Source organism: Aquirufa sp. (assembly GCF_044342065.1).
Taxonomy (GTDB): Bacteria; Bacteroidota; Bacteroidia; order Cytophagales; family Spirosomataceae; genus Aquirufa.
Map to the genome: position 1 here is coordinate 1 of NZ_JBIIQN010000012.1, position 56,222 is coordinate 56,222.

Sequence of the window (56,222 nt, forward strand, 5' to 3'; positions counted from 1 at the left end):
TGAAATCTCCCAAAACATTGGCAAAATTCGAAAGGACTTGTAGTCCAACGGTTGTAAAAATGGCTAATACAGCAATAATCCAATCAAATTTCCCACTCGAAAAGGCTAACAAATTGCCTAGCATGATACTCGCTAATGCAAGTGGCAATGTTCTTGGCCTAGCCGCCTCAACCCATCTATTCATGTATTATTTATTCAACGCTGCTTGAAATTCTGCGCTGGATGGTTTAATTCCTGAAGCAAAGAAATTTACTAATTCGCCTTTTTCATTGATTACATACTTGCAAAAGTTCCAGCTTGGTTCTTTCTCATTCCAGCCATTCTGAGATTTGTCACTTAGCCATTGATAAAGCTCACATTTGCCAGCTCCTTTAACAACAACTTTTTCCATCATTTGAAAGGAAACACCATAGTTTTTCAAGCAGAATGATGCAATTTCCGAATTAGATCCAGGCTCTTGTCCTCCAAATTCATTTGCAGGGAATCCAAGAACAACAATTTCAGGATTTGCTTTGTGGAAAGCTTCCCAGTCGGCGTATTGTGGTGTATATCCACATTTAGATGCCGTATTCAAAATAACGATTTTTTTGCCTTTGAATTGGCTAAAATCAATTTCTTTACCGTCAATTCCATTCATTTTGAATGAAAAGAAGTTTTTGTCAGACGCTTGTTCAGCTTGTGCTGGGCGTTCCAATGCTACTTTTTGTGTGAATGGCAAGGCCAATGCAGTTAATAGCGATCCGATTTTCATAAGGCTTACGATCATGGTGATAATAATTAAGATGATTAAAATTTTGTATTTTTTTTTCACGTTACATACGTTGTGGTGCAACTATCCCTAATAACGAAAGGGATGCCTGTATTGTTTCACCAGTTAGCAAAGCTAAATTTAACCGAATGTTTCGGTTATCTTCATTTTCTTCGTTCAAAATACTCAATTCATTGTAAAATTTATTGAATTGCTTCGCTAAATCATAGGTGTATTGTGCAATGACCGAGGGAGCAAATTGTTCAGCTGCTTCTTGAATTTTCGATTTATAATTACCCAATAGGTAGATTAATTCTTGTTCAGATTCCATTAATGTATGGGTTTTATCTGAGCTAATTTTCATGTTGATTCCCATGGAATTTGCTTTACGCGTCATCGAGCAAATTCGAGCATGTGTATATTGAATAAATGGTCCTGTATTGCCTTGGAAATCAATCGATTCCTCCGGATTAAACAACATACGTTTTTTAGGGTCAACCTTCAGTAGAAAATATTTTAATGCGCCTAAGCCCAATTGGTTAAATAAAGCATTGGATTCGTCGGCTGAGAATCCATCTATTTTACCTAATTCCATGGTGCGTGATTGCGCCGTTTGAACCATTTCTGCCATTAAATCATCGGCGTCTACGACCGTTCCTTCTCTCGATTTCATTTTGCCACTCGGCAAATCCACCATCCCGTAGGATAAATGATAATTACCCTCTGAAAATGGCTTGTTTAATTTCTTTACAATATGGAATAAGACCTCAAAATGATAATCTTGTTCATTTCCTACCACATAAACGGAACGCTTAGCACCAAAATCTTCATATTTCAATTGTGCGGTGCCCATGTCTTGCGTAATGTAAACCGATGTTCCATCGCGACGCAAAACCAACTTTTCATCCAATCCTTCCGCTGTTAAATCAATCCAAACAGACCCATCGTCTTTTCTGTAAAATACCCCTTGAGCTAAACCTTCGTCCACTAATTTTTTGCCCAACAAATACGTGTTGGATTCACGATACATTTTATCAAAACTGACTCCCATTTGAGCATAACTCTTTGCAAAACCATCGAAAACCCAGGTGTTCATTGTTTCCCATAAAGCAATGACTTTCGGGTCATTTTGTTCCCAGGCCAACAACATATCCTGTGCTTTCAATAGGATAGGAGCTTGCTTTTTAGCCTCCTCGGCATCGATTCCTTGATTAACTAAATCTTCAATCTCCACTTTATAGGCTTTATCAAAAGCTACATAATATTTGCCTACTAAATGGTCTCCTTTAATTCCAATTGACTCTGGTGTTTCGCCATTGCCAAACAGTTGGTAAGCCAACATCGATTTGCAAATATGAATACCACGGTCATTGACCAAATTGGTTTTAATCACTTCATATCCAGCTGCTGCCAAAATTTGAGCAACCGAAAAACCTAAAAAATTATTACGCAAATGCCCTAAGTGTAGGGGTTTATTGGTATTAGGTGATGAATATTCAATCAGGACCTTTTCATTTTTATTCGCTAATTCAAATGGACAATCGTCTTGATTTAGGTTATCCAAAATTTGGATCCAAACGGCATCGTTTAAACTTAAATTAAGAAAACCTTGTACAACTTGGTATGCTTTAATGTGAGGATTATTTGCCACTAGGTAGGCTCCTAATTTCTCGGCAATTTGAGCGGGTGCAGCTCCCGCTTGTTTGGTATATGGGAAAACAACGAAAGTGAAAGTTCCCTCAAATTCCTTTTTGGTTTCTTGTAAGACGATTTCTTGCGCATCGATGGTAAAAAGACTTTTTAAGCCAGCTTGCAAGCTTTTTTGAATCGATTGTTGGATAATGAGCATGTTGAAATCAACGGGTTTAATGAAAATCAATGGCTGCAAAGGTAGCCAATTAAGGGCAAACATTGACTTGTTAGGGGCATTTTTGACGAATTTAATCTTACCTTTGTGGCCATGTCAGCTAATATTTATCATGATGCAATTTCATCTCTTAAAGCAGGAGGTGTAATTCTTTATCCCAGTGATACCATATGGGGTTTGGGATGTGACGTTCGCATGACTGCAAGCATTGAAAAATTGTTAGCAATCAAACATCGTCCTACCGAAAAAGGATTGATTGTTTTGATTTCAAAGATTGAGCAATTAAGTGAGTATGTAGAGGAGGTACCGGAGATTGCGTGGGATTTAGTGGAGTTTGCTGAAGATCCCTTGACGATAATTTATCCTAAAGGTAAAAATGTCAGCTCACATTTATTGGGGCCTGATGGTAGCATTGCCATCCGTTTGGTAAAAGATGATTTCTGCAAGGGGTTAATTTATCGTTATCAACGCGGTATCGTTTCGACTTCTGCGAATGTTTCGGGGGAGCTTTTTCCAAGTAATTTTGATGCAGTTTCAGATTCGATTAAAAAAGAAGTTGATTTTATTTTAAAAAATCCTACTTCAGGTAAGGAGCATAAGAAACCATCTAAAATTGTCAAATTAGGTTTAGGTGGGGATTACTCATTGATAAGAGGATAGATGAAAACAGGGCAGGAGATAATTTCTGATGCTATATTTATGCGAATTGGTGCCGCAGCAGACCGAATTCAAATGGATTCATATGTTGTCGGGGGCTTTGTTCGTGATCAGTTACTAGGTCGACCTTGTAAGGATATTGATGTAGTTTGTATTGGTTCTGGAATCGCGCTTGCGGAGGAGGTTGCTAAAGAGTTTGATTTACCGGATCATGCAGTTTCAGTTTTTAAAAACTTTGGAACGGCCATGTTGAAAGTTGATGACTGGGAACTTGAATTTGTAGGTGCCCGAAAGGAATCCTATCAAAGAGATTCACGAAAACCTTTGGTGATGGAAGGGAGTCTTGAGGATGACCAAAATCGTCGGGATTTTACGATTAATGCCATGGCTGTGCAATTGAATCAGTCAAATTGGGGACATTTATTAGATCCATTTAACGGTATTGCCGATTTAAAGTCAAAAATTATTCGTACTCCTTTAGAGCCCGGAGTTACATTTTCTGATGATCCTTTGCGAATGATGCGAGCTGTGAGGTTTGCGAGCCAGTTGGGTTTTGATATTTTTCCGGAGACATTTGAGGCCTTGCAACGTGAAAAAGATCGCTTGGAAATTATTTCTTTTGAACGAATTTCAGAAGAGTTAAATAAACTGATTCTCTGTAGTAAACCGTCCTATGGTTTTTTACTATTGGATGCTTGTGGAATTTTGCCGTTGATATTTCCTGAATTTGTCAAACTGAAAGGGGTTGATACCGAAGAAGGGAAGGGGCATAAGGATAATTTTTATCATACCTTACAAGTATTGGATAATATAGCTGACAATACGAATGATCTTTGGTGGCGATGGGCTGCGATTTTGCATGATATTGCGAAGCCACAAACCAAGCGATTTGTCAAAGGCAAGGGTTGGACATTTCATGGTCATGAAGAAATGGGAGCTCGTCAAGTTCCGACTATTTTTAAGCGACTTAAGTTGCCACTTAATGAGAAAATGAAACTAGTTCAAAAACTTGTTCGTTTGCATTTGCGCCCCATTGCTCTTTCAAAAGAAGAAATTACACATTCAGCACTCCGAAGACTTTTGTTTGAAGCTGGAGATGAGTTGGAGGCGCTTATGACACTTTGTCGAGCTGATATTACGTCTAAAAATGGCGAAAAAGTGAAGCGCTATTTGCGTAATTTTGACCTGGTAGAAGAAAAGTTGAAGGAGGTTGAGGCTAGTGATTCAATTCGTAATTTTCAACCTGTTATTACAGGTGAGATGATTATGCACGTTTTTGATATTGGCCCTGGAAAGGAAATTGGATTGATTAAAATTGCTGTCCGTGAGGCAATTCTCGAAGGTAAAATTCGTAATGATTTTGAATCTGGTTGGGACTTGATGATTCATGAAGGAAAGTCTTTAGGCTTGAGTCCGATGATTTCGAAGGAAGATTTTCTTAATACCATCTCCTAATCTATATTTATCAGTTTTTTAGCTTTAATTCTCGATCGACTTGTTTAGATTTAGTGGTAAATCCTAACCACATGAAACACGTCATTCGAAACATTCGCAAAATGCGCAATAATCGCGAGTTATCGCAAGAAAATGTAGCATTCAATTTGCAGATTAGCCAAAGTAGCTATGCTAAAATGGAATCCGGGCAATCAAAACTAAGTGTAGATCGATTGTATCAATTAGCCTCTTTTTTTAAAATTTCAGTGGAGGAATTATTGAAAGAATAAGCAGTCCCTAGCGAGGGACTGCTTGTAGATTTTCTAGTTTTTTTCTGATTTTTTGACCGATCGATTCCATAGCTTTTGAAAATAATTCAGGTACAGCTTTTTCTATAGCTGCCTGCTCAAGCTGACTTGCTATATTCAAATGCATGATTTTAAAGTGGCCATTTATTTTTATTGTAATTTGTTGATTGGCATCGGTATGCACCTCCTCTAAATTATTTCGGAATTCTTCTAATTCGGATTTTAGATCTTCTATGGTATTTTGATTCATGGGTATTGATTTTATTTGGCGGAGCTTACACCCCGCCAACTATTATTTGAATATGGAAATTATATCTTTGAGTACGCCTGTTGCCCAATCAAAGCCCTCTTTAAATCCTTGTTTAAAATCAGAAAACCAGCCACCACCATGAATGGATTGTAATTCCTCTTCAGACAAATTTTTCCACGTAGTTATTTGTGTTTCCATGAGTATATTAGGTTAAAAGTAGTATCAATCCTCCGGTGTAAATAACTGCTGCGACCACAACTGCTATGCCAGTTATGATACCTAAGATTTCCCAGAATCCCCCACCATCAATGCTTGTGAGTTCTGTAATATTTAATTCTTGCATTCCCCATATTGAAATGGGTATGATTTCTTTTTTCATGATCGTACATGTTTATAGGGTTAGGTAACATTATAGTCTCGAGCTACAGTTTAAAATTACCAGAAGAATCAGGTCTTGTTTATTCGAAAGTGTGGTATTTAATTCTATTTCAGATTAAAAAACTGATAAAAAAAAGGTCGCCTGTTGAGGCGACCTTTTTAATCAATAAAATTCAATGGATTATAAGCGGGTAAATAACTGCTCTTTAGAATAACGAACTTTTGCTGCATTAACCATGTAGTCAGCGTTTGTATCACGCTCACCAACTGCCAGCATTAATACAGAATGCAGGCCTTTTGCATTTAAATCCAATAATTCATCTAATTTGGCAGGAATAAAACCTTCCATTGGAGTCGAATCGATTTTCAAATGAGCGGCAGCAGCAAGTGCGGTTCCCATTGCCAAATACACCTGACGAGCTGCCCAATTTGCCTGAGCTTCTTGCGGACGCTTTAACATAGATCCCGCGATGGCACCACGGTAATCAGCTAATGCTTCCATGGGTACATTACGCGTTTCCGACACCAATTGCATAAATGCATCAATTTTTTCTTCTGTTACTTCATTCCAAGCAGCAAAAACGAGTAAATGAGATGATTCAATCACCTGCGGTTGGCCAAATGCAATGGGCTGAATTTGTGCTCGTAATTCAGGGTTTTCAATAACCAATATTTGGTAAGGTTGTAAACCGAAACCTGAAGCAGATAAGCGAATAGCCTCCAGTAAGATTTCAATTTTTTCTGATGGTACTTTGGCACCATTCATTTTTTTTGCCGCATAGCGCCAAGATAAATCATCTAGTAAGGACATAGTTTTTTAAGAATATTTAAATAAAAAATAAAGCCGAGATGCAACATTACACCTCGGCTTTTAGGCGGATAAATTTATTCGCTAACCAACGAAACTACTAATTTGAAATCATCCATGATTGCTTTGTCACCGATGGACTCAAAGAATTTCTTTGAATTGTATTGAATGTTGTAATCTGTACGGTCAATTGTGATTGTAGCTTTTGCTGATACTTTTCCATTTCCTCCTACCGCTATTTGAGCAGGGAATGAGATTGATTTTGTAATTCCTTTAATTGTTAGATTACCGGTTACTTGTGAACCCGCTACTTTGGTGATTACGAAAGTGGCAGTTGGGAATTTTTCAACTTCGAAGAAATCGCCTGAAGAAATGTGACCAATAAACTTTTGGTTATAGTTTGGATCAGTGATATCCAATGCTTTGATGGATTTCAAATCAATCGTGAAGTTACCTCCTACAATTTTTTTTCCATTTACATTTAATGAACCGGCAGAAATGGCTACCGTTCCATTGTGCTTTCCTGTTACTTTTTCTGCATACCAAGCGATTGAACTCGCTGATGTGTTCAATTTAACGGCTTTCGGTGCAGCGAAAGAAGAAATACTCATAACGAGCGCTGTCAAGATTAGGCTTACTTTTTTCATTTTGTTTATTTGTTTAATTGTTCGTAAATACACTTCTAAACTCATCCAATAAGTCATTTAATTGACTCATTTTGTCTGGATTAATGCTTTGGAAATTCATTTCCCATGCTTTTTGTACCTGATCGATCTCACCTAAAATTGTTAAGCCGGCAGGTAAAATTATAATGTCTACTGCCCGGCGGTCGTGCGGACATTCTTTTCGTAAAACAAATTTCTTCTCTAAAAGTTTGTCGACCAAACGCGACGCATTCGACGTTTTGTCCAACATCCGTTCTGTAATGGCTAAAACGGTCATGGGGTTATTTTGTTGCCCACGTAAAATTCGTAAAACATTATATTGCTGGGGGGTAAGACCGAAAGGTTTTAATAATTCATGCATTTTTTGCATCATCCAGTTGCCTGTGAAGATGATGTTAACCACCGACTTGCTTGTCTCTGAAATAAACGTTCGCTGCTTTAAGTCCTCTGAAATTCCCATAATTGAAATTTGATGTAGCAAAATTAAATGTAATTACATTAAATACAAATGTTTTTAAAATTAATTTTTTAAAACGTCCAATTAAACCTTAATTTTGGCTATGCAAGATTCCTTTAGCTTACAGTTTCCTCTTATTTTAGCTTCTAACTCGCCTCGGCGCAAGGAGATATTAACCCAGTCAGGTTTTCAGTTTACTGTACTTCCTTCGGACGTTGATGAGTCTTTTCCTGCAGATTTGAATGCGCAGCATGTACCCGCTATGCTTGCAGAGCGCAAGGCGAGGGCGCTTTTGGATACCTGTTCTAATACGTTAATTCTCGCAGCAGATACCGTTGTGATTTTAGGGGATGAAATTTTAAATAAGCCTGCCGACAAACAAGAGGCATTACTAATGCTTAAAAAGCTTTCAGGTCGAACGCACGAGGTTGTTACGGGTATTGCTTTGGCCACTCCGCAAGGAATAGTGACCACAGCTGATTCAGCTTTTGTGAAATTTAGGGAATTAGCCGACTGGGAAATGGAATGGTATGTTCGGGGTGGAGCTTCATTAGATAAAGCGGGCGCTTATGGTGTCCAAGATTTTATAGGTATGGCTGGTATTCAGGAACTAAATGGATCTTTTTATACCGTTATGGGTTTACCCATTTACCAGGTTTACCAATTACTCCAGCCTTATATTTTGGAATCAAAGCAAATGCCTTTGGGTATTTAAATTGAGAAACTCTCACCACAACCGCAGGTGCGTGAAGCATTTGGGTTCTTAAATTGGAACCCTTTTCCATTTAACCCATCTGAGAAATCAAGTTCAGTTCCGGCAAGATAAAGAATTGATTTTTTGTCTACCATTACCTTGACACCCTTATCTTCAAAAATCATATCCGTGTCCTTGGGTTCTGATGCAAAGTCTAATTGATACATTAATCCTGAGCATCCACCGCCTTCAACAGCAACGCGAACATTGAATGCTTCAGTTAATCCTTCGTTTTGACGAATTTCTTTGATGCGATTTGCGGCAATTTCTGAGATAGTAATCATGTCATTTACACTTTAGATACTACAAAGATAAATAAATATTCAATAAAACTTCATCTTATTTAGAGTGAATCTAAATAAACTATGGTTTTGTATTATTTTAGGTTTTAATTTTGTGGTTCATTAGCCTTATACACTTATATCGATATGTTATCAATTAAAAATTTACATGCGCGAATTGGAGAAAAAGAAATTCTTCGGGGGATAAATTTGGAAGTAAAAGCTGGCGAGGTTCATGCCATCATGGGTCCAAATGGTTCAGGTAAATCAACATTGGCCTCCGTTTTGGCTGGTCGAGAAGATTATGAGGTGACCGAAGGTTCTGTAGATTTTTTAAATAAGGATTTGTTAGACCTAGCGCCAGAGGAACGGGCTGCTGAAGGTGTTTTCTTGGCTTTTCAATATCCAGTTGAAATTCCGGGTGTTTCCACAACCAACTTTATGAAATCTGCGGTGAATGAAATCCGCAAATATCGTGGAGAGGAGCCATTAGATGCTGTACAATTTCTGAAAATGTTTAAAGAGAAAATGGCGTATGTGAATATTGATCAGTCTCTTTTAAGTCGTTCGTTAAATGAGGGTTTTTCAGGAGGGGAGAAGAAACGAAATGAGATTTTTCAAATGGCTGTTTTAAATCCCAAGTTGGCCATTTTAGATGAAACTGATTCTGGTTTGGATATTGATGCGTTACGGATCGTCGCTGAAGGGGTAAATAAATTGAAAAGTCCTACCAATGCGACTATTGTTGTCACACACTACCAACGATTATTGGATTACATAGTACCTGATTTCGTTCATGTACTTTATAAGGGGCGTATTGTTAAATCGGGAACAAAAGAATTAGCGCTTGAATTAGAGGAAAAAGGATATGATTGGATCATTTCGGCATTAGTAGATTAATCATGGCAACAGACACACTCGTTACTATTTCCCTCGGGAAAGAAAAGCAAGCGGCCATGGATCGTTTCTTGGCCAAAGGATTCCCAACAAACAAATGGGAAGAATGGAAGTACGCTTCCTTGAAATCGCTAAATGATTTCGATTGGAATTGGAATACATCGGAAGCACCGAAGCATAAAGCAATTGCATCGCTAGATACATCCCTACATTTGCAATCTTTGAATGGAAAATTTGAAGTATTGGGTAGCTTACCTACCGGGGTTGAAATTTTAGCGTTTATTGATTTTGCCAAACAAAATCCTGCTTTTATGGCTGTTTGGTCTAAGCGAAATCAAATTTTGGATCAAAACTCCTTGTATGATTTGAATGATGCTTTAACAAGCTCACATCAGGTTATTTGGGTGAAAGAAGGGGTTAAGCTTGAAAAACCTATTTTGCATCAGTATGTTGCCGATGTTTCTATTGCCTCTGCGATTCAAACTAAGTTGTTGATTTATCTAGAAAAGGAAGCTTGCCTAACTTGGGTTGATGATTTATCCACTGGTTCTGCATCTGAATCCATTCTTTCGAATTATGTGCAAGAGGTTTGGGTTGATGCATCTGCGCATTTAACCTTTGTAAAAACACAAGATTTTGCTCAGAAAACAACGCATGTAGATCATACATACATCTTTCAACAAGGCAATAGTCAAGTTGATATGTTCACTTTTTCCATAAATGGAGGATTTGTACGAAATAATTTGCATTTCTACGTGGATGGTGAAAATGTCCTTTCAAATTTGAATGGCTTGTATGTTCCAGGAAACAATGAATTTATTGATTCGCACACGGTAGTTGATCATCGCATGCCTAATTCTGAATCCAATGAATTATACAAAGGTGTTTTATTAGGTAATTCAACAGGGGTGTTTAATGGTAAGATTTTTGTCCGTCCAGATGCACAAAAAACGAATGCTTTCCAATCTTGTAAAAATGTGTTGGCCTCAGATAAAGCCACCATGAATACAAAACCGCAATTGGAAATTTGGGCTGATGATGTAAAATGTTCACATGGGACTACAACAGGTCAATTGAGCGATGAAGCTTTGTTTTACCTGCGTTCTAGGGGTATATCTGAGGAAGCATCGAAAACATTGTTGATGCTGGCTTTCGTCCAACAAGTTATTGATAAGGTAGAAATTCCTGCTTTGAAAGAATCAATCTCAAATCGGGTGGTTGAAAAAATACAACAAGCCTTAGGCGCATAATCATGGTAGAAGGATTAAATATCGAGCAAGTAAGAAAGGATTTTCCCATTTTGGACCAACAAGTTAACGGGTCACCTTTGGTATATTTCGATAACGCTGCAACGACGCAAAAACCCCAAGTGGTGATTGATGCGTTGAACCAGTATTACACAAAAGATAATGCCAATATCCACCGAGGCTTACATACACTCGCCGAGCGAGCAACGACCGGTTATGAATTGACACGTAAAAAGTTGAAAGACTTTCTACATGCGGCCTCCACCGATCAAATCATCTTTACATCTGGTACAACGGCGAGTGTTAATCTAGTCGCACAATCGTATGGCCGTGCCAATTTTTCCAAAGGGGATGTGATTTTGGTTTCGAATTTGGAACACCATTCAAACATTGTTCCTTGGCAACTGATTGCTCAAGAGACTGGTGCTGAAGTACAAGTTATACCAGTTGATGAAATTGGTGTATTGGACATTTCAGCATATAAATCATTATTGACAGACCGCGTTAAGTTTGTTGCGGTCAATCATGTTTCAAATGCAATTGGGACCATAAATCCAATCAAACACATGATTGATTTAGCGCACGAAGTAGGAGCAAAGGTTTTAATTGATGGGGCACAATCCGTCGCTCATTTTGATATTGATGTTCAAGCCTTGGGTATCGACTTTTTAGCCTTCTCTGCGCATAAATTGTTTGGGCCAACGGGTGTTGGTGTCTTGTATGGGAAACGCGAATTACTGGAGGCAATGCCACCGTATCAGGGAGGGGGAGAAATGATTAAAGAAGTTAGTTTCGCAGGAACTACGTACAATGAATTGCCCTATAAATTTGAGGCGGGAACTCCCAACATCGCTGATGTGTATGCTTTTGGATTCGCGTTAGACTATCTAAAATCTTTGCCTAAAAATTCGGTTTGGGAGCAGGAGAAATCTTTATTGGATTATGCTACTGAACAATTATGTGGAATTGATGGTTTACGTATCATCGGTCAGGCACCTGAAAAAATTGCTGTGGTGAGTTTTATCATCGAAGGTATACATCCACAAGACATTGGTGTTTTGCTAGATAAGTTTGGCGTAGCTATTCGGACTGGTCACCATTGTGCTCAACCGTTGATGGCGCGTTATGAATTAGTAGGAACTTGTCGGGCGTCCTTCGCGTTTTACAATACCAAATCAGAGATTGATTTATTTGTTAAAGCGTTGAAGCGTGCGATTATGATGTTGAGTTAATATGGCAGCAACAATAAATGAAACCCAAGAGGAGTTGATTGAGGAGTTTGGCCTTTTTGATGATTGGGCGGATAAATATGAATATTTGATAGATTTGGGCAAGAAGCTTTCCCCGATGTCAGAATCATTTAAAACGGAGGAAAATGTCATCAAAGGTTGCCAGAGTAAAGTTTGGTTGCATGCAGAGAAGCAAGGGGATTTGATTGTTTTTCAGGCGGATTCTGAAGCAATAATTGTTAAAGGTATGATCAGTATGCTGATTCGTGTTTTATCGAATCACACGCCATCGGAAATCATGCAAGCTGATTTGTATTTTATTGATCAAATTGGAATGGCACAGCATTTGGCACAGACCCGTTCAAATGGATTGGTATCCATGGTTAAACAAATGAAAAATTATGCAGTTGCATTTAATGCATTAGCTTAAGAAGATATGAGTATGACAGAAGTAGAATTAAAGGAAGCGGTTATTAAAGCAATAAAGACGGTATATGACCCCGAAATTCCGGTGGATGTGTATGAGTTAGGGTTGATTTATGAGATAAAAATATTCCCAGTAAATAACGTCTATATTTTAATGACTTTGACTTCACCCTCTTGTCCTTCAGCTGAAAGTATTCCAGTAGACATTGAAAAAGCTGTAAGGGAAGTAGAAGGTATTGCTGAGGTTTCCGTTGAATTAACTTTCGATCCACCATATGCACAAGATATGATGTCAGAAGTCGCCAAATTGGAACTTGGTTTTATGTAAATATGTTTAGCAATTTAAATTAAAAATATATGTATCCAGAACATTTAGTACATCCCATGCGGATGGATATCGTAGAAGGCGGATTTCAAGAATTGAAGTCGGCAGCTGAAGTGGAAGATACCATGGCAAAATCAGGTACGACGTTGTTATTTATCAACTCGGTATGTGGTTGTTCAGCATCCACTGCACGTCCAGGCGTGAAAGGTGCTGTTGCGGCATCTGCTAAAAAGCCTACCAATTTAGCGACGGTTTTTGCGGGTGTAGATCAGGAAGCTACTCAAAAGGCTCGTGAGTACACATTGCCTTACCCTCCATCATCTCCATCTATTGCTTTGTTTAAGGATGGTGAATTAGTGCATTTTGTTGAGCGTCATCATATTGAAGGTCGTTCGGCAGCTTTAATTGCCCAACATTTAGAAGGCGTTTTTGAAGAATTCTGTTAAGTAAAAAAGGAGCCATTTGGCTCCTTTTTTACTGTAATAAATAGCCGTTCATCGAACGGCTATTTTCATTTTACTGTTTTGGTGCACCACCCACAGCACCTGATTCAGATGGCGTGTTTTTAGCTTTCTCAGCCATTTTCTTGGCAGCACCCTCATAATCTCCTGCTTTGATGAAGGACATCTTCGTCAAATCAATCGTCTTACGTGTAGCTTCTAAAATTTGTCCTGGTGTTAAGTTTTTCACCGTGTTTTCCAAATCTTCTGACCACTTTAAGTTACGACCTAAATACAGGTTGCTATTTAATGTTCCTACCAATGCATTGTCTTGTGAACGTGTTACTTGTTTAGATTGAATCCAAGACTTTTTCGCTTCTTCGATTTCCTTCTCCGTAAATCCTTCTTTCAAGACTTTCTCAATTTCCTCCTTGAATGCTGCTTCTAATTTAGCGATGTTCTCGGGAGCGTAAATGGCATAACCTAAAAACGCGCCATTTTCATCCAATGCACTTGCTGCAAATTGTGATCCTACACCATAGGATAAACCTTCCTTTTGACGGATGCGATTCATTAAGCGAGAACTTAATCCACTTCCACCACCTAGCATGTAGTTGCTTAATTCAAGAGCGGCATAATTCGGATCAGAATCAGAGATTTTTAACGGCTGATAAGCTAAGAAAAAGGCATTTGCTTTATCAGGGGTTTCAATTGATTTAACTTGACCTTGGTTATCATGGAATTTCTCCGGTATACGCGTGTAGGCCTTTGGAGATTTCCAATCCGCTAATTCAGTCTTAATGAATGCTTTAATTGCGGCTTCATCAAAGTCGCCCACTGCAGAGAATGTCGCATTGGACGCTCCATAGAATCCTTTGTAAAATGCAATAGCATCTTCAAGTTTTGCTGCACCATAGCGTTCTGTTTGTTCCGCCATGGTCGGTTGGTAACGCACATCATTCTTAGGGTAGTGTGCTGTTCGCCATTGTCCTAAAACGTCCATTGCTTTCGCTTGCGGCTCTGATTTTTGACCTTCAATTTGCGTTAAATTTTCCTGCTTTAGTTTTTCAAACTCATCTGCTGGGAAAATAGGTTGTTTCAGTGCTTCTGCAACTAATTGTAACGCGGGCAATAAATTATCGCGTGTTGTCTCGATACTAACATTCGCTTGACGTGCCTCACCTGATATGGATACACGAGCTTTCAGTTTATCCAATTCATCTTGGAATTGTTGGCGTGTATGTTTCGCTGTACCTTTGCTCAACATATCTGCCGCTAAATCTGCGGCAGTAGCAGTTCCCAACAGTGTTTTCTCATCTCCAAAACGTAATGTTAAACGAGCGTAAACTGAATTTCCACGGGTCTTTTTAGGCAATAGCGCTAATGAAATCCCGGCAATTTTTTCTGTTTTTGTTCTAGCATCGATATTGCTTGGCGATGGATCAAAAGCTTCTCCTTCTGCTACCGCTGCTTTACCTTTAAAGTCCTTTAATACTTCTGAGGCTTCTTTTGCTTCTGGTATCTCAGCACGATCTGGTTTTTCTGTTGGATAGAAAATTCCAGATGTACGATTTGCCGATTTAAAGTATTTCTGTGCCACGCGTTGTACATCAGCTGCTGTTACTTTTTCCAATTGGTTACGCGTGTGGAATAATAAGCGCCAATCTCCTTGGGCAATAAACTCAGATAAACCCACACCTACACGTTGTGCATTATTTAAAAGTAATTCGATGTTTTTGATTCCTTTGGTTTTGATACGATCCACCTCTTCTTGCGTAGGTGCTTTTTTAGCAAATTGTTCAATCGTTTCGATCATGATATTTTTTACCGAATCAACCGATTTGTTCTTCAATACCTCAGCACCGAAATATACCAAACCAGGTTCTTTTAACTGCATGGTATATCCAAATTGACTAGATGCTTTCTTTGTATCGATTAATGCTTTGTACAAGCGTCCTGAAGGAGCATCGGTTAATAAATCAACCAGCACATCGCAAGCAATGAAATCTGGATGTAAACCTGATGGGATATGATATGCCATGCCTACTTGTTGGACATCGCCCACGCGTCGTAAAATCACATCGCGCTCACCATCTTGTGTCGGCTCAGCAGTAAATGTTTTCGTTAAAACACGTTCTGGACGTGGAATTACCCCAAATTTCTCATTGATTAATTTCAATGTTTTTACCGGGTCAAATTTACCTGCCACCAATAATACCGCATTATCTGGTTGGTAATACTTGCGGTAATATGCCTGCAAGTTCTCGATAGGTACTTTTTCGATATCAGAACGAGCCCCAATGGTTGAATTACCATAATTATGCCATAAAAATGCGGTCGATACCACACGTTCCATTAAAATTGAGCCTGGGTCGTTTTCTCCCATTTCAAATTCATTTCGAACTACCGTCATTTCTGTTTCTAGCTCGCTTTTAGCAATGCGGGAATTGATCATACGATCAGCCTCCATATCCAATGCCCAATCTAAATTCTCGTCCGTTGATGCAAAAGTTTCAAAGTAGTTCGTACGATCTAGCCAGGTTGTCCCATTGAATTGAGCCCCATGATCCGAAATTTCTTTCGCTACATCTTTGTGTTTTTCTTTGGTCCCTTTAAAAACCATATGCTCCAATAGGTGAGACATACCCGTCTCACCATACCCCTCGTGGCGAGAACCTACCAGGTAGGTGATATTCACCGTAATGGTTTGTTTCGAAGGATCAGGGAAAAGTAAAACTTTTAAGCCGTTGGCCAACTGATATTCTGTGATTCCTTCAGCAGAAGTAATTTTTTCAGGAATTGGTAGTGATTTCGGTTTTTGCTGTGCAAAAGCGCTACTTCCTAGGCAAAGTAGTGCCAAACCTGTGTAGAGTAGTTTTTTCATATTAAAAATTTAAAATTTTTACGAATTTAAAGAAGATGTTGGTACCTCCAAATCCTTTAGGATAAATGGATGAAAACTTATGTTATTGGAAACTATTTATTTTTTATACTGTTGAATTAATTTAAATATGGCCTTTTGCGTTTCTAAATTGGGGAAATAATCGAACATAATGACATGTTTATCGTAGTCGAGCATTAGACCAGATTCAAGAAAATGAAATGCCTCTTTAAATTGTGCCGCCTTGATAAGAAAAATGGCAGATCGATAATACAATTCAGCTTCTTCAGGTAATTCATCAATGGCAGACAACATGATATCAGCAGATTTTTCATAATCTCCAAGTTCAAAGTGCATTTGAGCCCATTTGACCCAAGTAGGAGCGAAGAAGGAGTCTAACTCAACGGATTTTTGGAATGCTTCATCCGCGGAAACCGGATTGCCTAAATAAGCCTCAACATCAGCTAATCCTGTCCAATATAGCGGATTCGTTTCGTTCAATTTGATTGCCTTTTTTAGGAAATGCAAGGATTCAAACCATTTATCTAATTCCGTTAGGCAAACTGCTAAACCGTAGTAACCTTCATCCCACAAGGGGTCTATTTTCACTGCATCCTTATAGAAAGTTAATGCATCATCAAAATGGCGTTGTCGCTCAAGGCTGGCACCTAAACAACAATAAAGTTCTGGGTTGGGCTCATCATGCAATAAACAAGTTCGATAGGCTTCTTCCGCTTTGACATATTCCTGCATGTTCATGTAGGTATTGCCTAAATTAAACAAGGATGATGCGAATGTGGGTTCAATTGCCAAGGAGTATTCATAGGCATCTATTGCCTTCTCATATTTCTTTTGCTTCGAATAAGCTATACCTAAATTGTACCAAGCTGTGTAGGAAAATGGGTCCTGATCAATAAACTTTTGATAAAAGGGGATACTCTCCTCGATTTTTCCAATTTCATCCAAGGCATTTGCCAATTCTACGAGGGCATTTTCGTTTTCAGGGTTATGCTCGAGTGATTTCTTGAACATATCCACAGCTTCTCTGGGTTTTGCCCAAGTCAAATAACACAAGCCCAAACGAAAATAGATATCATCTTTTTCTTCCGCATGTTCCAAAAGATTCAAGAATATTTCAATCGCCTTTTCATGCTGTTTTAGTTGACTTAATAAGGAACCTTTAACCATTAGTAGGTCTAAATCGGTAGGGAAAAGTAAAAAAGCGTTCTCGATAAGCTCAATACCCGCTTCGGGTTGTTGCATTTCGCCTAAAATTTGTGCTTTTAGGGTTATTAACTCAAGCGTATATGGAAAATGTTCGAGGCCAATATTGCAGGCTTTTAACCCTTCGTCAAATTTACCTTGAATAAAATAATGTTCGGCAATTTGCTCTAATGTGTCTAAATCAAAGAAGGAATTCTCCTCTTCGTTTAACATTTTTTCGAAACGATTTAATGAAGATTGGATGTCTTCCTTGTGATCATCAAATTCGGGATCGAGCATGTAGTAAAATTTAGTTTGAATTAGTTCTAAATTACTAAATTGTTTTTTAATAAACAGCCTTTTCAGGTACTTTTGTTTAAAACAAGTTAGCATGTCCAATCCCCAAGCAATTATTGATTTAGGAACCAATACTTTTCAACTATTAGTTGCTGATAAATCACCTCATGATGGATCACTTCGTATACTTTATGAGGACCATCAGCCGGTTGGGTTAGGTAAAGGTGCCATGGAAACTGGTTTGCTTCAGTTAGATGCAATGGCACGCGCATTGGAGGCATTGGAGCGTTTTCTTTGGCATGCCCAAGATCGGGGTTGTACTTCTATAGAAGGGGTCGGGACAAGTATATTGCGGAATACGAGAAATGCTGGGGCATTTATCGATTTAGTTGAAGCACAATTGAATATCCCCATTAAGGTAATCTCTGGAATTCAAGAGGCAGAATATATTTTTCAAGGTATTCGAAATTCTTTGCCAAATCCTTGGAATGAAGTTTCAATGGTGATGGATATTGGAGGAGGAAGTGTCGAGTTTATTATTTTTCAAGGGTTAGACGTGCTGTATAAAACTAGTTTGGAATTAGGGGGGCTTAAATTACAATCGCTTTATCATGTGGATGGCGAATTTGACTTACAGATTGAAGATGAATTAGATAGTCATATATACAATGAACTGATAGATGTTTTTGATGCAATTGCCTTCTATCGACCTTCATCTTTGATTGGAGCAGCAGGTGCCTTTGAAACTTTGGCAGATATTCAATTGGAACATGGGTATTTGGAAAAGATTCAAAAAGTCAATGCCTTAGATTTAGCAGGATTTTATCTTTTAAAAGATAAGATGGCGAAAATGAGTTTAAGTGAACGTCAGGGTATTCCGGGAATGAAAGCATTTCGTGCCAGCATGATCCCTTATGCCAATAATCTGATTGACCAAGTGCTTCATCAAGGAATTATAGAATCTTTTTGGATGTCGATGTATAGTTTAAAAGAAGGCTATTGGTATAGTAGGCAAGAATAATTCAATAAATGCTTTCGATTTTTTGAAAAAGACAATATTTTTGGCCAACTTTAAGTTTATATTAAATCATTAAAATTTTCAACAAAGCTCTATGTCTTCACTACTTAATTTTATTCTGTTAGATACTGCTCAGGTCGAGGAATTTACAGTATTAAGTTTATTGGAAAAAGGGGGATATGTCATGTATCCAATCTTGTTTTTATTCACAGTTGCTTTATTCTTGTTTATCGAGCGTTATTTATACATCCGCAAGACATCGCGTATTGATGAAAATTTTCTACACAATATCAATGAACTGTTACTTTCAGGTAACATTCAAGGGGCAGTTACTTATTGCAAAAACTCCAAATTTCCAATCGCTAATTTGTTGGAGCGTGGATTAGGTCGTTTAGGTTCGCCCATCCGTGATATTGAAGATGCGATTGAGAACAAAGCCAAGCTTGAGATTTACAATATGGAGAAAAACTTAGGTATCTTAAGTTCAATTGCTCGTATTGCTCCTATGTTTGGATTTTTGGGAACGGTAACGGGTATGATTCGTACATTCCACAATATTTCAACATCCAATAAAATTGAGATTTCAACCATTGCATCAGGTATTTATGAGAAAATGGTTACTTCTGCTTCGGGTTTAATAGTAGGTATCATTGCTTATGTGATGTACACCTTGTTGACGACAATGATAGATCGTTCAATTAACAAAATGGAAATTGTAGCTATGGATTTCATTGACTTGTTACACAAGCCAGCCAATAAAAAATAAATTATCCTATGAATTTTAGAAAGCGCGAACGAGAAGCATCGGAAGTAGAAACAGGCGCCCTAGCGGATATTCTATTTTTCCTTTTGATGTTCTTCTTAATGATATCGACCTTAGCTTCGCCTGATGCTATACGGTTATTATTGCCCAAAGCAGACTCAACCAAAGTTACTCCGCCTGTTGTGGAATCAATTCGGGTTTCTGTTGATGCTAACAATAATTTTTTCATTGATGGTAATGCACAGCCCTTTGTCTTGGGTCAGGTTGATGGTCAAATAAAAGAAATTTTAAAAACGAAAAAGGCCAATTCTTTGATTATATCGATTGATAAATCAAGAACCGTTCAGGATTTAACCGATGTATATGATTTAGCAGCCAAAAATAACCTATCTATGGTTATGGCCGCTGAAAAGAAAAAGTAATATGGAAGGCTATGTTATCATTGCCTTCAAGTCAATAGCCGTCTACGTATTCATCGTGGCGGCTATTCGTCTTTTTGGGAAAAAGGAGTTTGCGCAATTATCTGTCGTGGATTTAGTATTTATATTGTTGATTTCTAATTCCGTTCAAAATGCGATGCTTGGTTCAGATTCTAGCCTACTTGGTGGATTGATGGCTGCATTCGCTTTATTTTCAACGAATTTTGTTTTTAAGAAATTGGAGAAACTATTTCCAAACCTAACTAAAGTTGTTGAAGGTGAGCCAATTATTTTAGTATATCAAGGTAAGGTCATTGCTGCTGGGTTATCAAAATCTGGATTAAACTTGGATCAATTGTATGCTGCTATTCGAGAGCATGGTATAAATAGTCTTGAGGATGTAGATTTATCAGTTTTTGAAGTGGATGGCAACATATCCGTGATATCAGAAAATTATCATAAAATTTCGAAAAGAAAACGGAAAGGACATAAGGTTCTTGGGGGAAATACGGCTTAAACTAGTATATTTGTAGACTTTACTTGGCTGTTTGTAGAGCCAAGGATCATTTTCTAGTATTTTCTAATGGAAAAAATTTTAAAATTTGGTGGTAGCAGTTGTGGGAGCATTGCAAGTATAGAATCTGTTTTGGCTATTATCGAAGCCAATCACCAAATAAAATCGTCTTTTGCCGTTGTTTTTTCCGCCATGGGTGGTGTGACTAATGATTTATTAGCGGCAGGCGCTACAGCAGCAAGTAAAAAGACGCTTGAGCCGAAGATCATTGAACAAATTGAAGCACGTCATTTTGAGGTAATTCGCCATTTTATTCCCGTTACTGCCCAGTCTCAAGTTATTGCTCAGATTCGGACTTTGGTAAATGAATTAAGAGATGTACTGAAGGGTATTAATTTAATACATGAAATTTCGCCTAAGACCTCCGACTTATTAGTTAGTTTTGGGGAAAGGCTATCAACAGCGCTTATTTCGGCGATCTTAACCCAACGTGGTTTACCCGTTCGTTTTTTGGATGCACGAGATTTAGTTAAAACAAATAATCAATTTGGGAAAGCGGAAGTTCGCTTTGAGGAAACTAATTCCTTAATTCAGCATTATTTTGCCGCACATTCCAATGAAATCGCTTTAATTACTGGGTTCATCGGTTCAAATGATGTAGGGGAAACGACTACCCTGGGTCGTGGAGGATCTGATTATTCCGCTTCAATTTTTGGTGCAGCCTTAAACGTTCGAGAAATTGAAATTTGGACGGATGTGGACGGAATGATGACTGCTGATCCTCGTAAGGTTTCTGCAGCATTCACAATTCCTTCGATTTCCTATGCGGAAGCTATGGAGTTAACCCATTTTGGTGCTAAGGTGATTTATCCACCCTCCTTGCAACCAGCCTTTGCGAAAAATATACCTATACGGGTTTTGAATACGTTTAATCAATCGTTTGAAGGTACTATTGTTTCCAAGGTTTCATCACCAAGCCCTTTTATCATTACAGGCATTAGTTCGATTGATGAATTAGCCCTAGTAAACGTGCAAGGCTCAGGTATGATTGGAGTAGCCGGTGTTTCAGCCAAGTTGTTTACCGTATTGGCAAAAGAAAAGATTTCAGTTGTTTTGATTTCTCAGGCTTCATCAGAACATTCTATTTGCTTTGCCATCGATCCTCAAGTTGCCTCTAAAGTTGACAAGATTTTAGCCAAGGAATTTGCTCAAGAGATTGCCGCTGGCGACATTGAGGGAATTGATATTCAGAGAGACCTATCAGTTATTGCCGTAGTTGGTGAAGGTATGCGAAAGCATACCGGCGTAAGTGGACGTTTGTTTTCTGTTTTAGGTAAAAATGGGATTAACATTGTCGCCACTGCCCAAGGTTCATCTGAATTGAATATTTCGGTGGTAATTGAGAAGAAAGACCTCTCAAAAGCTTTGAATGTAATACATGAAACATTCTTTTTCTCTCAAATTAAGACCCTGAATTTGTATTTAGTAGGAGCGGGCTTAATTGGAAAAACTTTGTTGAATCAATTGCTTGGACAAAAAAACTATCTCGAAAAATATAAAGGACTTCGTATCAAATTGGTTGGGATTGCTAATTCGCGCAAACAATTAATAGATGCTGCCGGTATTGATATTAAAAAAGCGATAGATTTACTCAATTCTAAGGGTGATTCAGCTTTTTTAACAGGATTTGTAGAACAAATTAAAGAATTAAACTTGCCCAACTCCATTTTTGCAGATTGTACGGCAAGTAAGGAGATACACCAACATTATTTAGGTCTTTTTGAGGCCAATGTTTCGGTTGTCACACCCAACAAAGTAGCTAATTCTGGTCCCTATGAGCAATACGCTGCTTTTCATCAAACAGCTTTAAGCAAAGGTGTCAAGTTTATGTATGAAACCAACGTTGGAGCTGGCTTACCGGTAATTAATACCTTACAAGGACTGATTGCTTCTGGCGATCGATTTGAAAAGATTGAGGGAATTTTATCGGGTACCTTGTCTTTTTTATTTAATCAATTTGTTCCTGGGAAGTCATTTGCTGCTGTTTTAAAGGAAGCCAAAGCGAAAGGGTATACAGAACCCGATCCACGGGAAGATTTGAGTGGTATGGATGTGGCGAGGAAGATTTTAATTCTGAGTCGTGAGATTGGCATGAAATTAGAGTTTGCTGATATAACCATAGATAAAATTATTCCCCCTGCTTGCGAATTAGCACCTACTGTAGATGCTTTTTTTGACGAATTAGATAAAGCGAATAGCTATTTTGAGGCTTTGGTTAATGAGGCCTATGCTGAAAAGAAAGTGCTCCGCTACATAGCTAAGTTGGAAAATCAAAAAATCTCCATCGGTTTACGTGCTGTAGGCGCTGATCATCCATTCTATCAAATGGATGGTGCAGATAATGTGATTGCGTTTACCACGAAGCGTTACCATGATCGGCCACTCGTAATCAAAGGTCCTGGAGCCGGCGCTGAGGTAACGGCTTCTGGTGTATTTGCGGATATTGTTTCAATTGGTAGCTATTTATCTTAAGGTATGGAAAGTATACGCGTATATGCACCAGCAACCGTTGCCAACGTAGCATGTGGATTTGATATTTTTGGTTTTGCTGTTAATCGCCCTGGTGATGAGGTTGTTTTGACAAAGAAGTCGAGTCCTGGAATCGTTATTAACGAAATTACGGGCGATGATGGCCGTTTGCCTAAAGATGTAGCTAAAAATACAGCGGGTATTGCCATAGTAAAATATTTGGAATTTATTGGTCATTCGGATCAGGGTTTTGAACTTTCCTTGCATAAAGATATGCCTTTGGGATCTGGTTTAGGATCTTCTGCTGCTTCCGCTGTTGCAGGTGTTTTTGCGGCAAATGAACTTATGGGCAAGCCTTTAAGCCAAAAAGATTTGTTGCCCTTTGCCATGGAAGGCGAACGCGTAGCATGTGGTTCTGCGCATGCCGACAATGTGGGTCCTAGTTTATTAGGAGGTTTTGTAGTTATTCGTAGTTATGAACCTTTGGATATCATTCAATTGCCTACGCCAAACGGTTTATATGCCAGCATTGTTCATCCACAAATAGAGGTGAATACCAAAGATGCACGACGTATTTTGGAACGTGAGATTACCTTAGGGAAAACCATTACGCAGATGGGTAATGTGGCAGGTTTAGTAGCTGGTTTATTGATGTCTGATTATGCGTTGATAGGTCGATCGTTAGTAGATGTTATTGTCGAGCCAGCTCGTTCAATCTTAATCCCTCAATTTCAAGAAGTTAAAGAAGCGGCCTTACGATCAGGAGCACTTGGTTGTTCCATTTCTGGATCTGGTCCTTCATTGTTCGCCTTATCTAAAGGTGAAGAAACAGCGAATCAGGTAGCTAAAGCGATGTCAGCAGCTTTTAATTCAGTCGGTATAGGTTCTGAGGCCTATGTTTCTCAAATCAACCATCAAGGCCCGATGATTCGTTAGGCTTTGGGGTGGGCTTGTTTGTAAATTTCTTTTAGCTTTTCCATGGAATTATGCGTGTAGACTTGCGTTGCAGCCAGATTTGCGTGTCCCAATAGCTCTTTTATGGCATTCAAATCTGCACCGCGATTCAAGAGGTGCGTTGCATAACTGTGCCGTAGTACGTGTGGGGAGAGCTTTTCCAAGGTACTAACCTCACCTAAGTATTTCTTAACTAATCGTTGAATAAACATCGGATAACAAGGTTCTCCCTTATCCGTAAGAAGTAAGGTCGCATTTTGAAACGGATTGAGTGTTTGATATTGTTGGATTAGTTCCACCAACAATTGGGGCATCGGAATAATGCGTTCTTTATTACGCTTCCCGACCACTCGCAACGTTTTACTAGGTAGATTGATTTGATGTTGAGTTAATTGGATTAACTCAGCTAAGCGCATGCCTGTACCATATAAAAGCATTAAAGCCAACTGATCTCTAACTTCTTCAAATGTGTTTTTGGGCTTTTCGTGTATGGTAAGCATCTGATTCATCTCAGATTCACGAATATACGAGGGAAGCGATTTACTCGTTTTCACCATCCGGATGGTATGCATCGGATTGTCGGTCAATTCTCCTCGACGCAATAAGAATTTGTAAAAGGTACGTAGGGTAGCTAGTTTTCGATTGATAGATCGATTTTGAATGCCTTGATTGGAAAGTTCAACGAGCCACGCACGAATGGTTTGACTTTTTACTTGATTAGCTGCTAATTGCTGAGGAGCGAGGAAGTCGATAAATTGTGTCAGATCAATTTGATAGGAGCGGAGTGTTAAAGGACTTAGTCGCCGTTCTACTTGGAGATGCTGTAAAAAAAAATTGACTACTTCGCGATTCATAAATCGAAAGTAGTCAATTCTAAGAAAAATCGAAACAAACTAGTTGTTGATATTTCCGTATGTCTTTTGCTTATAAGCAGCACGAATCATTTCCGTACGACGAGCGATTGAAGGTTTTTCAAAAGCAGATCTTCTACGTAATTCTTTAACTACACCTGTTTTTTCAAACTTCTTTTTAAAGCGCTTAAGGGCTTTATCAATTGACTCGTTCTCTTTGATCGAAATAATTAACATGTATTTTTTCCTTTTTTTAATTAAAATGTTCGCAAAGATAAATTTATTTTTTTAATTGTGCAAGCAGTCTTTTGGAATTTTATGAGTGAAAATATCCTATTTTTGTAGTTCAATTTAAATCAATTGTATGTCGGAGTTTTCACGGACAACTGTCACGGCCGCTTTAATCTATGCCAATGGTCCCATTCACATTGGGCACTTAGCTGGATGTTATTTGCCAGCTGATATTTATGTGCGCTATTTACGGTTAAAGAAGGAAGATGTCATTTTTGTTTCGGGGACGGATGAGCATGGTGTGCCTATAACAATCAAAGCGCAAAAGGAGGGAAAAACGCCGCAGGAAGTCGTTGATTATTATTATGCGAATATAAAATCTTCATTTGAGGATTTTGGTATATCCTTTGATATTTATGGAAGAACATCAGATCCGGCGCATCACAAGATGTCTCAGGATTTTTTCTTACATCTTTACCAGAGCGGTAAATTCATTGAAGAGGTAACCGAACAATATTATGATGAAGCGGCAGATCAGTTTTTAGCAGATCGGTATATTACGGGAGAGTGTCCTAGATGTCACCAACCCGGTGCCTATGGGGATCAATGTGAGAAGTGCGGATCTTCGTTGTCGCCAACAGAGTTAATTAATCCAAAGTCCTCCTTAAGCGGTGCTTCGCCTATTTTGAAGGAGACGAAGAACTGGTTTTTGCCTTTGGATCAATGGCAAGGGGCATTGGAGAATTATGTGAATTCGCATCCCGAATGGAAACCGAATGTCAGTGGTCAGGTAAAGTCTTGGTTGCAAGATGGACTTCGTCCACGGGCGATGACACGTGATTTAAATTGGGGAGTACCTATACCTTTGCCTGATACGGAAGGTAAAGTGTTGTATGTGTGGTTTGATGCCCCTATTGGTTATATATCCATGACGAGCCAATTAACCGCTGATTGGGAGAAATATTGGAAGGCAAAGGACAGTAGGATTGTGCATTTTATCGGGAAAGATAACATCGTATTTCACTGCTTGATTTTCCCTGCGATGTGCATGGCACATGGCGAGTTTCAATTAGCCGATCAGGTTCCTGCGAATGAGTTTATGAACCTAGAGGGGGATAAGATATCGACATCCCGCAACTGGGCGGTTTGGTTGCATGAATATTTGCAAGATTTTCCAGGTAAGCAGGATGTATTACGGTATGTGTTGACAGCTTCTAGTCCGGAAACCAAAGATGCCGACTTTACTTGGGCGGATTTTCAAACGAAAAATAATTCAGAGCTGGTTGCCATATTAGGTAATTTTGTGAATCGGGCTTTTGTGTTAATCGACAAGAATTTTGATGGAATTGTTCCTGATAAGGCTGCCGGAACGGGCTTGGAAGAAGATGTAAAGCAGGCTTTGTCGGAAATTCCTGCCAAATTAGCGTCTGCATTAGCTCAATATAAATTCCGTGATGCCTTGGTTTTAGCCATGGAAATAGCACGTATTGGAAACAAATATTTGGCAGATGCAGAACCTTGGAAAATAATTAAAGAGGATAAGGAAAAAGCGGGTACGGTTTTAAATGTTGCGGTACAATTGGTTGCGCATGCCTCTGTTGCGTTAGAGCCGTTTATTCCATTTACTGCCGCAAAGTTGAGAAAGGCCTTGGGTATTCAAGAAGCTGATTGGGACAGCATTGGTGATTTTAATTTAATCCCTACAGGTCAAAAATTAAGCAATCCAGGTTTATTGTTTGAGAAATTGGATGATGATGTTATACAAGTACAAGTAGATAAATTAAAGCAAACGAAAGTAGCTATGGAACTAGCAAGTAAGCAAGTAAATCCCATTAAAGAGACGATTGATTTTGAATCTTTCTCCAAGATGGATTTGCGCGTAGGTGAAATAACCGCAGCTGAAAAGGTTGAAAAAAGTAAAAAATTATTGAAGTTGGCCGTTAATGATGGTCAAAAAGAACGTATTATCCTAAGCGGAATAGCGGAGCATTTTGAGCCAGCAGACGTTATTGGCCGTAAAGTATGTTTCTTAGCTAATTTAGCTCCACGTAAAATAATGGGGCAGGAGAGTGAGGGAATGATCTTGATGGCGGAAGATGCTGATGGTAGTTTAGCATTTATGCAGCCAAGCAATTCGGTTTGGAATGGAGCTTCAATTAGTTAAAGGAAATTAGCTAAATAAAAATAAGGCCAGAAGAAACTTCTGGCCTTATTTGTTTAACCTCTAAACCTATTTAACTATGAAAATTTATACAAATATAGATGTTTTCTTTAATAATTATGAGTTTAGTGCAAAAAAAATAAAAAAGTCGCCGTTAGAAACAGCGACTTTTTTGATTACCTCTAAACCTATTTAACTATGAAAACTACTTACAATCTAATTTTGAAATACAACGATTAAATCTTGATTTTGTTCTGTTTCGTTGTAAAAATCTGCATCAACATTCGGTTCAGTGGCCAATACAGCCCAAATTGCGTTAATTGCTCTTGCAGATTTATTAATTTCTTTTACCCAGATACTCGTTTTCTCATCTAGAGCAACTTCTTGATTAGCAATGGTTTTAACAGTCTCGTTGAAAAGAGCTTGTTCTGCCTTGCTTGCTTTTAAATAAGCCGACTGGTTGTTTTGGTAATTCTCTAAAATTGAAATGGTTAGACTTGCTGATGTAGATGCATAAGCTCCTACAAAATCTTTCTTTATCAATGACTGAATAACTTCAGATAGGGTTTCTTTTTTGTTTGACAATACTGTTGTCGACGCATCCATACTTGATGCCGTTCCGCTCGCTTTTACCGCTGTTGTTGTTAGGCTTAGTCCCACTAATACACTAACCATTAAAAATTGCTTTTTCATAAATTTGTTATATTTATTAACTAAATCAACAATACAAAATTATTGCATTTTTTTAATATAACAAAACTTGCTTTTAGACAATTTACGTTTACAAAGTGGTTTATTTTTTGATTTTAAGTTTAAATTCAGAATTTATTTTATAAAAATTAATATTTTACCAAATATAATTTGGATAACAATTGTAAACCTTATGAATAATTCTAATTTAATTATTTAGGAAAAATTATAAAATTCTTTAAAAAGTACAATCATTGGTTGTATTTGTTCATTGTTTGGTGGATACCTTGAAGGCAGAATGAATCAATGATTTCATTGGAACGATGTAGAATGAATGGGATAAGTCCAATTTCATCTTCGGAAAAGTTGCTTAATACAAAATCGGCTTGGCGTCCTTTGGCAAAATCTGACCCTATGCCCATTCGCAAGCGAGCATATTCTTGGGTGTTTAATACTGCCTCAATGCTTTTTAATCCATTGTGTCCTCCACTAGATCCTTTAGGCTTTAAACGGAGTGTTTCAAATGGTAAGGCTAGGTCATCAGTTAAAATTAACAACCGTTCGTTATCTATTTTTAGTTGTTGGCACCAGTAATTAACCGATTTACCACTTAGATTCATATAAGTACTTGGTTTCAACAAATTAATTTGATGTCCTTTCAATTTATATGAGCTAATTGCTCCCAATCTATCTTGTGAAAAGGTAATTTCTTTTTCTTTGGCTAGGTAATCCAGTGCCATAAAGCCAATGTTATGTCTTGTAAATAGATATTCGGGTCCGATATTGCCTAAGCCAACAATTAAGAAGTTCATGAGTTTTAATAATAGTAAGTACAAATTACGCGCAAATTTTTTAGAACACCTCGAAGACATTACCTTCGGGAAAAATTTATTCTCATGAATCGAATTGCATGTATTACGGGCGCTAGCTCAGGGATTGGTTTGGCTACGGCAAAAGTTTTGTCAGCTAATGGTTTTCGATTAATTCTTTGTGGTCGGCGTTTAGAGCGATTGGAAGCATTGAAGAAGGACCTACTTACGGAATCGTATTTATTGACTTTTGATGTGCGTGATCGGAATGGGGTAGAGAATGCGTTTCAGTCGCTTCCATCTACCTGGCAATCCATTGAGGTTTTAATTAATAATGCTGGGAATGCGCATGGGATGAGTGCCATTCAAGATGGTGATGTGGCTGACTGGGATGCTATGATGCATAGTAATGTCGATGGCTTGTTAAATGTTTCTCGAATGGTTATTCCGGGGATGATTCAGCGGGCAAGTGGTCATATTGTTAATTTATCTTCCATCGCTGGAAAACAAGTTTATCCCAATGGAAATGTTTATTGTGCGTCAAAAGCTGCCGTTGAAGCACTTTCTCAAGGCATGCGTCTGGATCTGAATATTCACGGAATAAAAGTTTCCAATGTAGCACCGGGTGCTGTAAATACAGATTTCTCTGCGGTGCGTTTTAAGGGTGACCAACAAAAAGCGGATGCTGTTTATAACGGTTTTGAACCTTTACTTGCTGAGGACGTCGCTGATTTAATTCAATACATTGTTACAGCGCCGGAACATGTAAACATTGCGGATGTAACAATTTTACCTAAAGCTCAGGCTTCAGCCACACAAATAGTACGAAAGAATTAACGTGTGCGCTGGCGTACGGTTTCAAATATAACTATACCTGCTGCAACCGATACATTTAGGGACCCTACTTGACCAGTTTGAGGAATAACTGCTAAATCATCCGATTTACGAATTAGTTCGTCGGATATGCCATCTTCTTCCGACCCCATGATAATGGCAACAGGACCACTGTAATCTACAGCATACACGGAGCTACGTCCTTTTTCAGTACAAGCCACCACCTTTAAACCTGAGTTTTGAAGGAAATCAACGGTTTGTAAAAGGCTTTCTTCCCGACAAACTGGAATAAAGTTTAAGGCGCCCGAAGATGTTTTCATAGCATCCCCGTTAATTTGGGCTGCACCACGAGCTGGAATTACGATGGCATGTATGCCTGCGCATTCGGCTGTTCTAGCAATTGCACCAAAATTACGCACATCGGTGATGCGGTCTAGAATTAAAATAAATGGGACTTCGCCTTTTTCGAACGTGTCAGCGATAACATTTTCTAATTTTGCATAGTGAATGGCAGAAACAAACGCGATGGCACCTTGGTGATTTTTTCGTGTAATACGATTCAATTTCTCTACGGGTACTTTCTGAACGTGAATGCCTTTCTCGCGAGCTAAATCAAGGATTTCACTGTTTCCCAGTTCCCGCTGTACCAATAAACGGTCAATTTCTTTTCCTGAACGAAGGGTTTCTAATACGGATTGCACACCGAATACAAGCTCTTTATTTTCAGTTTTGGGACTTGTGAAATGTCTAAATGGGCGCTTAAATGGCTGTCTTGATTCGTTTTCTTCTGACACGTTGATTGCTGTAAATTTGACACGAAGGTCGGCATTTTTTTTTAAATCATCTGTCTGAATGTCAAATTAAGCCTAGGATCCTTTATTTTTTTTGATTTCGGAAGCTGATGAATCCAATGTTCCTGTGTGGATCCCAGCATGACCAATAAGCTTCCCGGTTCCAATAGGATGCTGACCTTTTCCTGCGTTTGTCGGTGTTTAAAGTCAAACTTCCGAGCAGCCCCTAGGCTAATTGAAGCGATACAACTCTTTGGTCGAATTGATTTTTCATCATCTGCGTGCCAGCTGGCCCCATCTTGTCCATCATGGTAGTAGTTTAAAAGGCATCCATTGAAATAGCTTTTGACTTTGTTTTCAATGGCTGATTTAAGTAATGAAAGGGTAGGAGTCCAGGGTAATCCTATTTTCGTACGACCAGAATATGTATATGAAATTGAATCATCCGCATACCATGCTACTTTTCGACGTGTTTGAATAAGTTTTCCAAAAATAATGAGTTCATCATGTTTCCAAGGAATTTCAGTAGTAAGCGTTTCGAGTAAATGCTGGCTTTCATTTAGCGAAATGAAATTTCGGTAATAGAATACCTCGCCGTCGTAAGGCAAAAGGTTTTGGTTTTCTTCGATTGGGAATAAGGAAAGCATATCTCAAATTACAGATTCTGCTTTAAAAATTTTACCTTTGTTTCAAATTTAATATGCATGTACAAAACTACTGAAATTGCCTCTTCTGAAATACCTTCGGATAATCCGGTTCACCAGCGTTTATTGTTTCCTTACCAACATGTCAGCCAGATAGTTGGCGGTAATGTATTGGAAATTGGTTGTGGAACAGGCCGTGGCGTAGCGGTATTGGCTAATAAAGTTAGTGCATATACAGGAGTCGATAAGAATACCGAATTAATGCAAGCCCTGTCAGCAACCTATCCAGATTTTAAATTCATTGATATGTTTTTGCCTCCTTTACAGGATTTGCCAGATAATCATTTTGATTTTGTGATTACTTTCCAAGTGATTGAACATATTGAGAATGATGCTTTTTTCTTACAAGAAGCTGCTAGAGTTTTGAAGCCCGGTGGAAAGTTATACTTAACGACGGTTAATCGTGATTTTTCTTTGTCTCGTAATCCGTGGCATGTGCGTGAGTATTTAGCCAATGAATTAGGTGATTTGATGAAAAAGTACTTCTCTGAGGTTATTATGCAAGGCGTTCATGGGAATCAAAAGGTGATGGATTATTACGAAGCGAATAAGGAATCAGTAAAGAAAATCACGCGTTTTGATATTTTTAATTTGCAGTACCGACTTCCTCGTACTTGGTTGCAAGTGCCTTATGACATCGCAAATCGATTAAGTCGCTTGTCTATTTCAAAATCAAGCAATGAGTTGGTGAATTCCATACAAGTAGATGATTACTACCTAAGTGATAAACCAGCAGAATCTTTGGATTTCTTTTATACGGGAATTAAATAATGGAGTTTATCGACGAAGCTATTGAGGAGTATGCACGTCTGTTTTCAGATGCACCTTCCAACTTATTGCAATCGTTGGATCGTGAAACGCATGCACAAATTCTTCAACCTCGAATGCTTTCTGGGCATTTGCAAGGGCGTTATTTATCGATGATATCTAAATTGATTTCGCCTAAATTAATCGTTGAGATAGGCACATTTACGGGTTATTCAGCACTCTGCTTAGCGGAAGGATTACAGCCCAATGGCCGGTTGATTAGCATTGATATCAATGAAGAACTTGAAACTTTTACACGATCTTTTTTTGATCAGTCTCCATTTGCAAAACAAATTGATTACCGAATTGCGGATGCCCAACAAGAATTAGCCCATATAGACGGCCCCATTGATTTGGTATTCATTGATGCTGACAAACGAAATTATGCCAACTACTTTGATTTAATCATAGACAAAATGCGTCCTGGCGGATTAATTTTGGTTGACAATGTACTTTGGAGTGGTAAGATTGTTGACCCTACTGCTAGGGACAAATCGACTAATGCCTTGCGCGATTTCAATCAAAAATGTAAAGATGATTCTCGGGTTGAGAAAATGCTATTGCCACTTCGTGATGGGCTCTATATGCTTCGGGTAATCTAAGGTTTTAACTTAATTTTTTGACCTACCCGAATTTTCGGTGACTTCCCTAAATTATTCCAACGGATTAAATCATCGACGGATACTTGGTATACTTTAGCGATTTTGAAAAGCGTTTCACCGGCCTCCACTTCATGCTCGTAATATACAGGTCCCGTGGGTTTAGGAGTTGGGGTAACCTCTGGCGTTGTTTCTTTAGGCGTATTCACCTGCGTTTGCTCAATGATTTTCTCTTCTTTTGAATCCGATTTGATAATGATTTCGCGTGATTCAGCTGGAGCGATGTAAAAAGATTTGTCAGCTTCAACCGATGAAATTTTACGAACTTCTTCTACTTCCACCTTAACATCTTGTTCTTTGGGCGTTGTAGTTGGTTTTTTAGTTTCTGTTTTGGCGCTTTTTTCTTCCAATTTTTGCGCCATGATTTCCAACATCGGTATACGTCGATTGACTTTTATTTTTTGGCCTATGGCAATAACACTTGTAATAGATAGGTCATTTAAACGAAGCAAATCGGCTAACTTCATTTCATATTGTGCAGCGATATTACTCAAATTGTCCCCTGAAACAACGGTGTGGGATCCTATTTCAAATTTATCACTTAGTATCTGCTTATTTTTCGTTTTGACTGATTTGGGAGCTGCATATAACTTCGTTGAATCTACTGAAGCTGTTAAGATAGGTTCTTCTTGTTTAAGTTCTTCGGGATTAAATACCTTTAGATTTGAGGGATGGTATATGGTGTAATGCTTATCCGCGGGTATCCAGTCTTTCAAAATCCAAGCATTGTATCGCTTTATATCATCATAGCTAAGCCTTAATTCATCCGACAAATCATATAGATTTTTTCCTTGGGTGTTGATGTGTGTGACTAAATTTGGACTATCCTTTTGTACAGGAAGATTGGTCATTTGTTCAGCCCAAAACTCTTTATATGCCAAAAAGCGGATAACATACCAATCAGTCGATGAGTCTACTTCAATTTCTGTTTTTCCAATCCAATTCGTAGCATAAGGCAGTTTTTTCACGGTACCTAAACCAACGCGATAAGAAAGTAGTGTGCCAACCCAATTGTTTAAAACGGCGTTATTACGTGTAAAGTAGTTGACAGCTCCTTTGGTTGATTCAATGATGTGTCTACGCTCATCTATATCTTGATCTACCTGCAAGCCTACATCTTTCGCTGTTTCAAGTTTAAATTGCCAATAACCTACGGCATTTGATGTTGATATGGCATTGGCATTTAGTGCACTTTCCTGTACACACAAAAATTTAAATTCGGGTGGTATGTTTCCTTTTGCCAAAATGGGTTCAATTGCAGGAAAATATAAACGCATTTTCTCTACTAAGCTTTCTACATATTTTTTATTGGCTCCTAACATAGCAAATTCCTTTTCAAAAATCGGTTTAGCGGAAGGATGAATCGCTACGCGAACGTTACCTAATGCGATGGTATCTGGAATTGCATGATTTGCCCAAAGTTTTCCTACGGATAAGACAATAAGAACAAGAAGGTAGTATTTTTTCAAAGGGGGCTTCGTTATTGATGCAATGCAAAAATATTAAATTATTTCGTTTAACGGAAGGCATTCCATTTTATTGCGCATCGTATAATTAGCTTTACCTTTGTACAAATTTTGATATATATGATTTTAATTGACGATACCGTAATTAGTGAAGATGTAGCCGACGAGTATTTTGTTTGTGATTTATCGAAGTGTAAAGGGGCTTGTTGTGTGGAAGGTGATTTAGGTGCACCTTTAGAAAAAGAGGAATTGGCGATAATGGATCGTATTCAAGATGAAATCCGTCCATTTTTATCAGCTGACGGTTTATCTGAGATAGCCAAACAAGGTAATTACGTTCTGGAGCCTGATGGGGATTATTCAACGCCCATCATTAAGGGACGGGAATGTGTGTATGCTATTTATGATGAAAAGGGTTTTTTGAAGTGCGGTATTGAGCAAGCCTATTTTGCTGGAAAAACAGATTTTAGAAAACCAATTTCCTGTCATTTATATCCGATTCGGATTCAAAAATTAGCAGAATATCAAGCTATCAACTATGAGCGTTGGACAATCTGTTCAGATGCTTGTTCGCATGGAAAAGAGTTAGGTGTACCAGTCTATAAATTCTTAAAGGATCCATTGATTCGTAAGTTTGGAACGAAATGGTATGCTGAATTGGAACGTGAAATTCAAGAACGTAAATTGGACTAATGCCAAAGGAGCACAATGCTTTTGATTTAATTTATCAAATTGTTCGGCAGATTCCTGTTGGACGTGTAACTTCTTATGGTGCCATTGCAACTTTTCTCGGTATGAAGGGAGGGGCACGCATGGTAGGCTGGGCGATGAACGCCTCGCATACAATTTCTGATATACCGGCTCATCGTGTGGTGAACCGCAATGGTTTACTGACAGGAAAGAATTTTTTTGGTGGAAATCGAATGCAGGAATTACTTGAGTCCGAAGGTATTCGAGTTGAAAATGATCAAATCATTCATTTTGAGGGTCATTTCTGGGATCCGTCGATTGAACTATTATAGGTTTTTTAAGAATTTCTTACCTCCCAATGCAGCCATTTGACGTTTAATGAATGCTGTTCGTTTCACAACATAACCTGATGGATTTGCAACAGAAAATTTAATGGGATTCGGTAGGCAGGCCGCCATGCGTGCCGCTTCCGATGTACTAACCTCGGCAGATGTGTGGCCATAATAACGCCTGCAAGCCTCTTCAACGCCAAAGGTCATTTTTCCTGTTTCTGCCACATTTAAATAAACTTCTAAAATACGTTCTTTGCCCCAAACAAGTTCAATAAGTACCGTGAAATAGGCTTCCAAAGCCTTCCTGAAATAGGATCGATCTTGCCATAAGAAAACATTCTTGGCAACTTGCTGGGAAATGGTACTAGCCCCTTTGATTTTTTTTCCTTTCCGATTTTTGGCAAAAGCAGTTGTCATCGCTTCGAAATCGAAACCCTTGTGTTCTGGAAACAATTGATCTTCAGAAGCGATTATGGCCAAGGCACAATTCCGGTCAATCTCATCATATGAGGTCCATTGGCTATGAATTTCGCTCGGTTTACCTTCCATGATGGCTTCTATTTTTCGGGACGCCATGGTGGGAGTGAAGGCAACTGGAACGAATTTGTAAAGGACAACTGCGGCAATGGTACTAATCCAAATGTAGAATAGAATTCTACCAACAATCTTTAGCACTGAAAAAGAACTTTTTTTAGGTGATTTATTTAATCGTTCGAATTTATTGCTTCGTGGTGTATTGCGAGAGGTATTTGATAAATCGACGCGTTTGGCCATTTGGAGAAATCAGAATTGTTGTGAAGGCAAAAATAAGCAAAAGGAGGAAAGATATTTACCTTATCAACCGGAGAATTTGGTGTTTATATTTATGGCATCCACTGGTAAGTGGATTTTAAGCCATTGGGTATCACCTTTAGAGGTTGATGTAATTTGAATTTTGTCACAATTTCATTTGAAAAATGTCACGATTTGTCTTTTCTCCACTTGCCTTGCTTTTGTATTTAGTAGACTTTTGCTGACATAATTCAATTGATAAAAAATGCTTTCGTGTGGCAATTTTCCGAGGTGCTAAATCGACCTAGTAAAAGGGGATTAAAGAGCTACTCGGTAACATCTCAGGTAGGGCATGTAAGCTCATAACTGCTACATTTTGGTCATTAAATCAATGAATTTTACCTTACCATGTTCGGTTGAACGTGGCTTTAAAAAACAAATAAAAAAGTTATGGCAAAAATGATTCAATCCTATTGGAGAAAAAGCAAGTCAGGTAGTTTAACCCCGGTGAAGTCTCATACCAAGAATACAACCAAAGGTAAACCAAGTCCCTCAAAAGGTAAAAAAAGAAAATAGTGTGATGACTGAAACGGAATACAAACTTCTATTGGAAGTTCTCTCCATCGAGACATACTCCAAGGAGGAGGATCAAATGATTGATTTTTTGTTGGCATTCTTTGCCAAAAATGAAATTCATGCATGGCGAGATGAAATGGGGAATGTATATGCACAGAAAGGAGCGTTAGTAGGTGTTCAAAAATATCCCTTAGTTGTGGCTCATACTGATACGGTTCATCGTATTCATGGGAATCAAATTATTCCAAAGAAATTGTTACTTCCCAACTTTGCGGGCGAGTTGAAGCCTGCCTTGCAAGGCTATGATCAGGATGGTAATCCGGTAGGTTTAGGAGCGGACTGTAAAGTGGGGGTGGCTTTGTGTTTGATGCATTTTTTGCGTCAACCAGTATTGAAAGGCTTTTTCCCTGTCCAGGAGGAGATAGGTGCCCGGGGGGCTGAACAACATGATGCGGCTTTTATGCAAAATGTAGGTTATGCGATAGAATTTGATAGCCCTGGAAATACTTCGTCCATTACCCTATGGAATCAATTAATGTATAATCCAGAGGACCCTAATGGCTTAGGCAAGGTATGGACTGATTTGCTCCTGGAATTTTCAGATCAATACCAAACTGAATATACATTGGAACAACATAGTTACACCGATATCGTTATGTTGAGACCTTTGTTTTCTTGCTGCAATATACCGGTGGGATATTACATGTATCATACAAAATCAGAGTATCTGGTAGAAGAGGAAGCATTTAGGGCTTTAGCATTAGGCGAGGAATTGATCAAGCGTTTAGGCTATCAGCATTATCATGATGAAACTCACCCTAGCCCGCGGCGATTAATTACCCAATTTGCTCTTCATACCATGGAAATAATCGGAGAAATTTAATGGAAGAAAAAATATTGATTTTGGATCAAGTAGTGAGAGACCGAAAGGCTTATCAATTTTTGTCGGATGATTGGCGTGCCGACTTGGATGTGGCACGTGCCAGTATTGGAAAACATGGGATTACCTTGGCTTTTGCACCTGTTTTATTTAAAAAAGATCGTGATATAGCTTTGTTAGCCGTAAAGGCAAATGGTTTGGCAATTGATTTTGTTCATCCAGAATTGGTTGCGTCTGATGTCGATTTATGTGTTGCTGCAGTGAATCAAAAATCGGAATCGATTGAATTCATGCCCATTGCGATGCGGATGAATCAAGCGGTTTTGATTGCTCTTCTGGGTTGTAAAATTTTTGGTTATGGCTTATTTAAAAAATACGTTCCTGATGCACTTTTAAGAAATGCAGCATTTATGTTACGCGCGGTAAGCCTGAATGGTCGTTTATTAAAGTTGGCATCTTCTCATGTGTACTCCCTGCCTCAAGTTGCATGTGCCGCAGCACGAAGTGTAGGAAGGTTTGCCTTCAAGCACTTAGAAGAATGCTTTGAAATTCCAGAAGTGATGGAAGTATTAGAATCCATGCAGGCTGAATGTGAAAAGAAAATGGATGAATATTTGTTGGAAGCCGATCCAAAGAAAAAAGAGTCATTGTATTGGGAGGTGATTCAATATGAATCAGATTTTGGAATCAAATCTGTACGCTCAGAACGCTATGCATCTACACCCAATTTAAAGCATGAACCCATTTTAGAAACGGAAGAGGAGGGGATTCGGGTGTATTTTATGAATGATGATGTTGCCATGAGTCATCTGGCTGATGATTTTGGCAACGATCCAATGAAAATTGATGCTGTTTTTCATTCAGCTAATACGGGTTTGGGAGGTTTTAGTTATGCGCTAGCGCAGCAGTTAAAAGAAAAGTTACATCTCCATGCGACCCTTGTAATGATTCCTTTGATCGATCGAACGAGTTCAGTGTCTATATGCCAACAAGCCAAAGGCATTATGACGGAAATTTTGGAGGAATGTAAACGTAATAATTGGCATCGAATTCGCTTGACCAACTTCACTTATTTGAAGTCTAGCCAATTTGAAACCTTTTTGGGAATTGGGCAGGTGTTGACTGAGCAGGAAGACCAACATGCTTTGACAATCTACCTGGATATTGATCCGGATTTTGTGAAGGGGAAATATGGAGATGAATTGAATTTTTTGGGTCCTTGTAAGTCATGATTGTGTCGTTAACATTTGTGTATTTTTGGCACACTGCTTTGTTTGACAATAGTATTTTGTCACTTCATAAAGTCTTATTTTAGCCTTTATTGATGTATTTTTAGTTATTTTCGGCATATTTTTTGTCACAAATACTTGATAAAATTATGTATATTTTTTGGCACTGGTGATATGCGTTTTGTGAATAAATAATACCTTTGTTGCATACCAACTGATGAGATAGATTCAACGGTTTGGGAACCTAAATTTTAACTATGAAAGAGTCCAAGGTAAGTTCGAAGATCATTAAAAGTTCAACTACGCAAGAGAACGTTTTAAGGCTATTGGTTTTTTTGCTTGAGGCTGAAAAACCTGTCCCGATGGTCAGTTTGCAACGTCTTTTTGGAAGTGGATATGAGTCAGAGCAAGGAAAAAAAAGATCAATCTACCGTTATTTGAACATAATTGAGGAAAAATGGAATATTGAATTGATTCGTGGGGATCATTACGCAATTAAAAAGAAGGCAGCATTTCAGGCTGTGGAGCTCAACTCAGCTGAGGCTCAGGCTTTGTATTTTTCAGCTGCTGACATCATAGATCCTGACATACGCTTAAAAACACAGGCTAAATTATTACGGATTTACCAAGAGCGTCGCAAGAAGGAGGACTTGATACCAAAGCGGACATTGGAGCTGATGGACTGGTGCGAAGTTCATATTTCAAAAGCTAAAGTAAAGATGCAGATGCGTTTAAAGCGTTACTCGAGTATTAATTCGGGTGTGATTGCGGATCGATTGGTTGTTCCCATCGCCTTTAACTTACAGAATCTCGAGGTATACGCGTATGATCTTGAAGACCAGAATATCCTGAAGGTGTTTAAGTTAGAGCGCATGGATGGCATCGAGAAGTTGAAAGAAAAAGCTCCCAAAGAATTGAAGCTTGATAAATTGGAAATTAGACGTGATCCATTTGGTTATTTGATTCAGGATAAGGAGCTGATCAAATTAGATTTGCGAATGGATATCAAAGCCTTTATCCTTTTCACTTTGAATTTTTCAAAGCTGGTACCGCTTATTGAGAAGTTGGAAGATTCGGACAACCCCATGCCATATCGCATTGAATTGGAGTTATTGCGCGTTGATCCGTTGGCTGGCTGGTTATTGGGCCTTTTGCGCCACATTGAAATTGTAGACAGTCCAGCCTTCAAGGCAGAGTTGAGTAAATATTTTGAGCAAAATGTGTTATCCCAGTTACATACTAAATTACAATAATACCCTATGCAGTTACCCTTGTTAGTTTTCGAAGCGTACGTAGATAAATTTCAGCAGAAAGTTGCCAAATTGCAGAAGCAAGGTTTGAGGCCTAAAGGTCTTAAGAACCGTGCCTCCAAAGCGGAGGAGTATACATTGCCTCCTTTCGGCGATGACGATGATGATTCTGAAAGTGATACACTTACATCTTTAGGAATCGGTAATTTTTTGCACAAATTTCATGAAGTGTTACCCCAAAAAGACTTGGATAAGTTCGAGTTTTTAGTTGAGGCACATTACCGTAATGTACTTCAGTTTCTGTCTCCAGAAAGTCGCTACAAGGTAGCTCCCAAAATTAGTATTCAGGGAGTTGAGCAGTCGGATGAGGCGATGTCCTTGGTGGATTTTTTAGCGGTCTTCTTTTCGTTTTCCAACTTAGCTAAAGAAATTGGTATTTCGCCAAGGGTCTTTCCGGGATTGATTGTGAATAAGTGTAAAGAGTGGTTTCCTAATGAGCCATTGACCGCAAAGCTTAACTCCCTGACCCGCGTTACGGATGAGTTCTTTCTGTTGTTTACATTAGCGCATTATGTCTTGTCAGGTGGTTCAAGGCGCATTGAATTGAATGTCTTCAAGAAATACCAATCAGCAACGGATTTTTTGGTCTTTATGAATGACATTGCAAATGGTAAATATGTGCATTTGGTGTCATCGGAATGGAAGACCGAGAAGGACATGTTTGATGAAGAATTGATGATTACGACTACCAAAAAGGCTGTTCGTTTGATCCTACCTGATATCTCCGATGAGCAATCAGAGGATTTTAGGGGGTTTCGCTTGATCGCTCCTTCTGATATTCAGCCCATTGAGTTGCATTATGAGGAATCGACTCAACGTATGTTGGACCGTCTCACTTCAATCTTACAAACCTGTCCAGCAGAAATTTGGGATACGCGTCGCTTGGGCGTCTTACTTGCGGGTGAATCGGGTTGCGGTAAGTCGGAGTATGTGTTACAGGTGTGTCGCCAATTGGGTTTTCATTGTCTTTATCTTAACCAGATTTCTTCAAAATGGGTTGGCGAAACGGAGAAAGCCATACTTAGGATCTTGGAAGTTGAGTATCCGCGGATTATGAAAGAACATGACAATAAAGTCATTTTGTTGATTGATGAGATTGATCAGATCTTAGGAAAGAAAGTTGAGGTGGATACGAGTAGCTCATTTCATACCAATGCTGGTGTAAGTCAGATGTTGAAGAGCTTAGATCGTTTCAAGGGGATCATTGTAGGGTCGCTTAACTTTTTGGACCAAACGCGTATCGAAGGGGCAGGAATTCGTCGCTTTGATATGCTTGTCAACTTCAGTTTACCTTCACGCCAGGCTCGTAAAGCTATTTGGGCTTCTCGCGAGGGATTTTGGCAAAAGAAAGAAGAATTATTGGAGCGTTTGAGTACGTTTGAATTGTCGGGTTCCGACATTAATGCCATCTGTTCCAAAGGCTTTTTCTTGCAGTTTGCTGGTGAGGCATTCGCGGAGGAAAGTCTGTTGGAGTTGATTGATGATCACCAACAATTAGCGTCTAAAACCCGTTATCAAAAATCGGCCGGTGCGTCGATTGGATTTCAAAAAATTGCTAGTTAATCACCTTATATAATTAAAATACCCATGGAAGATATTAAATGTCCACATTGCCAAAAAGTGTTTAAAGTAGATCAAGCAGGATTTGCTGATATTGTTAAACAAGTGCGTGATCATCAGTTTGAGGAGGAGTTGAAGAATCGCTTGGATCAAGCGGAACAGGCTAAATCTGCGGCTGTTGAATTGGCCAAAGCCAATCTGCGGAATGAATTACAAGCGGCTTTAGCTCAAAAGGAGCAAGAGATTGCAAGTATGAAAGCGGCGAACGAAAGAGCTGCGCTGGAGCAACAAATGATTGTTAACGACGCTGTTAGTGCCATTGTGTTAGAGCGCAACGAATTAGCTACCCAATTGCGGTTGAAAGAAAGTGAGCAGGAGTTGGCCACCAATGCGATTAAAGATCAACACACGACTCAAATGAATGCGATGAAAGAAATCATTCGCATGAAAGAAGAGGAGGTAAAGAAATATGCTGATATGAAAGCCAAGCTTTCAACCAAAATGGTTGGGGAGACCTTGGAAAAGCATTGTGAGGTTGAGTTTGAAAGATTACGTTCAACGGCATTTAGCAAGGCAAGTTTTGGTAAGGATAATGATGCGAGTTCGGGAACGAAAGGTGATTATATTTTCCGTGAGCAAGATGAAAAGGGCATTGAGCTTGTTTCGATTATGTTTGAGATGAAGAATGAGTCTGATGAGGGGAACTCCAAAAAGAAGAATGAGGAATTCTACAAAAAGTTGGATAAGGATCGTACCGAGAAGAATTGCGAATATGCGGTGCTTGTAAGTTTATTGGAACCAGAGGATGAAATTTTCAATGCCGGCATTGTGGATGTATCCCATAAATTCCCCAAGATGTTCGTTATCCGTCCTCAGTTTTTCATCCCGATCATATCGCTTTTGCGTAATGCGAGTATGGGAGCGATGCAATATAAAACAGAGCTTGCTGCAGTGAAGGAACAGAATATTGACATTACTAATTTTGAAACGAGTGTTAGCACCTTCAAAGAGGCTTTTGCTAAAAACTTCAAAAATGCGAGTAATAAATTCGATTCAGCGATTGTTGAAATTGATAAGAGCATCAAGGCTTTGACCAAAGTGAAGGAAGAATTATTACTATGCGAAAACCATTTGCGATTGGCTAATAACAAAACGGAAGACTTGACGATTAAAAAGCTTACGCGCAACAATCCCACGATGAAGAAAATGTTTGATGACTTAGGGAATGATGGGAGTTCGGTGGAAGTGGTGGAGTAATATGTATTTCTATGATCGGTTTAACCAGTTAGTATCATTTTAAATTTATTCAATCGGTATGTCTGTAATCTCATTAGGTAAGTACACGCACAATGTAGCTCCGGCAACATTAGAAAAATTTTCAGAAGTTCAACAGGATGTACTTTGGTACTTAATGAACTTAACAAAAATTCATCGCATACATACGAAGGAAGCTTTTCGCGAGTTTTTGATTCGTTATTTGTTAATTGTGGATCGACCGCTTGAATCAAAAGCATCTGATTTCATCGATGAGGGAATATTGATTGATGGTGTATTTGAGAATAGCTATTTCAGTTTTTCTGTGAAGAATTTGATTGAGTTAATCGGATTTGAAGCTAGCAATTCGCGTTATAATATCCATAACAGTTTGACTGATTTTATTCGGGACTATACTTATAATTCACCCAACATGGTCTTGGAAGCTGATGGTGAGGCTAACGATGGTAAGCCGAAGTTTAAAATTTCACAGGACTTCTTATTATATGCCTTAATGGGAATTCGCACGATTTGCTACATTGATTATCTCCATATATCCTTTAGTGAAAAAGTGGCTGATTTATCACCTGAATATGTTGATTCAGTTCAAAAGTTTGTGGATTATGTGATGGGTACTATTCCAGCAAACACTTTTGAAAAGGTAGCTATAGCTTATCCTGATTTGGCAAGCTATAGGGAGCGATACCAAAAGACTGATTTAGTTGAATTTGATGCTTACAAACTTCCTCAAGAGAATCTGAAAGCTATTTTAAAGATTGTTGCGCACGAGATGGACTGGGATTGGATAAAGGATGAAGAGTTTATTTCGAAAGAAGTGATGGAGGACAATGCAGCTACGGGTTACATGACGCACATCACTTTCGCTGTGGGGGTAAAGTGGGGCTATATCGAATTATCTGAACACCCTTTTTCTTTACATTTCGGTATTGATCCCTTATTTGATGTAGACTATGACGAGCTTTTGGGCCCCGATTGTGAGGTGTATCCTACGCAGGACATTTATGATGGGTGGAAGATGAAAGACTGGGAGCACTTGTTGCCCGAGAAACCATAGCCAACTGACTTATGTAGGCTGCGCGTTGAAAACCTTTTGTTTATACACCTAGGTAAAATTTAAAATTATTCTATTTTCCTTTCAACACCCCCTTCATATATTCCCACAAGGCATCCCCATAAGCATCCTCATATCTCCTAGCTTTGACCTCATGCGGGTTATTATGATACCCATGCTTTCTTTTTAATCGATCATATTCATTTTGATCAGCCTGCGTTCTGATAAATAGGTGATGTGAATATTCGTGAATCAACGTTTCACATAATGATTTCAAGGTCAATGACGGATATACATATACGGTGATTTTTCGCGTAGCAAATTGATACGTGCCATGTACTTTTTTGGCCTTATAGTACTTTAATTCATATTTATAGGATCTTGGAGGCTTCTCAATATGCTTTTCACACCACAATAAAGCCTGACGAACAAATTCGGTCGTTTGAATGGGTAAGTCACTGACATAGTTTGGCGATTTTGTAAATGGCCAATAGTTAAACTTGGGTTTCGTAGGGCTGGGCGGTGTCACTGGCCTTATAGGCCCAGGTAATGGGAGCGGAGCTACTTCTTCATAGGTGTCATACGTTGGATTAACGCGCGCGCCACCTCCCGTTTGAATGTGAATGTGTATGCCATTCGTATTAACGACAATATTATTCTGTGAATGGTTATCCGTTTGTATGAATACCTGAGTGTCCCCTTGTACAATGGAGATTCTTGTCTGATTGCCGTTTACAATTACCTGTTTCATATCAATAAACGGGGATATTCCCACATTTGGTCAAAGGAGTGAGGTGAACTTTTTTGGGGGATTGAAAGTAATTCGTCAAATGACGCTTTTGCTTGTTGGAATATAGATTTTTCATATCGAGGGTCGGCCGACTAATTTCCGCGAAGACCGATGCAAATTGAGGCCCGTGCGGTTTTACATTCATACCATAATACGGTGACTTGATCCGCTTTCCTGCTAAATTGTAAGCATAGGCGTAGTTTGTCAAGGTATGAATTCGCAAATGGGCTATTTCATGCAGCAAGATAAGAGCCAAAACTTCCTTTTCTACGTCATGTGTACAAATGCTAATGGTATGTTTTCCATTCCATTGCCAAAGTCCCAAGGTTTCCGTGTTTTTTGTTTCACCCAAATCAGTTGTTAGAATCAGATTAAATGGTGTCAGGCACCAGAGTTCCAACATGTATTCAGCGAATGCCTCGCAATCTGGGGCAAAATGAGCCACTGTAAAATAAAAAGCATCTTGATTTAAGGGATAGATGACCTGCTCACCCTTAGCTCCTTTGATGGTCAATTTATACTTGCTTCTTTCTCCTTTTTTAAGTGGTTTTATACCCAGTTCCTCAAGATTCTTATGAATGCGCTTTAAGCTAATCGGCTCGTCTAAAAAAAACGAAACGATCAGCGCAATCACCGATACGATAAATAAACCTTGAAAAAAAATATCCATATTCATTCAATTGCTTTAATAAATTCGGCCGCTAGAAGCAGCCGAATTTGATGTGTACACAAAACAAACACAATGAAACAATCACCCTCCTTAAAAATCAATTAATTCAACACCTGCAGCTTGATAACTAACTTCAGGGCTTGTAAATACGCCTACCTTTTGGTAGGGTTTCAAGTTATTATTTTCTTGACGTGTTACATAATTCCAAGATAGAAATGTTTGTAACATAGACTCAAATTCATCTTGAGTCGCATCATGCTGCGCCATATATTCCATCAACTTCATACCACCGATTTTACGTGGTGTTTGATGTTCTTTTGTCAAACGCTGCAATGCTTTTGTCTTAGTCAATCCAGTTGACTGTAAAAAATCCAAGCTAGCTTTTGCCTCCACAGATATTTTTTGAAAGTTTTCAGGCGGGCAGCCAACATAAAAAATTTGTGCCCCGATCATGGTGGCGATGCCTCCGCGCACTTTTTCATCTTCAATTCGTCCGTACAATGGCGAAAGGGCCTTGCAGATTTGGTATAATAACTCGATTTTATTTTTTTTAGTGTTACTCATGTTCGATTTATTTTGATTGATGAAAGTTTAGAATGCTGTTTGGACGAGGCCATACATCCCATATCTTTTTTCTAAAGGGAAAAATGCATGTAGCGTACGTAAATACCTAAATAGACTTCTTTCGTTTATACCAAGCAATTTTACCATACGACGTTTGCTAACATAGGAACCTTCATGCTGCAACAAGAATACTAACAAGGTTAAAACACGCTTCCGCTTTGATTTACTTTTGATTCCAAAGTCAAGTTTGTCGATAGAAAAATGGGTTGTTTGTGGCTTAGTTGTTGGCTTCAACGTTTAGGTCATTTAGCTTATGGATGCAAAGCTAATTTTTTATTTTTAGGGCCAATCAAATTGTGGTAATATAACCTAAATTTTAGTGTCAATTTTCCTAACCCAGGTGTTTATTTTGAGGTAAAATATGGCTATAATGTCTTAAATTGGCACATTTTCGAGTTGACAAAATCAAAATCAATCTTTTGCTTTATCTATTTTTGCAATGCATAATTCAGGCTTACTTTAACTGTTTGAATAATGTTTTCACCTCGTTTTTTTGGAAAAATAGTTCCTTAAAATAATTCGCAATCTACAAGGGGATTTTAATCGTTTTTGCATTGATTCTCATAATCGTTTTTTAGCAAAAAGGGGTACTTCGTATCTGTTTCTAGCGTTTAGAAAATCCATCTAGGGAATTACTATCAAACTTGGTCAATCCTGCAAGGTTGCCCAAGAGGCCAAATCTTATAAAACAAAAATTTCCGCCGATAAGCCATCTGCAATTAACTTGCCTTTTCCCACGAGAATGAGCCGATTATTTTGGATAATTGCATGGCCAACTGAAACCCAAGAAGAAATTTCATTTTCAGGAAATGGTACCCCAATTGCAGCAAACCGCTCGCTTAAATAGGTTAAATCAACTCCCCAATGCGTGCGTAATTGCGTCATGATGTACTCATTGATTTGATTTTCAGGGCTTAATTCCTCAACTTCTGCTGGGATAATACCTTGAGCAATCTGCTTCACATAGGTTGCATTATTGGATACATTCCATTGCCGCGTCTTTTGATTAAAGCTATGTGCCGCAGGCCCAATCCCCAGATACGATTCTTGTTTCCAATAACTTGAATTATGCTGGGATTCAAAACCAAGCTTAGCGAAATTAGATGTCTCATAGGCTGTAAAGCCCTGATTTTCTAAATAATGATGGGTGAATTCGAAACAGGCCGACATACCTTCTTCTGGTGTTTCTTTTAATTCGCCCTTTTTCAATTGATGGCCAAAAACCGTTTTGGGTTCAATGGTCAAACTATAGGCCGAAATATGTTGGACGCCTGTTGCGACCGCAGCTGCAAGGTCTTCCTCCAACATCTCAATATTATTCGATGGGATTCCATAAATCAAATCAATGCTGATGTTGTTTAATCCAATTGCCTGCGCATCCTGAATACATTTACGAGCTTGAATAACATCATGATTCCGATTCATAAATGTCAAATTTGCCGCGTGAAAAGATTGGATTCCAATGCTTAATCTGTTTACCCCTAATTGCTTCAATTGCATCAGATAACTCGGCGTTAAATCCTCTGGATTCGCTTCTAAGGTAATTTCTGCTGTTGGTAAAATAGCAAAGTGCTGATGTATTGCCTCGAAAATGGCAGTTAGTTCAGCAGGACTTAGGGTTGAAGGTGTTCCGCCGCCGAAATAAATCGTTGTTAACTCACGGTTACTCAGATAATCTTTTTGGAGTTCAATTTCCTTGATTAATGCATTTACTAATTCTGTTTTCCCCGCCATGCGCGTTGAGAAATGGAAATCACAATAGTGACAGGCTTGATGACAGAAGGGGATATGCAGGTAAAGGTGCACAGAATTATGGTTCAAAAATCAAGTAGCTCAATTGATCAGATTGTAACATTTCTACAGCTAAACGTTGTAGTTGTTCAGAGGATACAAGGTCGATTTGCTCAAATATTTCTTCCAGGGTTTCGATTTTTTCACGATCTAATAGACTTTTGGCCATCATCAACATGAAATTCAAATTACTTTCCTCAGCCATTGCCATTTGGCCTTTTAGTTGTGATTTTATCTTGAGCAATTGCGCTGGACTTAAGGTCCGATTTTGCAATTTTTCGAATTCCTTGTGAATTAACTTGATCGATTTATTCACTTGGTGGGATTCGGTTCCGAAATATATTGCCCAAAAACCGGAATCTACATAGGAGGTAAAATTCGCCTCAATGGAATAAGCTAAACCTCTTTTTTCACGGATGGACACGTTCAACAAAGAGTTCATCGATGGGCCTCCTAATAAATTGATCAACATAAAAAATGCCAAACGATCTGGGTGCTTAATGGCATAGGATTGTCGGCCTAAAGCCACATGCGATTGATTTAATCCCCTTTTGGTTATTCTTTCCATCGGCAGCATGCTCGGTGGTAAAATGCGTTTCACCTGATTTCTTTGTGCAGGAATATGTCCTAAATGCTTCTCAGCCCACTTGAATACTTTGTCGTGGGAATGTTTGCCTATGGAGGAAATGACAATTCTACTCGTATCCAAATTACGTGCGATAAAGGCATTTAAATCAGATTGCTTGAAGGAATTGACCGTTTCTTGGGTTCCCAATATATTGACGCCTAAGGCATGATTAGGGAACAATAGCTCATCAAAATCGTCTTGTATGGCATCTTCCGGTGCCTCGTAATACATGGACATTTCTTCCAAAATCACACTGCGTTCTTTTTCAAGTTCCTTCACAGGAAAGATGGAGTGAAAGGTAATATCTGTGATTAACTCCAGTGCACGCTCAAAATAGGGGCTAAGCACTGAAGCATGAAAACAGATTTTCTCCTTTGTGGTATAGGCATTCAATTCACCGCCGATGACCTCAAGGCGATTGATAATCTGCATGTTATTCTTCTTTTGGGTGCCTTTAAAGGCCAAATGCTCCCAAAAGTGTGCTAATCCTTGTTCATTGTCCAACTCGTCCCGACTTCCGATGTCCAACATAATACCCAAATGTGAAATTTCGGTATGCTGTACTTGTCGGTGAACAATCGTTATCCCATTGTTCAAAGTTGTTAACTGAATTGAATTCATAAATAATCGTAGCGCAAAAGATTTCAAAATTAACTAATTTTATATCGAATCACGCATAATTCTTCATGTCCTCTCCAAACAAAGTTCTCATTATTCAAACCGCATTTCTTGGAGACGCGATCTTGATAAGTTCTTTGTTGGAAAAAATTCGCATTGAATCACCTCAAACAACTATTCATTTACTCGTTCGGAAGGGTAACGAAACTGTATTTCAGGCATATCCCCACGTTAATTTGGCAAAGGTTTGGACCTATGACAAAAAAGATAAATGGTCCTCTTGGCAGTCCCTGCAAAAGGATTTGAGAGCAGAGTCCTTTGATCAAGTTTTTGTTGCACAGCGATTCTTTGGTATGGGTTTATTGAGTTTGTCCATTGGTGCTAAAAAGGTTATTGGCTTTGATAAAAACCCTTTATCATGGTTCTTTACAGAACGAGTGCCACATGAATGGGGAACAGGGAAACATGAAACGGAACGAAATACAGGCTTGTTGTCGTCTTGGTTAGGTTCCAAGGTCTATAAACCTTTTTTGTCTCCAGTAGCTAAAGAATTGCCAGGTGGCTTAAAGGCGAAAAGCTACATCTGTATTTCCCCTGGATCCGTATGGGAAACCAAGCGTACGCCTGTCCGTGTTTGGATTGATTTTATAAGGCTATTGCCTAAAAATCAAATGCTTGTGTTGATGGGAGCACCGAATGAAGTTCATTTGGCGGAAGAAATCGAAAAAGCCTGTCCAGAAAATACGATAATCAATGAGGCTGGTAAGCATAATTTGGTGGATGCGATACGTATCTACCAACACAGCTTGATGTCTTACGTCAATGATTCTGGACCTTTGCACATCTGTTCAGCCGTAGATACGCCCACAGTGGCCGTTTTTTGCTCGACAATGCCGGCCTTTGGCTTTGGGCCTTTGGCTTCGTGGAATCGAATCGTAGAGGTAGGAGATTTAGACTGTCGGCCTTGTGGAGACCATGGAAAAAAATCGTGTCCATTAGGACATTATGCCTGTGGAAATCAAATCACCGGGAATCAATTACTCCAACAATACGAAGATTTATTAGCCGCGCGAAGCAAGTAGGTAAAGAACGGCCATACGAACTGCGACACCATTTTCTACTTGATCCAAGATGATGGAATGGGGAGAATCTGCCGCATCGGAACTTAATTCCACACCGCGGTTTATCGGGCCAGGGTGCATCAATACAATTTCTTTTGGTAATTCTTCCAGCATTTGACGCGTGATTCCAAAGAATTGCGAATATTCCCGAAGGCTTGGGAAGTATTTGATTTGTTGGCGCTCCAACTGTATCCGCAACACGTTCGCAGCATCACACCATTGCAGGGTACTTTTTACGTCATGTGAAACTTCCACGCCCAAGGATTGAATATGTTTTGGAATCAAGGTGCTCGGTCCACATAGTCGAACATTCGCTCCTTGTTTTTTCAGGGCATAAATATTGGATAGCGCTACCCTTGAATGCAAAATATCTCCAATGATTGCGATGTTTTTACCTGTCAAATCCCCCAATTTTTCCTGTAAGGAATAAGTGTCTAATAAAGCTTGAGTGGGATGTTCATGCGTTCCATCACCAGCATTGATGATATTCGCTTTGATGTGCTTCGCTAAATAATGCGGTGCTCCCGGACTGGCATGGCGCATAACAATCATGTCCACTTTCATCGCCAGGATGTTGTTTACCGTATCGAGCAGTGTTTCTCCTTTTTTAACGGAACTGCCTGATGCCGAAAAGTTTATGGTATCAGCCGATAAGCGCTTTTCTGCTAGCTCAAATGATAAACGGGTGCGGGTAGAGTTTTCGAAAAATACATTGGCAATGGTAACATCACGCAGAGAAGGAACTTTTTTAATCGGTCGGTTGAGAACTTCTTTAAATTCTTTGGCCGTTTTAACGATTAGGTGAATAGATTCTTCATCTAAATCTTTGATTCCTAATAAGTGTGGCGATTTCAACATATTTTTATTGGGTGATTAACCAAATTTTATCTGCTTCGTGTCCTTGTTCTTTCCATTCGACGAGTACCTTTTCGGTAGGAAGCGTGTTCACGCTTTTGCCTACGTAATCAGCATTGATAGGAAGATCTCGGTTATATATACGGTCAATTAAGACGCAAAGTTCAACTTTGGCTGGTCGGCCAAAGGAGTTCATCGCATCTAAAGCGGCACGTACCATCCGGCCAGTAGCTAACACGTCATCGACTAAAATGACGCGTTTATTCTCAATCAAAAAGGAAATATCAGTAGAATTAGGGGCAATCGTATCTCTTCGGCGGTAATCGTCGCGGAAGAAAGTGGCGTCTAAACGGCCAACAGGGAAAGCGGTATTTAATTGTTTTCCTAATTCCGCAGCAATGCGTTCTGCGAAGTAGATTCCACGGGGTTGAAGACCCAAAATAACCGTTTCTGTATCTTTGATTTGATTTTCAATGAGCTCTTGGCATAACCTCGATATGGTTATCTCCAGTAATGGGCTTGATAAAATCAGCTTGCGAGTCATTGTGGCAAAGGTACAAAAATTACTTAAATATTGTTTCGTTTAGGTCAAATAGGGGCAAAACTTGGTCTTTATCAGATACGATGGGGTTTACTACGCCCCATGGTATGTTCAACGTTGGGTCATTCCAGCGAATCCCTGATTCAGCTTCTTTATTCCAGAAATCCGTACACTTATAGACAAAAATGGTATCAGTTAATGCTACAAAACCATGTGCGAATCCAACGGGTACATATAGCATATTGCCTATTTCTGCGTCTAGGATGTAAGTTCCATATCGACCAAAGGTAGCGGAGCTCTTACGTAAATCCACGATTACATCCATCGCTTTACCTGTCATGCAACGAACAAGTTTACCTTGCCCATGGGGTTCTTTTTGGAAATGCAGACCACGAATAACACCCGCTGTAGAATATGAATAATTGTCTTGAACAAAATTCTCCGTGATTCCATTGGCAGCAAAACGCGTTTGATTGTAGGATTCGTAAAAATGACCGCGGTCATCGTGAAATTTTGTTGGTATATATTCAATAACTCCGGGTAGATCGTGCTGGATAAATTGCATAGAATTTAAATTCCTTTGTTTGATTTTGCCTAGGAAAGGCCTTAATTTGTGCCAAAATTATCGATATTTAGGCATTAATACAATGCCTTTTCCTAAATCCCCATGAATTCAACTGAATTAGTTAAGCAGATAGAAAATAAGCGCTCATTTTTATGTGTGGGCTTGGATACCGATCCTAACTTAATCCCTTCGGCATTTAAAAAAGAAGCTGATCCGGTTTTTGCATTTAACAAAGCGGTGATCGATGCGACAGCTGATTATGCCGTGGCTTATAAGCCCAACATTGCCTTTTATGAGGCATTTGGACCAAAGGGCTGGGAAAGTTTGCAAAAGACGATGGAATATATCCCCAAGGATATTTTTACCATAGCTGATGCGAAAAGAGGGGATATCGGTAATACCGCATTTATGTATGCTCAGACTTTTTTTGATCCAACATGTGCGGGCTTGAATTTTGATTCGGTAACTGTGGCCCCTTATATGGGCCATGATTCGGTAGAGCCATTTCTGCGTTTTGAAGACAAATGGGTGATTTTATTAGCTTTAACTTCCAATCCAGGTAGTCATGATTTCCAAATGACGAAGTCGGAAGATTACATCCCCATGTATGAACGTGTTATGCGTTTGGCACAGACTTGGGGATCTCCAGAGGAAATAATGTTTGTTATTGGGGCTACTCGTTCTGATTTCTTGCAAAAGGTGCGTGAAATAGCGCCGGATAATTTCTTTTTAGTTCCAGGCGTAGGAGCACAAGGAGGAAGTTTAGCGGACGTAGCTAAATATGCGATGAACTCGCGTGTTGGTTTACTCGTTAATTCTTCACGTGGAATCATTTATGCCGGGGATAATCCTGCCATGGATGCGAAGCGTGAGGCTCGTAAGATTCAAGAGGAAATGGCTACGTATTTAGACGAATATTATATCAAATAAGATGGAATTAGGCATAGGTACACCCGCATTATTGTTCTCAACAGTTTCATTGTTGATGATTGCATTTACGAATCGATTCATGTCGATGGCATCATTGATTCGTGGGCTACATGAGAAGTTTCAGCAAAATCCGGATGAATCCATTTTAAAGCAAATAGAAAACCTGCGTTTACGCATGAAGTTGATTCAAAATATGCAGATAATTGCGGTTTTGAGCCTAATTCTCAGTGTAATTTGCATGTTTTTTATCTTTTTGGAAATGCAGCTTGTTTCACATTGGTTCTTTGGGACTGCCTTAGTGGGCATGTGTGTGGCGCTTATGCTCAGCGCTTGGGAAATTACGATTTCTACAAAAGCGCTTGAAGTGGAGCTTTCCGACATGGAAGATATCTTGGCCAAGAAACATTAATTATTCGAATAGTATAAATTTTCCTTGCTATTATTTCAAAAATTGAAATATAGTAGTATTTTTGTGTACAATATTGATTTAAAAGGGCTTACCAAAGCTTGATTATACAAATACTACTTAGGCGGATTGAATAAAGGCTCGGAATTTTTCTGAGTCTTTATTGTTTCTGCCTGTATGTTTTTAGGCTTTCAAGATGAGGCAAGAAAGGGGAGGAAGGTTCAGGGCGATGGAGAATGCTTTGCCATGCCAACCGTATTCTTCGGTCATCGCGGCACCCTTGGTAGGGTAGTCGGATCCACCAAATAGACCTTTATCTGAGTTGAACACCACTTTCCAAACTCCGGGAAGCGGAACGCCGATGCGGTAATCTTCACGTGGAGCAGGTGTTAAGTTGAGAATCACAATTAATTGATCTTTATTCGTTTCACCTTTGCGCAAGAAACTGATGACTGAATTACTTTGGTCATTGGACTCAATCCACTCAAAGGTCTCGTGTGAGAATTGTTTAATGTGGAGTGCAGGTTCTTCGCGATACAGTTTATTTAAAGCCTTCATGGTTTCCTGAATCCCTTTATGAGGGGCATATTCAGTTAGGTGCCAGTCTAAACTTATACTGTGATTCCATTCTTCGCGCTGGCCAAATTCACCACCTTGGAAGATTAGTTTCGTTCCTGGGTGCGTGAATTGTTCAGAAAATAATAGTCGGAGGTTAGCAAACTGTTGCCATTCATCTCCAGGCATTTTGTTCAACAAAGATTGCTTGCCGTATACGACCTCGTCATGTGAAAGCGGGAGGCAGAAGTTTTCAGTGAATGCATAGATCAACGAGAAAGTTAGCTCATTGAGGTGATGTTGGCGGTGAATTGGATCTTTTTGGAAGAAACGAAGGGTATCGTTCATCCAGCCCATCATCCATTTTTGACCGAAACCTAGGCCACCCATAAATACCGGTTTGGTTACGCCATTGAATGAGGTAGATTCTTCTGCAATGATTTGAATATCTGGGAATTCGCCATAGATGTGTACGTTGAGGTCCTGTAAGAAAGATATCGTATCGAGGTTATGGTTTCCACCAAATTCATTGGGTACCCATTCACCATCGTTACGAGAATAATCCAAATACAACATAGAAGCTACGGCATCCACGCGCAAACCATCGACGTGGTAGCGTTCAAGCCAGAATGCGGCATTGGAAAGAAGAAAGCTACGAACTTCCGTTCTACCGTAATCGAAGATATAGGATTTCCAGTCGGGGTGATAGCCCTTTCTTGGATCCGGATGTTCATAAATAGGCGTTCCATCAAAATCTTTAAGGCCGTGTGCATCACCGGGAAAGTGGGAGGGAACCCAGTCTAGAAGAACCCCGATTCCTTCTTGGTGGAAACGTTCAACGAGGCGCATGAAGCCTTGTGGATCCCCAAAACGGGAGGATGGAGCAAAATAGCCGGTAATTTGATAGCCCCAAGATGGTGCATAGGGATGTTCCATGACGGGCATGAATTCTACGTGGGTAAAATTCATTTCCTTGACATAGGAAACCAATTTGTCTGCAAAGTCGTCGTAGGTCAGGTATTGATCATCGAGGGTCTTTTGCCAAGAACCTAAATGGACCTCATAAACCGACATGGGCGCATCTAGGGCATTCTTCGCTTTACGATTTTCCATCCAGGGGGCGTCGTTCCATTCTTTGTAGGTGGACCAAACGATGCTGGCAGTTTTGGGAGGAACCTCGCAAAACAATCCCATGGGGTCTAATTTCTCTAAATATTCGCCTGATTTGGCTTGAATTCCGTATTTATAGGTTTCGCCATTGCGTATGCCAGGAATGAATCCTTCCCAGATTCCGGAAGCATCCCAACGTTTCAATAAGGGATGCGAAAATTTATCCCAAAAATTGAAATTCCCGATGACGTGTACGGCTTCGGCGTTTGGAGCCCATACGGCAAAAAAGGTTCCCATTTCCCCTTCATGTTCAATTTCGAAGGCCCCTAATTTTTCATAAAGCCGTGTGTGTTTGCCATTTAAGAATAGTGCCACATCAAAATCGGACAATTTGGAATAGGGTTTTACAATTGACATAAGGGGTTCAGTTTCAATGATAAGGCTAAAATAGCTAAAATTAATTAGAAAAAATTACGCTTTTTTTTGAGGGGGTAGTTTGGATTTAAAACGGAAAATCCTACCTTTGTGCCACCAAAATAAATAATGGTCCGTTCGTCTAGGGGTTAGGACACGTCCCTTTCACGGATGAAACACGGGTTCGATTCCCGTACGGACTACTTCGGTAGGCAAAAAACCACTCAGGCGAGTGGTTTTTTTGTTTTTACCGTTACTTTGTTTTCGAGATCTTAATCTAACTAGCCTTTTTTTTCGCTTCGGGCAGTATATCATTTATAGTATTTTTCTTTTAATTGCTGCGCATATGGGTCGAATTGATAGAAATCTTTTTCTATGAATTTGTTATTAGATCGAATGAAAACACTTTTTATTTTAATATCATTGATGATGGCTTTATTGGTATATGCGTTTATGCCGGCATCGGAATAGGTTATATCTTTTTTCCCATCGCCATCGAAATCATAATAGATTAGTTTATTTTTCCAATTTGGTCTATCTAAGTTAATTGTATATTCGATGGCATTATTATCAATGGCAAAAGACCCATCATTTTTTTGAAGGTATATTTCTATATTCCATTTTTTATATGATTCTGCATTCAACATAATAATATCATTTAATCCATCGCTGTTTAAATCATCTACGATATAATCAAATACATTAATTCCATTGGGTGATTTAAAAGGAATTTTTTTAAAATCATTTGATGTAAACCTACCTTTCCCTTTGTTAAATAGAATTGTATTTTCAGACTGTCCGGCGACAAATAAATCTTTCAATCCGTCTTTATTTAAATCCAATATTCGACAACTGAAAGAGCTATTTAATATTGAAACACTTTCGCCAAATGAATTGTCGGAGGTATAATTTTTAGTATCCCAAACGAAGTGTGCATAATTAATATTGGTAAAATAGGGATAAGAGGCTGTACCCCAGAAAATATAAGAATGCGAATTTGCAACAACAAATAAATCAGGTTTACCGTCGCTGTTTATATCCGCAACATCACCGCTCTCATGGGTAAACATATTTGATAATTCCTTGGGTTCTAATTCCAATTTAACCAAATCATATCCACCTTTACCATCACTTAATCCTAACGTAACGGGTTCATTTGTATTTTCCCTTCCTTCATC

Annotated in this window: 61 protein-coding genes, 1 tRNA gene and 1 pseudogene (1 of these 63 running past the window's edge); 32 read left to right on the forward strand and 31 right to left on the reverse strand. The window is 38.9% G+C overall.

Features of this window, described 5'->3' with window-relative positions; genetic code table 11:
• The 3 genes and pseudogenes from ACIQZ2_RS06045 to argS all read right to left on the reverse strand — a co-directional run.
• Positions 1-184 (reverse strand): annotated as a pseudogene (locus ACIQZ2_RS06045) (1,4-dihydroxy-2-naphthoate polyprenyltransferase); the annotation flags it as partial.
• Positions 185-187: 3 nt separating this feature from the next.
• A complete protein-coding gene (locus tag ACIQZ2_RS06050) occupies positions 188-766 on the reverse strand; it encodes a glutathione peroxidase (RefSeq protein ID WP_395767953.1) in 579 nt (192 codons plus the stop codon).
• A 46-nt stretch (positions 767-812) separates the two neighbouring features.
• A complete protein-coding gene (gene argS, locus ACIQZ2_RS06055; protein ID WP_395768020.1) occupies positions 813-2,597 on the reverse strand; it encodes an arginine--tRNA ligase in 1,785 nt (594 codons plus the stop codon).
• A gap of 111 nt (positions 2,598-2,708) precedes the next feature.
• Between argS and ACIQZ2_RS06060 the strand changes: the two genes are divergently transcribed.
• The 3 genes from ACIQZ2_RS06060 to ACIQZ2_RS06070 all read left to right on the forward strand — a co-directional run bounded on the left by ACIQZ2_RS06060 (position 2,709) and on the right by ACIQZ2_RS06070 (position 4,996).
• Complete coding sequence (locus tag ACIQZ2_RS06060) at positions 2,709-3,275, forward strand: L-threonylcarbamoyladenylate synthase (RefSeq protein WP_395767954.1); 567 nt, start codon at positions 2,709-2,711, stop codon at positions 3,273-3,275.
• The gene (locus ACIQZ2_RS06065; protein ID WP_395767955.1) at positions 3,276-4,727 is read left to right on the forward strand and encodes a CCA tRNA nucleotidyltransferase; all 1,452 of its coding nucleotides are present in this window, start codon (positions 3,276-3,278) and stop codon (positions 4,725-4,727) included.
• Positions 4,728-4,798: 71 nt separating this feature from the next.
• Complete coding sequence (locus ACIQZ2_RS06070) at positions 4,799-4,996, forward strand: helix-turn-helix domain-containing protein (RefSeq protein ID WP_395767956.1); 198 nt, start codon at positions 4,799-4,801, stop codon at positions 4,994-4,996.
• Between the two features lie 7 nt (positions 4,997-5,003).
• Here the strand turns inward: ACIQZ2_RS06070 and ACIQZ2_RS06075 are convergent, their stop codons facing one another.
• The 6 genes from ACIQZ2_RS06075 to ACIQZ2_RS06100 all read right to left on the reverse strand — a co-directional run bounded on the left by ACIQZ2_RS06075 (position 5,004) and on the right by ACIQZ2_RS06100 (position 7,575).
• Entirely contained in the window at positions 5,004-5,264 is a 261-nt protein-coding gene (locus ACIQZ2_RS06075; RefSeq protein WP_395767957.1) for a hypothetical protein, read from the reverse strand.
• 42 nt (positions 5,265-5,306) lie between these two features.
• Positions 5,307-5,462: a hypothetical protein gene (locus ACIQZ2_RS06080; protein ID WP_395767958.1), complete on the reverse strand. Its 156-nt coding sequence runs from the start codon at positions 5,460-5,462 to the stop codon at positions 5,307-5,309.
• Between the two features lie 7 nt (positions 5,463-5,469).
• Positions 5,470-5,643: a hypothetical protein gene (locus ACIQZ2_RS06085; protein ID WP_395767959.1), complete on the reverse strand. Its 174-nt coding sequence runs from the start codon at positions 5,641-5,643 to the stop codon at positions 5,470-5,472.
• A 180-nt stretch (positions 5,644-5,823) separates the two neighbouring features.
• A complete protein-coding gene (locus tag ACIQZ2_RS06090; protein WP_395767960.1) occupies positions 5,824-6,453 on the reverse strand; it encodes an NAD(P)H-dependent oxidoreductase in 630 nt (209 codons plus the stop codon).
• A 74-nt stretch (positions 6,454-6,527) separates the two neighbouring features.
• Positions 6,528-7,097 carry a YceI family protein gene (locus ACIQZ2_RS06095; protein ID WP_395767961.1) on the reverse strand — a complete coding sequence of 190 codons (570 nt, stop codon included), beginning with the start codon at positions 7,095-7,097 and terminating at the stop codon, positions 6,528-6,530.
• Positions 7,098-7,110: 13 nt separating this feature from the next.
• On the reverse strand, positions 7,111-7,575 hold the full coding sequence (locus ACIQZ2_RS06100; protein ID WP_395767962.1) for a MarR family winged helix-turn-helix transcriptional regulator: 465 nt from the start codon (positions 7,573-7,575) through the stop codon (positions 7,111-7,113).
• A gap of 100 nt (positions 7,576-7,675) precedes the next feature.
• On the opposite strand from ACIQZ2_RS06100, the gene ACIQZ2_RS06105 reads away from it, so the two are divergent.
• On the forward strand, positions 7,676-8,287 hold the full coding sequence (locus ACIQZ2_RS06105) for a Maf family protein (protein WP_395767963.1): 612 nt from the start codon (positions 7,676-7,678) through the stop codon (positions 8,285-8,287).
• On the opposite strand, the gene ACIQZ2_RS06110 is transcribed toward ACIQZ2_RS06105, so the two are convergent.
• On the reverse strand, positions 8,284-8,610 hold the full coding sequence (locus tag ACIQZ2_RS06110) for a HesB/IscA family protein (RefSeq protein WP_395767964.1): 327 nt from the start codon (positions 8,608-8,610) through the stop codon (positions 8,284-8,286). The two genes, ACIQZ2_RS06105 and ACIQZ2_RS06110, sit on opposite strands and share 4 nt — an antisense overlap.
• Positions 8,611-8,754: 144 nt before the next feature.
• Here ACIQZ2_RS06110 and sufC point away from each other — a divergent pair, with 144 nt between their 5' ends.
• The 6 genes from sufC to ACIQZ2_RS06140 are packed head-to-tail and all read left to right on the forward strand — an operon-like array spanning position 8,755 to position 13,177.
• Positions 8,755-9,507: a Fe-S cluster assembly ATPase SufC gene (gene sufC / locus ACIQZ2_RS06115; protein WP_395767965.1), complete on the forward strand. Its 753-nt coding sequence runs from the start codon at positions 8,755-8,757 to the stop codon at positions 9,505-9,507.
• A 2-nt stretch (positions 9,508-9,509) separates the two neighbouring features.
• Positions 9,510-10,754 (forward strand): Fe-S cluster assembly protein SufD, encoded by a 1,245-nt coding sequence (gene sufD, locus ACIQZ2_RS06120; RefSeq protein WP_395767966.1) that lies wholly within the window; start codon positions 9,510-9,512, stop codon positions 10,752-10,754.
• 2 nt (positions 10,755-10,756) lie between these two features.
• The gene (locus ACIQZ2_RS06125; protein WP_395767967.1) at positions 10,757-11,983 is read left to right on the forward strand and encodes a cysteine desulfurase; all 1,227 of its coding nucleotides are present in this window, start codon (positions 10,757-10,759) and stop codon (positions 11,981-11,983) included.
• 1 nt (position 11,984) lies between these two features.
• Positions 11,985-12,410 carry a SufE family protein gene (locus tag ACIQZ2_RS06130; protein WP_395767968.1) on the forward strand — a complete coding sequence of 142 codons (426 nt, stop codon included), beginning with the start codon at positions 11,985-11,987 and terminating at the stop codon, positions 12,408-12,410.
• Positions 12,411-12,422: 12 nt separating this feature from the next.
• Entirely contained in the window at positions 12,423-12,734 is a 312-nt protein-coding gene (locus ACIQZ2_RS06135) for an iron-sulfur cluster assembly protein (RefSeq protein WP_395768021.1), read from the forward strand.
• A 29-nt stretch (positions 12,735-12,763) separates the two neighbouring features.
• Entirely contained in the window at positions 12,764-13,177 is a 414-nt protein-coding gene (locus ACIQZ2_RS06140) for a BrxA/BrxB family bacilliredoxin (RefSeq protein ID WP_395767969.1), read from the forward strand.
• A 70-nt stretch (positions 13,178-13,247) separates the two neighbouring features.
• On the opposite strand, the gene ACIQZ2_RS06145 is transcribed toward ACIQZ2_RS06140, so the two are convergent.
• Positions 13,248-16,055 carry a M16 family metallopeptidase gene (locus ACIQZ2_RS06145; protein WP_395767970.1) on the reverse strand — a complete coding sequence of 936 codons (2,808 nt, stop codon included), beginning with the start codon at positions 16,053-16,055 and terminating at the stop codon, positions 13,248-13,250.
• A 96-nt stretch (positions 16,056-16,151) separates the two neighbouring features.
• Positions 16,152-17,555 (reverse strand): tetratricopeptide repeat protein, encoded by a 1,404-nt coding sequence (locus ACIQZ2_RS06150; protein WP_395767971.1) that lies wholly within the window; start codon positions 17,553-17,555, stop codon positions 16,152-16,154.
• Between the two features lie 91 nt (positions 17,556-17,646).
• On the opposite strand from ACIQZ2_RS06150, the gene ACIQZ2_RS06155 reads away from it, so the two are divergent.
• From ACIQZ2_RS06155 to ACIQZ2_RS06180, 6 genes are all read left to right on the forward strand, one after another.
• Positions 17,647-18,573, forward strand: a complete 927-nt coding sequence (locus tag ACIQZ2_RS06155; RefSeq protein WP_395767972.1) for a hypothetical protein — start codon at positions 17,647-17,649, stop codon at positions 18,571-18,573.
• Positions 18,574-18,664: 91 nt separating this feature from the next.
• The gene (locus ACIQZ2_RS06160; protein WP_395767973.1) at positions 18,665-19,336 is read left to right on the forward strand and encodes a MotA/TolQ/ExbB proton channel family protein; all 672 of its coding nucleotides are present in this window, start codon (positions 18,665-18,667) and stop codon (positions 19,334-19,336) included.
• Between the two features lie 8 nt (positions 19,337-19,344).
• Positions 19,345-19,755, forward strand: a complete 411-nt coding sequence (locus tag ACIQZ2_RS06165; protein ID WP_395767974.1) for an ExbD/TolR family protein — start codon at positions 19,345-19,347, stop codon at positions 19,753-19,755.
• Position 19,756: 1 nt separating this feature from the next.
• On the forward strand, positions 19,757-20,269 hold the full coding sequence (locus ACIQZ2_RS06170; protein ID WP_395767975.1) for a DUF421 domain-containing protein: 513 nt from the start codon (positions 19,757-19,759) through the stop codon (positions 20,267-20,269).
• A 66-nt stretch (positions 20,270-20,335) separates the two neighbouring features.
• Positions 20,336-22,798, forward strand: coding sequence for a bifunctional aspartate kinase/homoserine dehydrogenase I (gene thrA, locus ACIQZ2_RS06175; RefSeq protein WP_395767976.1), 2,463 nt, complete (start codon positions 20,336-20,338; stop codon positions 22,796-22,798).
• Between the two features lie 3 nt (positions 22,799-22,801).
• On the forward strand, positions 22,802-23,731 hold the full coding sequence (locus ACIQZ2_RS06180; protein ID WP_395767977.1) for a homoserine kinase: 930 nt from the start codon (positions 22,802-22,804) through the stop codon (positions 23,729-23,731).
• Here ACIQZ2_RS06180 and ACIQZ2_RS06185 read toward each other — a convergent pair.
• Positions 23,728-24,603 (reverse strand): tyrosine-type recombinase/integrase, encoded by an 876-nt coding sequence (locus tag ACIQZ2_RS06185; protein WP_395767978.1) that lies wholly within the window; start codon positions 24,601-24,603, stop codon positions 23,728-23,730. The genes ACIQZ2_RS06180 and ACIQZ2_RS06185 overlap by 4 nt on opposite strands.
• Before the next feature lie 39 nt (positions 24,604-24,642).
• Positions 24,643-24,837: a 30S ribosomal protein S21 gene (gene rpsU, locus ACIQZ2_RS06190; RefSeq protein ID WP_377977143.1), complete on the reverse strand. Its 195-nt coding sequence runs from the start codon at positions 24,835-24,837 to the stop codon at positions 24,643-24,645.
• 127 nt (positions 24,838-24,964) lie between these two features.
• Between rpsU and metG the strand changes: the two genes are divergently transcribed.
• Complete coding sequence (gene metG / locus ACIQZ2_RS06195; protein ID WP_395767979.1) at positions 24,965-26,995, forward strand: methionine--tRNA ligase; 2,031 nt, start codon at positions 24,965-24,967, stop codon at positions 26,993-26,995.
• A 213-nt stretch (positions 26,996-27,208) separates the two neighbouring features.
• On the opposite strand, the gene ACIQZ2_RS06200 is transcribed toward metG, so the two are convergent.
• Positions 27,209-27,685: a hypothetical protein gene (locus ACIQZ2_RS06200; protein ID WP_395767980.1), complete on the reverse strand. Its 477-nt coding sequence runs from the start codon at positions 27,683-27,685 to the stop codon at positions 27,209-27,211.
• A gap of 248 nt (positions 27,686-27,933) precedes the next feature.
• Positions 27,934-28,494 (reverse strand): aminoacyl-tRNA hydrolase, encoded by a 561-nt coding sequence (gene pth / locus ACIQZ2_RS06205; RefSeq protein ID WP_395767981.1) that lies wholly within the window; start codon positions 28,492-28,494, stop codon positions 27,934-27,936.
• An 84-nt stretch (positions 28,495-28,578) separates the two neighbouring features.
• On the opposite strand from pth, the gene ACIQZ2_RS06210 reads away from it, so the two are divergent.
• Positions 28,579-29,328, forward strand: a complete 750-nt coding sequence (locus ACIQZ2_RS06210) for an SDR family NAD(P)-dependent oxidoreductase (RefSeq protein ID WP_395767982.1) — start codon at positions 28,579-28,581, stop codon at positions 29,326-29,328.
• Here ACIQZ2_RS06210 and rlmB read toward each other — a convergent pair.
• A complete protein-coding gene (gene rlmB, locus ACIQZ2_RS06215) occupies positions 29,325-30,119 on the reverse strand; it encodes a 23S rRNA (guanosine(2251)-2'-O)-methyltransferase RlmB (protein ID WP_395767983.1) in 795 nt (264 codons plus the stop codon). The genes ACIQZ2_RS06210 and rlmB overlap by 4 nt on opposite strands.
• 41 nt (positions 30,120-30,160) lie before the next feature.
• Positions 30,161-30,763, reverse strand: a complete 603-nt coding sequence (locus tag ACIQZ2_RS06220; RefSeq protein ID WP_395767984.1) for an alpha-ketoglutarate-dependent dioxygenase AlkB family protein — start codon at positions 30,761-30,763, stop codon at positions 30,161-30,163.
• A gap of 57 nt (positions 30,764-30,820) precedes the next feature.
• Here ACIQZ2_RS06220 and ACIQZ2_RS06225 point away from each other — a divergent pair, with 57 nt between their 5' ends.
• Both ACIQZ2_RS06225 and ACIQZ2_RS06230 read left to right on the forward strand, forming a co-directional pair.
• Complete coding sequence (locus ACIQZ2_RS06225; RefSeq protein ID WP_395767985.1) at positions 30,821-31,591, forward strand: class I SAM-dependent methyltransferase; 771 nt, start codon at positions 30,821-30,823, stop codon at positions 31,589-31,591.
• On the forward strand, positions 31,591-32,229 hold the full coding sequence (locus ACIQZ2_RS06230; protein WP_395767986.1) for an O-methyltransferase: 639 nt from the start codon (positions 31,591-31,593) through the stop codon (positions 32,227-32,229). The genes ACIQZ2_RS06225 and ACIQZ2_RS06230 overlap by 1 nt, the downstream gene beginning before the upstream one ends.
• Here ACIQZ2_RS06230 and ACIQZ2_RS06235 read toward each other — a convergent pair.
• Complete coding sequence (locus ACIQZ2_RS06235) at positions 32,226-33,755, reverse strand: LysM peptidoglycan-binding domain-containing protein (RefSeq protein ID WP_395767987.1); 1,530 nt, start codon at positions 33,753-33,755, stop codon at positions 32,226-32,228. The two genes, ACIQZ2_RS06230 and ACIQZ2_RS06235, sit on opposite strands and share 4 nt — an antisense overlap.
• A gap of 117 nt (positions 33,756-33,872) precedes the next feature.
• On the opposite strand from ACIQZ2_RS06235, the gene ACIQZ2_RS06240 reads away from it, so the two are divergent.
• Positions 33,873-34,445, forward strand: coding sequence for a DUF3109 family protein (locus ACIQZ2_RS06240; protein ID WP_395767988.1), 573 nt, complete (start codon positions 33,873-33,875; stop codon positions 34,443-34,445).
• Positions 34,445-34,774, forward strand: coding sequence for an MGMT family protein (locus ACIQZ2_RS06245; protein ID WP_395767989.1), 330 nt, complete (start codon positions 34,445-34,447; stop codon positions 34,772-34,774). Before ACIQZ2_RS06240 ends, ACIQZ2_RS06245 begins: the two co-directional genes overlap by 1 nt.
• On the opposite strand, the gene mtgA is transcribed toward ACIQZ2_RS06245, so the two are convergent.
• Positions 34,769-35,548: a monofunctional biosynthetic peptidoglycan transglycosylase gene (gene mtgA / locus ACIQZ2_RS06250; RefSeq protein WP_395767990.1), complete on the reverse strand. Its 780-nt coding sequence runs from the start codon at positions 35,546-35,548 to the stop codon at positions 34,769-34,771. The two genes, ACIQZ2_RS06245 and mtgA, sit on opposite strands and share 6 nt — an antisense overlap.
• 577 nt (positions 35,549-36,125) lie before the next feature.
• On the opposite strand from mtgA, the gene ACIQZ2_RS06255 reads away from it, so the two are divergent.
• The 6 genes from ACIQZ2_RS06255 (at position 36,126) to ACIQZ2_RS06280 (ending at position 43,429) form a co-directional block, all read left to right on the forward strand.
• Positions 36,126-37,004 (forward strand): hypothetical protein, encoded by an 879-nt coding sequence (locus tag ACIQZ2_RS06255; RefSeq protein WP_395767991.1) that lies wholly within the window; start codon positions 36,126-36,128, stop codon positions 37,002-37,004.
• Positions 37,004-38,233 carry a DUF4116 domain-containing protein gene (locus ACIQZ2_RS06260; protein WP_395767992.1) on the forward strand — a complete coding sequence of 410 codons (1,230 nt, stop codon included), beginning with the start codon at positions 37,004-37,006 and terminating at the stop codon, positions 38,231-38,233. The genes ACIQZ2_RS06255 and ACIQZ2_RS06260 overlap by 1 nt, the downstream gene beginning before the upstream one ends.
• Positions 38,234-38,487: 254 nt before the next feature.
• Entirely contained in the window at positions 38,488-39,483 is a 996-nt protein-coding gene (locus ACIQZ2_RS06265; protein WP_395767993.1) for a hypothetical protein, read from the forward strand.
• Positions 39,484-39,489: 6 nt separating this feature from the next.
• On the forward strand, positions 39,490-41,103 hold the full coding sequence (locus ACIQZ2_RS06270; RefSeq protein WP_395767994.1) for an ATP-binding protein: 1,614 nt from the start codon (positions 39,490-39,492) through the stop codon (positions 41,101-41,103).
• Positions 41,104-41,127: 24 nt separating this feature from the next.
• Positions 41,128-42,357, forward strand: coding sequence for a DUF2130 domain-containing protein (locus tag ACIQZ2_RS06275; protein WP_395767995.1), 1,230 nt, complete (start codon positions 41,128-41,130; stop codon positions 42,355-42,357).
• 58 nt (positions 42,358-42,415) lie between these two features.
• Positions 42,416-43,429, forward strand: a complete 1,014-nt coding sequence (locus tag ACIQZ2_RS06280) for a hypothetical protein (RefSeq protein WP_395767996.1) — start codon at positions 42,416-42,418, stop codon at positions 43,427-43,429.
• Between the two features lie 70 nt (positions 43,430-43,499).
• On the opposite strand, the gene ACIQZ2_RS06285 is transcribed toward ACIQZ2_RS06280, so the two are convergent.
• From ACIQZ2_RS06285 to ACIQZ2_RS06310, 6 genes are all read right to left on the reverse strand, one after another.
• A complete protein-coding gene (locus ACIQZ2_RS06285; RefSeq protein ID WP_395767997.1) occupies positions 43,500-44,177 on the reverse strand; it encodes a hypothetical protein in 678 nt (225 codons plus the stop codon).
• Between the two features lies 1 nt (position 44,178).
• Positions 44,179-44,892 (reverse strand): hypothetical protein, encoded by a 714-nt coding sequence (locus ACIQZ2_RS06290; protein ID WP_395767998.1) that lies wholly within the window; start codon positions 44,890-44,892, stop codon positions 44,179-44,181.
• Positions 44,893-44,976: 84 nt separating this feature from the next.
• Positions 44,977-45,450: a hypothetical protein gene (locus ACIQZ2_RS06295; protein ID WP_395767999.1), complete on the reverse strand. Its 474-nt coding sequence runs from the start codon at positions 45,448-45,450 to the stop codon at positions 44,977-44,979.
• 27 nt (positions 45,451-45,477) lie between these two features.
• The gene (locus ACIQZ2_RS06300; protein ID WP_395768000.1) at positions 45,478-45,744 is read right to left on the reverse strand and encodes a hypothetical protein; all 267 of its coding nucleotides are present in this window, start codon (positions 45,742-45,744) and stop codon (positions 45,478-45,480) included.
• Positions 45,745-46,191: 447 nt separating this feature from the next.
• Positions 46,192-47,316, reverse strand: a complete 1,125-nt coding sequence (hemW, locus tag ACIQZ2_RS06305) for a radical SAM family heme chaperone HemW (protein ID WP_395768022.1) — start codon at positions 47,314-47,316, stop codon at positions 46,192-46,194.
• Positions 47,317-47,320: 4 nt separating this feature from the next.
• Positions 47,321-48,550 (reverse strand): M16 family metallopeptidase, encoded by a 1,230-nt coding sequence (locus tag ACIQZ2_RS06310; protein WP_395768001.1) that lies wholly within the window; start codon positions 48,548-48,550, stop codon positions 47,321-47,323.
• 65 nt (positions 48,551-48,615) lie between these two features.
• Here ACIQZ2_RS06310 and ACIQZ2_RS06315 point away from each other — a divergent pair, with 65 nt between their 5' ends.
• Positions 48,616-49,629, forward strand: coding sequence for a glycosyltransferase family 9 protein (locus ACIQZ2_RS06315; protein ID WP_395768002.1), 1,014 nt, complete (start codon positions 48,616-48,618; stop codon positions 49,627-49,629).
• Here ACIQZ2_RS06315 and ACIQZ2_RS06320 read toward each other — a convergent pair.
• The 3 genes from ACIQZ2_RS06320 to rfbC are packed head-to-tail and all read right to left on the reverse strand — an operon-like array spanning position 49,609 to position 51,629.
• Entirely contained in the window at positions 49,609-50,526 is a 918-nt protein-coding gene (locus ACIQZ2_RS06320; protein WP_395768003.1) for an aspartate carbamoyltransferase catalytic subunit, read from the reverse strand. The genes ACIQZ2_RS06315 and ACIQZ2_RS06320 overlap by 21 nt on opposite strands.
• 4 nt (positions 50,527-50,530) lie before the next feature.
• Positions 50,531-51,067 carry a bifunctional pyr operon transcriptional regulator/uracil phosphoribosyltransferase PyrR gene (gene pyrR, locus ACIQZ2_RS06325; protein WP_395768004.1) on the reverse strand — a complete coding sequence of 179 codons (537 nt, stop codon included), beginning with the start codon at positions 51,065-51,067 and terminating at the stop codon, positions 50,531-50,533.
• A gap of 19 nt (positions 51,068-51,086) precedes the next feature.
• Positions 51,087-51,629: a dTDP-4-dehydrorhamnose 3,5-epimerase gene (gene rfbC, locus ACIQZ2_RS06330; protein WP_395768005.1), complete on the reverse strand. Its 543-nt coding sequence runs from the start codon at positions 51,627-51,629 to the stop codon at positions 51,087-51,089.
• 102 nt (positions 51,630-51,731) lie between these two features.
• Between rfbC and pyrF the strand changes: the two genes are divergently transcribed.
• Positions 51,732-52,559: an orotidine-5'-phosphate decarboxylase gene (gene pyrF, locus ACIQZ2_RS06335; RefSeq protein ID WP_395768006.1), complete on the forward strand. Its 828-nt coding sequence runs from the start codon at positions 51,732-51,734 to the stop codon at positions 52,557-52,559.
• A 1-nt stretch (position 52,560) separates the two neighbouring features.
• Positions 52,561-52,968, forward strand: a complete 408-nt coding sequence (locus ACIQZ2_RS06340) for a DUF2721 domain-containing protein (RefSeq protein ID WP_395768007.1) — start codon at positions 52,561-52,563, stop codon at positions 52,966-52,968.
• 180 nt (positions 52,969-53,148) lie between these two features.
• Here ACIQZ2_RS06340 and glgB read toward each other — a convergent pair whose 3' ends face one another.
• A complete protein-coding gene (gene glgB / locus ACIQZ2_RS06345; RefSeq protein ID WP_395768008.1) occupies positions 53,149-55,047 on the reverse strand; it encodes a 1,4-alpha-glucan branching protein GlgB in 1,899 nt (632 codons plus the stop codon).
• 128 nt (positions 55,048-55,175) lie between these two features.
• Here glgB and ACIQZ2_RS06350 point away from each other — a divergent pair.
• Positions 55,176-55,247 (forward strand) — tRNA-Glu (locus ACIQZ2_RS06350).
• Between the two features lie 108 nt (positions 55,248-55,355).
• Here the strand turns inward: ACIQZ2_RS06350 and ACIQZ2_RS06355 are convergent.
• Positions 55,356-56,222: the final stretch of a VCBS repeat-containing protein gene (locus ACIQZ2_RS06355; protein WP_395768009.1), read on the reverse strand. The gene runs 900 nt beyond the window's last position; the window shows 867 of its 1,767 coding nt (coding positions 901-1,767); its start codon lies off the right edge, out of view — the gene reads right to left on this strand; its stop codon occupies positions 55,356-55,358.

Coding starts and splice junctions, on each gene's coding strand:
- ACIQZ2_RS06145 (WP_395767970.1), bottom strand. CDS start 16,055: ATGAAAAAACTACTCTACACAGGTTTGGCACTACTTTGCCTAGGAAGT.
- ACIQZ2_RS06225 (WP_395767985.1), top strand. CDS start 30,821: ATGTACAAAACTACTGAAATTGCCTCTTCTGAAATACCTTCGGATAAT.
- pyrF (WP_395768006.1), top strand. CDS start 51,732: ATGAATTCAACTGAATTAGTTAAGCAGATAGAAAATAAGCGCTCATTT.
- ACIQZ2_RS06170 (WP_395767975.1), top strand. CDS start 19,757: ATGGAAGGCTATGTTATCATTGCCTTCAAGTCAATAGCCGTCTACGTA.
- ACIQZ2_RS06310 (WP_395768001.1), bottom strand. CDS start 48,550: ATGAATTCAATTCAGTTAACAACTTTGAACAATGGGATAACGATTGTT.
- ACIQZ2_RS06105 (WP_395767963.1), top strand. CDS start 7,676: ATGCAAGATTCCTTTAGCTTACAGTTTCCTCTTATTTTAGCTTCTAAC.
- rpsU (WP_377977143.1), bottom strand. CDS start 24,837: ATGTTAATTATTTCGATCAAAGAGAACGAGTCAATTGATAAAGCCCTT.
- ACIQZ2_RS06290 (WP_395767998.1), bottom strand. CDS start 44,892: ATGAATATGGATATTTTTTTTCAAGGTTTATTTATCGTATCGGTGATT.
- ACIQZ2_RS06135 (WP_395768021.1), top strand. CDS start 12,423: ATGACAGAAGTAGAATTAAAGGAAGCGGTTATTAAAGCAATAAAGACG.
- metG (WP_395767979.1), top strand. CDS start 24,965: ATGTCGGAGTTTTCACGGACAACTGTCACGGCCGCTTTAATCTATGCC.
- ACIQZ2_RS06295 (WP_395767999.1), bottom strand. CDS start 45,450: ATGAGTAACACTAAAAAAAATAAAATCGAGTTATTATACCAAATCTGC.
- ACIQZ2_RS06075 (WP_395767957.1), bottom strand. CDS start 5,264: ATGAATCAAAATACCATAGAAGATCTAAAATCCGAATTAGAAGAATTC.
- ACIQZ2_RS06160 (WP_395767973.1), top strand. CDS start 18,665: ATGTCTTCACTACTTAATTTTATTCTGTTAGATACTGCTCAGGTCGAG.
- sufC (WP_395767965.1), top strand. CDS start 8,755: ATGTTATCAATTAAAAATTTACATGCGCGAATTGGAGAAAAAGAAATT.
- ACIQZ2_RS06280 (WP_395767996.1), top strand. CDS start 42,416: ATGTCTGTAATCTCATTAGGTAAGTACACGCACAATGTAGCTCCGGCA.
- ACIQZ2_RS06245 (WP_395767989.1), top strand. CDS start 34,445: ATGCCAAAGGAGCACAATGCTTTTGATTTAATTTATCAAATTGTTCGG.
- ACIQZ2_RS06260 (WP_395767992.1), top strand. CDS start 37,004: ATGGAAGAAAAAATATTGATTTTGGATCAAGTAGTGAGAGACCGAAAG.
- ACIQZ2_RS06285 (WP_395767997.1), bottom strand. CDS start 44,177: ATGAAACAGGTAATTGTAAACGGCAATCAGACAAGAATCTCCATTGTA.
- ACIQZ2_RS06210 (WP_395767982.1), top strand. CDS start 28,579: ATGAATCGAATTGCATGTATTACGGGCGCTAGCTCAGGGATTGGTTTG.
- ACIQZ2_RS06230 (WP_395767986.1), top strand. CDS start 31,591: ATGGAGTTTATCGACGAAGCTATTGAGGAGTATGCACGTCTGTTTTCA.
- ACIQZ2_RS06090 (WP_395767960.1), bottom strand. CDS start 6,453: ATGTCCTTACTAGATGATTTATCTTGGCGCTATGCGGCAAAAAAAATG.
- ACIQZ2_RS06255 (WP_395767991.1), top strand. CDS start 36,126: ATGACTGAAACGGAATACAAACTTCTATTGGAAGTTCTCTCCATCGAG.
- ACIQZ2_RS06070 (WP_395767956.1), top strand. CDS start 4,799: ATGAAACACGTCATTCGAAACATTCGCAAAATGCGCAATAATCGCGAG.
- glgB (WP_395768008.1), bottom strand. CDS start 55,047: ATGTCAATTGTAAAACCCTATTCCAAATTGTCCGATTTTGATGTGGCA.
- mtgA (WP_395767990.1), bottom strand. CDS start 35,548: ATGGCCAAACGCGTCGATTTATCAAATACCTCTCGCAATACACCACGA.
- ACIQZ2_RS06200 (WP_395767980.1), bottom strand. CDS start 27,685: ATGAAAAAGCAATTTTTAATGGTTAGTGTATTAGTGGGACTAAGCCTA.
- ACIQZ2_RS06275 (WP_395767995.1), top strand. CDS start 41,128: ATGGAAGATATTAAATGTCCACATTGCCAAAAAGTGTTTAAAGTAGAT.
- ACIQZ2_RS06060 (WP_395767954.1), top strand. CDS start 2,709: ATGTCAGCTAATATTTATCATGATGCAATTTCATCTCTTAAAGCAGGA.
- ACIQZ2_RS06185 (WP_395767978.1), bottom strand. CDS start 24,603: ATGAATCGCGAAGTAGTCAATTTTTTTTTACAGCATCTCCAAGTAGAA.
- ACIQZ2_RS06315 (WP_395768002.1), top strand. CDS start 48,616: ATGTCCTCTCCAAACAAAGTTCTCATTATTCAAACCGCATTTCTTGGA.
- ACIQZ2_RS06150 (WP_395767971.1), bottom strand. CDS start 17,555: ATGCTCGATCCCGAATTTGATGATCACAAGGAAGACATCCAATCTTCA.
- thrA (WP_395767976.1), top strand. CDS start 20,336: ATGGAAAAAATTTTAAAATTTGGTGGTAGCAGTTGTGGGAGCATTGCA.
- ACIQZ2_RS06165 (WP_395767974.1), top strand. CDS start 19,345: ATGAATTTTAGAAAGCGCGAACGAGAAGCATCGGAAGTAGAAACAGGC.
- pyrR (WP_395768004.1), bottom strand. CDS start 51,067: ATGACTCGCAAGCTGATTTTATCAAGCCCATTACTGGAGATAACCATA.
- rfbC (WP_395768005.1), bottom strand. CDS start 51,629: ATGCAATTTATCCAGCACGATCTACCCGGAGTTATTGAATATATACCA.
- ACIQZ2_RS06140 (WP_395767969.1), top strand. CDS start 12,764: ATGTATCCAGAACATTTAGTACATCCCATGCGGATGGATATCGTAGAA.
- ACIQZ2_RS06270 (WP_395767994.1), top strand. CDS start 39,490: ATGCAGTTACCCTTGTTAGTTTTCGAAGCGTACGTAGATAAATTTCAG.
- ACIQZ2_RS06155 (WP_395767972.1), top strand. CDS start 17,647: ATGTCCAATCCCCAAGCAATTATTGATTTAGGAACCAATACTTTTCAA.
- ACIQZ2_RS06265 (WP_395767993.1), top strand. CDS start 38,488: ATGAAAGAGTCCAAGGTAAGTTCGAAGATCATTAAAAGTTCAACTACG.
- argS (WP_395768020.1), bottom strand. CDS start 2,597: ATGCTCATTATCCAACAATCGATTCAAAAAAGCTTGCAAGCTGGCTTA.
- ACIQZ2_RS06125 (WP_395767967.1), top strand. CDS start 10,757: ATGGTAGAAGGATTAAATATCGAGCAAGTAAGAAAGGATTTTCCCATT.
- ACIQZ2_RS06110 (WP_395767964.1), bottom strand. CDS start 8,610: ATGATTACTATCTCAGAAATTGCCGCAAATCGCATCAAAGAAATTCGT.
- pth (WP_395767981.1), bottom strand. CDS start 28,494: ATGAACTTCTTAATTGTTGGCTTAGGCAATATCGGACCCGAATATCTA.
- ACIQZ2_RS06095 (WP_395767961.1), bottom strand. CDS start 7,097: ATGAAAAAAGTAAGCCTAATCTTGACAGCGCTCGTTATGAGTATTTCT.
- ACIQZ2_RS06080 (WP_395767958.1), bottom strand. CDS start 5,462: ATGGAAACACAAATAACTACGTGGAAAAATTTGTCTGAAGAGGAATTA.
- sufD (WP_395767966.1), top strand. CDS start 9,510: ATGGCAACAGACACACTCGTTACTATTTCCCTCGGGAAAGAAAAGCAA.
- ACIQZ2_RS06050 (WP_395767953.1), bottom strand. CDS start 766: ATGATCGTAAGCCTTATGAAAATCGGATCGCTATTAACTGCATTGGCC.
- ACIQZ2_RS06100 (WP_395767962.1), bottom strand. CDS start 7,575: ATGGGAATTTCAGAGGACTTAAAGCAGCGAACGTTTATTTCAGAGACA.
- ACIQZ2_RS06065 (WP_395767955.1), top strand. CDS start 3,276: ATGAAAACAGGGCAGGAGATAATTTCTGATGCTATATTTATGCGAATT.
- ACIQZ2_RS06220 (WP_395767984.1), bottom strand. CDS start 30,763: ATGCTTTCCTTATTCCCAATCGAAGAAAACCAAAACCTTTTGCCTTAC.
- ACIQZ2_RS06130 (WP_395767968.1), top strand. CDS start 11,985: ATGGCAGCAACAATAAATGAAACCCAAGAGGAGTTGATTGAGGAGTTT.
- ACIQZ2_RS06240 (WP_395767988.1), top strand. CDS start 33,873: ATGATTTTAATTGACGATACCGTAATTAGTGAAGATGTAGCCGACGAG.
- ACIQZ2_RS06320 (WP_395768003.1), bottom strand. CDS start 50,526: ATGTTGAAATCGCCACACTTATTAGGAATCAAAGATTTAGATGAAGAA.
- ACIQZ2_RS06340 (WP_395768007.1), top strand. CDS start 52,561: ATGGAATTAGGCATAGGTACACCCGCATTATTGTTCTCAACAGTTTCA.
- ACIQZ2_RS06180 (WP_395767977.1), top strand. CDS start 22,802: ATGGAAAGTATACGCGTATATGCACCAGCAACCGTTGCCAACGTAGCA.
- ACIQZ2_RS06085 (WP_395767959.1), bottom strand. CDS start 5,643: ATGAAAAAAGAAATCATACCCATTTCAATATGGGGAATGCAAGAATTA.